Consider the following 56913-nt stretch of genomic DNA (forward strand, 5'->3'; position numbering starts at 1 on the left):
GCATACACCCAAACGCATAAATTTTCACACCGGGGTTTGCGATTCCATCAAAATGCGAGGGCTCAAATGCGGAAGACCGGGGATCAACTGCCTCCCCGGCCTTCTACCATAACCTCAATATCGAGCTGCTTACATCCCCTTCAACCCCACTCCGTAAAAGTAGTTATATTCGGGAGTTCTTGTCCCGCTTGCCGCCGCCCAGAAGGAAGAGAACAGCATCGAACGCTTCCCATGCACCGTCACAAAAGCCGCGAAAAAATCCTGCGCCATGCCGTTCATCGTCACCCGGAAAGTAAACATCCCGTTGCCTGAACCCGCAGTCAGCTCAGCCAATCCGCCATTCTCGCCAAAGAGGTAACTGGCCTCGGAGATCGGCTTCAACGTACCCGTAGCCAGCGTTCCCCCGCTCGATGCATCCGTCAGCGTCACTGCTCCGTCGGCGCTTACGCTCACTTCCACCGGGTCCACGATTGGCGTCGCAATCTCCGCGCCTCCGGCTGCCGCCTGCACGTCGGTCTTCTGGTAGTAAATGCCTCGGTATGTTCCCGCATAACCGCTGTCAAAGGTCGCGTTCGCCGCCTGCGGCAGCCCGATCACGGAACCATCCGGCGTTGTGGCGAGGAAAAATCCCTGCTCCACACCCGTGTAATAACTCGTTACCACCTCTCCGTCGAACCGCGAAGTAGCAGTCGTGAGGTACGTGCCATCCTGTGACAAAGCGAACTCCGCCGCCGCATGACCGCTGCTCTCAAATCCCACGCTCCGCCCCGCAAACGCGGCAAATGGCGAGTATCCCCGCTCCGTCATCTCGCTCGCGCCCACCTGTACCGAACCAACCGAGATTCCACCGCGCCGCGTCCGGAACCGCATCGTGTTGTAGCGCCCCTGGAGTCCATCCAGCGTCACCTGGCCGGTTTCTGCCGCTATGATCAGCGTGTCCTCCGCACCCTCTCGTCCAGCCTTCCGCGCGTGCAACACCAGTCCTGCACCCGGAATCTCATATCCGCTCACCAGGTTCCCGTCCGGATCGGAGATCGTGTACGCGCCGTCACTGCTGACGGCGTAGGGAATCGACGCGCCATTCCGATTGGTCGATAGATCTGTATAAGAAATCGTTCCCGCAGTCGCGCTCTCCGGCGTCACGGTTATCAGCAGAAAACCGCCTACGGATGAGGTGCCACGATAGCTCCGCGGAGCCAGCGAAACATTCGTCGAAGCAGCCGCAACCGGATTCTCCACTACGGTCTTGCGTACCTGCTGCACCCGCACATTCTTCACACCGCTCGACGTACATGCGCTCACGCCTGCCGCGATCAGTCCCACCAGCAGCAGCACCGCCGCAATCAGCCCGGCCACCACGCTGTGCGGCCGCATCCAGAATTTCCTGAACATCCCTGCCTCCAATGGCAGAGCCTCCGGATCCGTCTCCGCCACCGGCAGAATCGCAGGGAATCATTGGCAGCAGACCATGTGCCAAAAGAAATACGGCCCCGGAAGTTTCATTCCGGAGCCGTATTCGGCTGTTGTCTGTTTCGGGAAGTAGTTTCTTGCGCCGCTTCTACTGCTCTTCAGTTTCCGCCGGAACTTTTGGAGTCTTGGGTGTTTTCGGTGTAGCCGGCGTCTTCGGAGGGGTAGTCACGGTCCCCTGCGCCTCATCGCCACGCTTGATCCGCACATCGCCCACATCCGTGCTCAGCGTAATCTTCACCAGGCCCGCGCCAATCTTCCCCATCGCCGTCTTGCTCTCATCTCCGGAGACCGTCAGCGGAAAGTCCGAAACAATATCTCCATTCCGCGTCCGTCCATCCACCGTAGCCGAAGTATTTGGTGGCAGCGTCAGCTCGATATCTCCGTGTCCATGCGAGTTTCGCGCCTCCACGCCATACACTCCCGCCGGCTCAATCGAGATATTGCCGTCGCGGTCGTCCACGTACGTATCGCCGCTCACCTGCGCCAGGTCAATGTTCTTCGAGTGCGTCGTTACCCGCACTCCGCCATGGGCTTCCGTGATGTGCAGGTCCTCGTCATTCAGTGTCAGGTCACCCGGCAGATCGCCAAACTGCAGGTCCGTGATCGAGGTATGCAGATGCACTCCGCCTGTCAGATTTTCAAAGTGCGTTTCGCCGAAGATGTCTCCATTGATCGTCACCTTGCCCTTGATCTCGGAGAGCGTCAGGTCGTTGCACTTGCCATCCGCCGTAATATCGCCCGTTACCTCGTGTGCAGAAAAATCTCCCTTGTTCGAAGAGAAATGCACTTGCACAGAACCGGCAATATTGCTCAGATGCACGTCGCCATGCGATGCCGTAATCGTGGCGCCCGCACCCAGTCCGGCCGCGCTCACATCGCCGTGCGAAGCCTCCACGTTCACCGAGGCATTCTTCGGCACCGTGACCGTCAGGTTCACCTGGCCGTCATTGTGTCCCGGCGATTTCACAATCACCGTTCCGCCGCTCACCACTACATCGGCTTTCTCGCCGTCAAAGATCTTCTTCGCCTCGCTGTCGGAGTTCGCATACGCAATCTGGTGCGCCTGCACCTCCACGGTCTGAGAATCGCCCGCTGAAATGCTCACATCCCCGCGCGGATTCTGAATCTGGATCGTCGCGCCCGCCGGCACGGTCGTGTTCAGCACCTGCTGGTCCTGATCATGCTGCGGCCTGCCAAAGAAGCTGTTGAAGTCGTCGTGATCGTCCCCGTTCACATGCCAGTTGTTCCAGTGGCTGTTCGCAATCCCTGACCCCACGCCGATAAACGCCAGCAGGATCAGAATGCCTACAAATCCGCCGCCGCGCCGCACCGGAATTTCGCGCCGCTGGTCCAGCATCCACTCCGCCAGCAGGCCCAGGCCCGCGGCAATCAACAGCACAGGCCACCATCTCCCGTACCACTCCCAGAACTGCTGCGCATCCATGTGGCCCCACGTGATCAGCAGCGCAATCACGCCGATCGCCACCAGGATCAACGGTCCCACAATCGATGGCACACGCGGCCCATAAGGACCGGCATAGCCTTTGTACGCATAGCGCTGCGCTTTCCACGCGTCCCGCTGCGCCCGCCACGCCGCCTTCTGCTGCTCGCGATACACCCGCCACTGCGTCTTCGGATCATAAGGCGGCTGTTGCCCGCCCGGCGGTACGGAACCAGGAGGTACTGAACCTGGAGGTATCGTGCTCATAGCTCACCCCCGCCATTCGTTCCCCGATGCCTAATCTCATCCACATGCGCCGGAACAACGGATGTTTGTACCGTCTGCACCGGAGCCACACCGCCAACCGGTCCCGCAGTCGCCATCGGCCCTGCGTACGGTCCGCCCATCGGGTCCACATACGGCGGCAAACCGGCCTCGTTGACCGTCGCGCGCTCAGCCAGCAGCAGAGCGCCCCAAAAAATCAGGTACAGCGGCCACGTATGCGAGAACCTCACCACGTCCATCTGGTGCAGCAGAGCAAGCACTCCAGTCAGCACAAGCATCACAGGCCACCACAACCGGCGAATCATCAGATAACGGTTCATTGCTGACCTCCCTTCACACTTCCCGCGCGCCGCAAAATCAGCCACACGCCCAGCGCAATCAACACCAGAGGCCAGCTAAAGTGCACAATCCGCGCCGTCACATAGCCCATCTGGTTCAGCAGAAAAATCAATCCCAGCCCAATCAGAATCACCGCGCCGATCGGCTCACGCCTACGCCAGTACGGCGGAGGAATCGGAGGCACAGCCGGATCACCAAACCCCGGATGCGGCGCATATGGAACCTGCTGATACGGTGCCTGGTGTCCGGTACCCGGTGCAGGATTCGGCACCTCCGGATTCGGCGGTACAGCTCCGGCAACCGGAGTCCCGCCAACCGGCGTCCATCCAGCTCCTGGAGTCGGTCCCGGACCCGGAGGAGGCACTGGCCCTCCAGGCGTGCCTGTCCTTTGTTGCTGCTGCCGAGCCCACTCATCGGCCGGATTACGCGAGTTCCAGCTCAGATTCAGCCAGTTGCCAACCTCATTCAGTCCTAGCGGATCAGGCAGCGGCAGTCCATCCCGCCGCGCACGTGCCGTGTGATACGCCTCAAACGACTGGTAGAAAATCCAGGCCGCAATAAAGATCCCAAAAATCCCGTAGTGATCTGAAATGCTGACCAGAACCGCAAAGATCACCACATGGATCAGTCCTTTGAAGAACTGCCCGTTATACATCGCGCCCACGCCGGGAATCAGTCCCAGCACGGCCGCCAGCGCGGGGTTCGGAGCCAACGGCGCCGGGGGAACCGCAAACGGCTGCGCCACATTTTGATAGGCCGCAAAGTCCTGCTCGCACAGAATCTGTCCGTTCGCGCCCTGCCGCACGCACTGCTGGCACAGTGGCTTTCCGCAATTCTGACAGTAGGCTACTGCTGCCACTCCGCTATGGTTTACGCAATCCATTCCGTGCTCCTTCCCCTTGCCGTTCGTACCCCTGTCGTTCGTACAACATTCACTGCGGAGCCTTCGGAATTCCTAAGCATGCCGTTGAGTTGAAACGAAGTTTCCAATACATCCCCGGCCTCGAACGAATTAAGGTCCGCCGGGGCCACCGACTGTTCGGGAGGGTCCACGCCACGATCCAGTCTCGATCCACCATCTTTCTTCTGCTGCGACTCACCCGAACGATTGCCATTCGGAGCCGTCGGCTGCTGCCCGTCGCCCTGCGTCGAACGCCGCAGCTCCTTCATCCGCGTCTGCACCTCGTACACCAGCCGCAGATGGTCGTAGTACCGCACAATCGGCGTCGAAACAAAGGCAACCTGCCGCTCCATGTACGACCGCACCGCCTGCGGACGCAGGTCCGAAACCCGCAGATCCTTCAGCTTTACGCCTGTCAGGTTCAGCGTCAGCGCAATCGAAAAGAATGCCATCGCCGCCGTCATCATCAGCCGCGGTTCGGCAAAGCGTCGAATGGTGCCCATGAACCCGCGGCCCGTAAATCCCGGCCTCTGCCACGGCTGCAGCGTCGCCACGCCGGCCACCGTCGCCGGCTGCAACTGTCCCGGTAATATCCCAAAACCAGCCGCCTGATCCGGTCCCGTTGCGGCAAGAATCTTGTCCATCAGCCCCGCCGGAACCTCCGGCTCCAGGGATAAAAAGTCCAGCCACTCACGGCCGCGCCGCGCCTCCTCATAAAGCACTGCACAGGAGGGACACTCGTCCTTGTGGCTCGCGAAAAACGCCTCGTCCTCGGGCCGCAGAACGCCATCCAGCGCATCCGCCAGTAGCGTCTCCCACTGCCCACAGGCCGGAGAGGCGGGAATGTTTGTCGAAGTGCGAGTCAGCTTCGCCATTTAAATCACCTCCCGTTGATTACGTTCCAGCAACCGGGCAAGTTCCGCCCGCCCCCTGCTGATCCGGCTCTTCACGGTCCCCTCAGGAATTCCTAATACCTGCGCGATTTCTTTATAATCCATGTCCTGCAGGTCACGCAGAATCACCGCCTCGCGCAGCTCCGTTGAAACTTTGGCCAAAGCGGCCTGTACCATTTTTTCAAGTTCTTTCCGCGCCGCCATCTCATGCGGAGAGGCGTCGCGGCTCATCAGCCGGTCTACCGGCTTCAACCCCTGGTCTTCGCCAGATTCATTCCAACCTTCGTCCAATGACCCGGTCACGCGCAAATTCTTTGTCCGTCGGAAATTATCCACCAGCAGGTTGCGCGTCATCGTCGTAATCCACACCTGCAGGCTGCCGCGGTTGCAATCAAAGCTGCCCAGGTTCGAGTAAATCTTCAAAAACACATCCTGCGTCAGGTCCTCGGCGTCCACCGGCGAGCCTGTAAAGCGATAGCAGAGTCCGTACACACGCCGGTGATGCACGCGAACCAGGTCGGCCCACGCCCCCGAATCCCCGTCGAGACAACGGTGGACGACCAGCGTCCAATCGATCTCCAGTGGAGCCTGATTTGTCGAGCCCGGTTTCGTCGAGTCCGAATTCAGCCCTCTCACCTCCCCGCGCTTCGGGCGGGCTTCCAAACGTGCTCCCGGCAGTCCTGCACCGGCATCCGAACGATCTTGCACAGCCGGCTTTTTCTGCCAGCCGAGGCCGGTGCGACCCTTCAGCGCCGGAGGCGCGGTCGGCCGCACTGCCGGTGCGTTCGGTTTCCCGAATCCCAACCCGGCATCGCTCCAGCTTAATGTACCAACGCACTGCATGATCGGCTATACGCAGGGTTTATCGGATTTGTTCCCCTTGATATTTCAAACTGCAATGTCCTCTTGACTGGAGGGAGCTGGGGCCTTCAGGCCCCGGAAAACTCGGCCTGTAAAATCTGGCCTTTAGGCCCGGGAGTTGACCAAAGCACAATCGCTGCGCGCCCTATGCCCTTGCTCTCGAAAACCCGGAAAGGTAATCCCCACCCTCCTGCTACGCAATTTCCATGCAGGTCACGGTCCGACTTTACAGTTTGGCGAAAAAGTCACTTCGGAGGGAGGCGGGGGATTCATCCCCCGCACTAAGCCCCTTAGCGCCAGCGGGGCCCTCAGGCCAGGAGGTTTTGTGTCAGGGCACGACTTTAGTCGTGCCAAAAATGATCAAAGAAGAATTGGGCTTTAGCCCCCGAGGAATCCCCTATACACCCAGCTCCAACCCTCAAGCTGTCCATATCCGTTCAGCAGCGCAAACGCCCATTCTGGCATTCGTTTTGTGTCAGGGCACGACTCTATAGCTCGGCGAAAAAGTCACTTCGGAGGGAGGCGGGGGACTCATCCCCCGCAATAAGCCCCTTAGCATCAAGAGGGCCTTCAGGCCCGGAGGTTTTGTGTCAGGGCACGACTTTAGTCGTGCCGAAAATGATCAAAGAAGAATTGGGCTTTAGCCCCCGAGGGATCCTCCACACACCCGATGAGCTACAACGCACTGAGAAGCTGCGATACATGCACCGCAACCCGGTCAAACGTGGTTTGGCATTAAAACCAAAAGATTGGGAGTGATCAAGCTTTCGCCACTACGCGAAAGGAGAAACCGGCATCGTGGAGATCGAATCATTCCGGACCGCTGCACGGAGGAAAGCTCTGCGGAATCCCAGGCCTCAAAAGCGAGACCTGGGGCACCAATCCGTATGACAGAGGATTGAGATGTGTACCACCCGCCATCACTTCTTTTTTGATGGCGGTGCTGGCGGCGCCTTTGGAGGGACGTATCCATCCATTGCAATCCCGCCTTCGATGCTAGGCCATTTCAGATGCTTTGCTTTGGGTGTCGCCACGGAAGAAGTCTCCGATGGTTTATTCATTGTCATCACTTCTTCTTGGGAGGTAGGGGCGGAGGCGGGGATTTCGGAGGCGTATAGCCGTCTGCCGCTCGGCCTCTCTTTGGGTCTGGATTCGATGGGGCTTTGGACATGATTGTCACTCACTTTTTTACAGGCGGCGGTTGTGGGGTTGGTGTCGTCTGGTTAGGTGCAGGCGGTGGAGGCGGTGGCACATATCCTGCTTTTTTATCGCTCTCAAAACTCGTTGTGTCCGGTTTGATCATGATTACTTCAGTCCTTGGCTGGCGGCGGAGGTGGGGGTGCTGATTGGGCCGGTGGGGGCGGAGGGGCGATTTTCTGCGGAACGTGGCCCCTTTTCTCCCCCTCCGATGGTGGCACTTGCTGGTTGTTCATTTTTCCCTCCTGAAGTGGGTGCAGCGAGATTTTCCAGCGCGAAAACGGTCCAGGCAATAACCCCGAAAAAAAGCAACGCGACACAGAGATAGTTGCATAGTTCTGTCCAAGTGGCCCATCTATTTCCTAAGGGTTTTGCCTTTGGGTTACACATAAGATGTGCGCTTTCATCTATCCGAACCAAACAGGCTTTGTGGCTGAAGAGAAACGAGAGGATGACGGCGAGTAACCCCGCAGTGAAGCAAGCCCACGATATGCCAAGCCACTCGATGGTATATGCCTGCGGTTTTGGAGCAACATCCTTGAGGAACGCGACAGAAGCTCCGAAGACGGCTGCACCGAATGCAAGGATAGCCTGATCAAAAGTGCGAGAACTCTCGCGAGCAGCATCAACGAGGGCTTTTCGCTCCTCCATATGATGGGCGTGCTGCACTTTCGTGTAGGGAGTGATTTCTTCAGTCATAGACGCTCTCTTATGACTACGCTTTGCTTCCGACCTATACCGAGTCATTACGCGCTGCGCCATTTATCCCGACCACCTCTAGGGGTGTTGCGTACCCGCTCAACGTCGGGACGATCGTTCGGGTTCAATTTCTTGGCATGTTCGATGGCTTCCTTCTGCGTATCGAATATGCCGCTCGCACGCGCAGCACCTTTGGCCTTCGTTCTGTACTTTCGATCCTCATCCTGCTCGACAAAATAATGCTTGTCTGTGGCCACTATCGCCCTCCTGAGTTTCGGCCTTAACTATGCGCATTTCTGTTGGCTTCGAACGATTATCCAGCAATGCCCCAAGTCGAGTACGCGGCATTACTGTAGATAGTCAAACTTCCGCCTACAGGAAGGTTGTCGTGTGAAAATTGGCCTATCGCATCATTGATCGGCGCTTTCTTGAATGGGATATGAATTGCACTCGCAGTGCCTGCCGCGATACGAGTCGCGAGTGCGAGTGGCCAGTAACTAGCCAGCGCATTTGGTTTGCGAATTGGGCCACTGAAAACTGTGTATGCAACTATGATCGGGATCTTATATTGATCCACGGCTTGCTCAATTTCGAATGGCACCCAGTCTTTATCGTTCTTGGTTGTGTCTCCGATGATCAAGACCATATTCTTCGAGTTGCACAGCCTTTCCTTTAGAGATTTGCGAAGGGTCTCCCGAAGGCTAGAGTCCCGAACAGCGCTAGCCTTGTCATGACTGTTGATCATAGTGAATGAATCATCACCCTTTGCAGCCCATGCCTTCATCAAGTTGTAGTAGTCAATGTCCGTCTTACCTGGAATGTTGTTGCCATCAGCATGAAATGCAACATACGTACCATTGCGGTAGGCCATATTTCGCTACTCCTTCCAATGTTCCGCTATTTCGCGAAGATCAACATCCTCAAACCTGCTTCGGTGAAGTACTATCCGGATGACCTGAGTGATCTCACGCGATTTAGTTTCGGTGATTACTGACAGAATGATCAGATTGAGCAAGTCTCGTGTCGGCAGTCCCAATCCAGACAGGCCGCCACCCACTAACGGGAGATTCACAGAGTGACCTCCAGATTCATCACGCGCTCGCTGCCACATACGGTATAAGGAGGCCCACATCCACTCCACGTTTGAGTATGCTTTGCAGGTTTTCGGTTCGGACTTGGCAAAAGCAAATACCAAGTATCGATCATGATTCACTTGGATCATCGCAGTGGTTCCAATTGGGTAACACAATTTCTTACCCTCGATTTTCTCAATCGGAGTACCCTGAATTCCGTGAATTGCTAGCTCGGCTTCCACCTGCTTATCAAATGGTTCGGAATATCCTCCAAAACACTTTTGAAGGAAAATTCCGTGAAGACTTTTGTCCGACACGGGACGCCCAAGCTTACTGTCGAAGAATTCGTTCACGGAAATAATGCGAATGCCCTCTTGCTCGAACAGGTCTCCAAACAAGACTTCAATGACCGTGTTGCAATTTGCAACCTGAATTTTCGCCTTAGAAGGCTTCCACACTTTCCACAGTCCAAAAGCCAAACTGATTATGATTGCAAGCCAGAGTGCAAAAGGTCCCTCTATTTTGATCGAAGGGATGAACCGATCCACGCCCTTCACGATCGTGAAAAGCACGCTGAAGGCAGTGAAGCAATACCCAACCGTCTTAGCAGGATGGTGGGTTATGCCGTGCCACAAATCTTTCAGAGACTGCACTTGTGTTCGCTCCTGCATCCAATCAATCGACGCAGGGTAGGGCATTTGCCCTTTGGGCGTATGGATTGAACGCTTATTTAGTTGGCGATTGGATCAATTGTCGGTCCGCATTGCCTTGAATTGCAATGTGAAAAATAGAGATTATTGGTCATTGTGAATAAGACACGACATTACTAAAGTCCAATACCCTTTCGTACCGTCCCACCCCATCAGATAATTTGCATGCAATTAACCCCGAATATGCTTTACTCATAATCAGCAGAAGAAAAACCACGGCCCGAATCCCCAACGGATTCGGGCCGTTTCATTTTCCAGATCAGTTTCAGGCTCGCATCGAGGATAACTATGGCTTCTCTATCGACAGCTTTTCCGCCTTTTATCTATAACCCTTGTCCCTCGCAACCGGGCAGCAAAGCTGCACAGTTGCGAAATGAAGATCGCATAAAGATTCCGCCGGAAACTGTGCAACCGCCCGCAATCAACACAAATCAAACCACTTCGCCAGCACAGCCGCACAGGATAACTCCTGCAATTCGCCAAAAAACCTCAATGCTTCTTGAAGAAATCCGGTTCCACCGGATTCTCAAACATGGAGGCGTCGCGAGTCACAATCGTCAGCCCGGAAGGCGTCACAAAATACCGCTTCTTATCCTCGATCGGGTCGTACCCGATCACCGTTCCCTCGGGGATATTCACGTTCCGGTCGATGATCGCCCGCCGTATCCGGCAGTGCCGCCCGATATTCACATGCGAAAAGACGATGCTCGAATCCACCTGCGAATAGGAGTTGATCCTTACATCCTGCGAGACCACGCAGCCCGACACGGCAGCTCCCGAAATAATCACGCCCGCCGTAATCACCGAGTTGGTCGCCGAACCCGTCCTGCCCGGCTCACCGAAGACAAACTTGGCCGGCGGATACTGCCGCACCCGCGTCCGGATCGGCCAGCCGACGTCATACAGGTTAAATGTCGGCGATACGGAGCACAGGTCCATGTTGGCGTCGTAATAGGCATCCAGCGTGCCCACATCGCGCCAATAAAGCGCCTGCTGCTTGTTCTCGTCCACAAAGCTGTAGGCCATCACCTTCTTTTTGCCCAACAGCGCGGGGAGAATGTTGTGCCCGAAGTCATGCTTCGAATCCGGGTCCTCAGCGTCGACGATCAGGGCCTTGAGCAGCACGTCGGTGTTGAAGATATAAATGCCCATCGAGGCATCCACAGCGTTGGGGCTGAAGGGTGAGCGGAAGGTTGTCGAAGCCGGCTTCTCTTCGAAGCCCTGCACCTCGCCGCCCTGGCTCACCTCCACCACACCAAAGCGCGAAACCTCATCCGGCGCAATGGGCAGGGTGGCCAGCGTGACCTCGGCCCCGGTCTTCTGGTGGTACTCCATCATCCGGCTGTAGTCCATCTTGTAGATGTGGTCGCCGGAGAGGATGATCATGTACTTCGGCTGCTCGCTGCCGATCGAATAAATATTCTGGTACACCGCATCGGCCGTGCCCATGTACCAGTTCGCGCCGGTACGCTGCATGGGTGGCAGCAGCTCAAAGAATTCGCCCAGTTCCTGCGCAACCGCCCCGGACCAGCCCTCGCGGATGTGCCGGTTCAACGACAGAGCCTTGTATTGCGTAAGGATGAAGACTTTTCTAAGCCCGGAATTAATGCAGTTGGAGAGCGTAATGTCGATGATGCGGTAATGCCCGCCGAATGGCACAGCAGGTTTGGCGCGATCCCGCGTCAATGGAAACAGCCGTTCACCCGCCCCACCAGCCAGCAAAACTCCAAGCGTGTCTTTCATTCCTGTTATCCCCGCTTTTGATCTGTGCTTCCTCCAGCGCTCGAGGGCAATTCCGTCCCCAAAGAGCGCTGAACGGCTAACGATAGCACATGGAGATACAGGCTGGCGTGAACCGCGCTGTATTGAAACAGGAACGCCGCAAGCACGGTGCTCGCGGCGTTCGCAGACTCAGCTTGAATGCCGGCCTTAGCGCTTCTTCTTGAACTTGTATTGCATTCCCACGGATATGCCGAAGTTCCAGTTGTTGTGTCCGCCGGAAGAGGAGATGTTCGTCGAGTAGTCGGTCGAGTAGCGTGTATACAGCGCATCGGGGGTAATCCGGAAGACCCACTGCGGCGAGCGGTTCAGGTCAAGATGTCCGCCGAAGATGACCGCCGGGGCAACCTGGTTGTTGTAGAAGCCCACGTCTTTCGGCGGGTGGCCGTTCAGGTCCTTCTCGAAGTCGCCGTAAGCACCCCCCCCCAGCACGTGAAGAATAATATCGCCATGCTTGTTGTGGGGACCGAGCCACTCAGGACCTGCGGCAAACATGTATTCCGCGACAAACGGCCCATTGATGCTATCTGTATTGGGCGCGGCGCCGCTGGTGCCCAGGTAAGCGCGGCCCGTGCCTTCCAGGCCCAGGCGCCGGGTAAGCCAGTAGCTGCCGCTCACATCCAGTCCGCCTAAGTTTGCACCCTCGGTCAGGATGGGTCCGGCATGGATATGCCCATAGGCCGCGCCGACTGAAAGATCATAGCGGTTGTCGTAACGCACGCCCGCGAGCGGATCAACCGTAATGTAGGCCGGCTGAGGAGCGCTGACCGAAGGCTGCTGCACCGCGGGAGAAGAAGAGGAAGACGACTGGGCCGAGGCCGTAACCGTCAGCGCCGCGCAGAGCATAAGCCCGGCTACGGCATTCAGGGCAAAAGAACGTACTTGGAAATGCATCATTTTAAGATTACAGGACCGCGCCAAGGAGGGACAATGTGCGGCAAGGAGTTTGACCGTCATTTGTGCTTAAGGCGAGCAGGAATCCGCCCACCGGGCGTAAAGCAAATACCGCACCGTCTTGGTTACCTCGGAGCTGGTAACAGCCCAGCCCGGCGCTGGTTCGGGATCCGGACCTAACTCTGGAGCGCCATGCCCGCGCCAGTCAATTGCCAGCTCGTGCGGCAGATTGTTGAAGATGATTCCCGCCCGCGGCAGGTGGTAGTTGCTTGTAATCACCTCTGCCGAGCGCCAGCCGTTCTGCTTCATGATCCGCGCCGAGTAGCAGGCATTGTCAATTGTGCTCAGGGCTCGCGGCTCCAGCACAATGGCCGATTGCGGCACTCCCTGCGCGCGGGCCACGCGGGCCATCGATTCAGCCTCGATGATGTGGTTGTGCGCCGAACCTCCGGTCAGGATCAGCCGGGGAGCCACGCCCCGTTCATATTCATGGACGCCCTCGGTTACCCTTGCCAGTTGCTCCGGTGTCGGGTTGCCGTCGTTGTCCGCTGGATAGCCGAGTACGATAATGGCGTCAAAATGCGTGGCCGCCGTGTTGCTTTTGGGCGCAAATACACGCGCCAGGACTGCCCAGACCAGGAAAACTACCACCGCCAGCGCGCCGAGCGCAATCCAGCGGAGAAAGCGGGGCTGGAACCCGCGCCGTGCCGTGCCGCGCCGCGATGGACGCCGTTTGGGAGCCTGCCTTGCGAGTTGCCGTGGTTGGGGAGTCAAAACAAAAAGCCTCTCCCTCCACTTTATCTTGCGGAGAAAGAGGCTGTATCAATACGTCACTGCTTAGCTGAGTTTCAGTGCCTCGCCCCATCCGTCAAACACAAACTCGCTCAGTTCCTTGCGCTTGCGTGGGGTGATTTCCTGCTCCTGCTGACGCTCATTCAGAAGCGAGGGATCGCCCTGGTGGCCGAGGGCTATGGCTGCGCCGAGATGATATTCCGCAGGGATGCCGAAGAGCTGTCGCGCTTTGTCGCGATCATAGCCGCCCATCTGGTGAGCTGCGAGGCCGAGGTCTGCCGCCTGAAGGACGAGCATGGCGGCAGACTGACCGAGGTCATATACAGCGGCCCCGTTTGTCGAGCCTTTCGAGTTGATGGTATTGGCGAGACCGATCATGAGCACCGGAGCGCGGCCCGCCCAGGCCTGATTGCCTTCAAAGAGCGAGCTGAATATCTTGTCGTAGGTCTCGTTGCCTTTGCGGCCAACGATATACCGCCACGGCTGCTCATTTGCCGATGAGGCCGACCAGCGCACGGCTTCGAATATCTTTTTCAGGTCGGCATCACTCACTAGCTTGTCGGCATAGGCACGGGGACTCCAGCGGTGCAGCGCCGCCGGGATTACCCCTTCGACGGCAGGGGCCTGTTTCAGCTGATTTGCTTCACCTGCGGAAAGAGTCATATAAAAAATTACTCCTGATCTAAAAAGTGCTCTGAAAATTGAAAGCTCGCATTTGCTTGGATTGCTCGGGCGTCGCCAGGGATTCCGAAAACCACGCGGCCTTTCTTTCCTGCTGGCCGTCCATTCAATTGGCCTGAGATGAAGCCCTTTGTTCTATTTCTGACTGTATCTTTAATTGCGCCTGTGTGTCTCGCCGCAGCCGACGCCAGACTCCAGTCGCCTTGGGACAACCGTCCCATAACTCTGACAGATGCCCCTTACAACTGCCCCGAGCTGCCGCAGCTCACAAAGACCATCGATGCCGAGGGCTACTACATCGACGCGAACCACTCCGTCATCGATCCCGCCAAAAGGAAAGCCGAAGAAGACGCCACGGCAGGGCCGACGCACCTGGGCCAGTTCGTCACGCAAGCTGCGGACGCTTATCTGGGCAAAGGCAGCCGCGCCGCCGTCACCTGCGCTTACAGCCTGCTTACTGCCGCTGCGCAAGAAGACGCCATGACCGGCGTTCAGCCCACTGGCCAGTCCCATTACGTGCAGAAATGGCTGCTCGCTGGAACCGGAATGGCCTATCTTAAAATCCGCAACACCGGCGTGGGGACGCCCGATCAGGACAAGGCGATCCAGAAGTGGTTTGAGAAGATCGCCGGGCGTGTGCGCGATTACGTCGACGGCAAGCGCCACGATCCGCACAGCGATGCCTGGAACAATCATGGCTACTGGTCCGGTCTTGCCGTTGCCGCTGCCGGAATCGCCAACAACAACACGAACGATCTCCGCTGGGGCATCTCCGCAGGCAAGACCGGCATTGATGAGATTGGCCCCTCCGGCGTGCTGCCCCGTGAGCTGGAGCGGGCCGGCATGGCGCTCCATTACCACCTTTACGCGCTGGCGCCACTGGTCATGCTGGCTGAGCTGGGCCGCGTAAACGGCATCGATCTTTACAGCGAAAATCACAACGGCATTCAGCGGCTGGCGCAGCGATGCGAGGCCGGTCTGCAGCATCCGGAGATTTTTCAGAAATCCACTGGAGTGCCGCAAAACATGCCCAGCAAAATCTCCGGAGCTGATATTGGCTGGGCTGTGCCTTATGTAAAGCACTACCCCGATCCGCAGCTCTCTGCATGGATTGCCCAGGCCGAAACGACGCGCTTCTGGCAGTGGGGCGGCCTGCCGCCGGAATAGGACTGCCCAGTACGAGAATCGCTTTCAATCCGCATCAGGTTCTCAGGTCATTCGCAGCTTGGGCTTTTACGTCGAGAAGAACGTTGTGACCTTCCTGGAAGGGACTCGTCTACAATCATCTCGTTCCCAACGATTATTTGAGGAAGAAACATGATTGTTCTATCTCGAATCGCTTGCCTGCTTGCCGTGTTTGCGCCCATGACTGTGCTTGCACAGACCGCTTCGCTGCCGACCGTTCAGATTTTTGCCCCAGGCGTGATTTCCGGGCCGGCGAATGACGGGTCTCCTGCTTTCTCTCTAGACGGAAAGACGCTGTTTTTTACGCGCTACGCGGCGCACTGGAGCGTGATTCTGGAGTCGCATCTGATCAACGGTGAGTGGAGTGAGCCAGTAGTGGCCCCGTTCTCCGGTCAGTGGCCCGACTCCTCGCCAACGTGGTCTCCCGATGGCAAGTACATCGTCTTCGTAACCACGCGGCCCAAGGTTCCGCTGAAGGAGATGCCAAAGGCCGGCGAGCCCATTCCGGGAATCGCTTCAAATTTGTGGCGCGTGGACAGGATTACGACGGGGTGGTCAGAGCCGGTTCGGCTGCCCGATGAGGTGAATATCACAGACGCGATCTTCAAGCCCAGCGTTGCCGCGAACGGAGATGTGTTTATCACAGTCATTGGACCGGGAGAGGCAAAGGCGATTTATCTTTCGCTGATGCGGAATGGATCGTATCAGCGCGCGACGCTATTGCCTATCAGCGATGGGTCCAAACTCGATGTGGACCCGGAGGTCGCCCCGGACGAGTCGTTCCTGATTTTCAGCTCCGGCGGAAGAGTCGCGGGAGATCCGCATGAACGCCTGTTCCTGGTGAAGCGGGAGGGCGACCATTGGGGCGCTCCAACGATGATTCGCTACCAGAACGATGTCACCAAATACGGCCCGTCCACGGACAACGAACCGAAGCTTGGGCGTGACGGAGTGACGCTGTACTTTTCAAGCGATCGGACAGAAGCCACGCATTTCCCTCGAACAAAAGCGCAGGCCGACGAGGATCTCAAACGCCTGAACCGCTGGGACAACAGCAACTCCAACGTCTGGATGATCAATCTCAAAGGATTGATTTAAACGCGATCTATTGCACCGCCTATCCATTCGGCGGATTGCCGCTGGCGTAGGTTTTCAGCGTTCTTCTGAAGCCTTGTATACGAACACGCCGCCCATCACCGCCAGCGCGGCAATCGTCAGCAGCACCAGCCAGGGAGCCGGCGTATTCTGCCACGTTTCGGGTAGCATGGCTGAAATGTGAAGCGCCGAGGGCAACTCCGCCACAGGTTTGATCCAGCCTGAACCGGAGCGGCCGGCGAGAGCAAGACACGCCAATATGGCTATAACGCCGAGCACGACGGCGAAGACCTGCGCTGCCACCATGGGACGGTTAACCTGCTTCAGAGCCGCATTCCGCTTGCGCAACTGCGCTCTCCACCACAACACTCCAGGCGATTCCAGCCGCGCCATGGCCGAAGCCACAACGCGCTCCTTCTGAAAGGCCTGCGCAACGGCAGTCAGATCGCGGCAGGAGGCGCACTCAGTCACATGCACGCGCATCTCCGCCGGAGCCAGGCCGGGCCACTGCCCACGCTTGAGCAGCTCGGCCACATCCTTTTCGTGGCTGCAACTTCGTATGGTCATTGCGCCCTCCCCGCGGACTGATCCGTAGCTCGATCCGTGATGAGCCGCGCTACTTTGCGCCGCGCACGAAACAAGAGCAGCCGGATACTTGCCGAAGCCAGCCCCGTCACCTCGGCGATTTCACGATGCGAGTAGCCCTCCGCATACGCAAGCCACAGGAGTTGCCGCTCGCGCGGACGCATCTGCTTCAGTGCCGGACCCAGCATCATCTCCGTCTCAACCTGCCCTGAAGTTCCGTTGCCGGAGAAGTGCTCTTCCGGAATCTCATCCATGGAGGTAACGCGCGGCTTCCGCCAGTGGTCCTTCATCAGGTTGGTGGCAATCCGGAAGAGATACTTTCGCGCCGCCACTTCACCATCCAGGTTGGTATCGGCGCACAGAAAGCGCACATAGCTCTCCTGCAGCAGGTCGTCAGCCAGCGCCCCGTCGCCGGAGACTCGCGCCAGGTACGCCCAGAGCGGCCGCGCAGACCGCTCGTAGAACGCGGCGAAGGCGTCATTGTGCATGGCGGTTGCGGGCGTTGCTAACGCATCGCCCGCCAGCACATTCGAAATGGTCGCGTCTAGTCTCATAGAATCGGGGCTCATCGAATCCGGGCTTATCGGCCTCTGCTTCTTCCCAATCGGCGCCATGGTGATTGTCCATGACACCTACTGTTCGATACCTGTACGGCCATCCCGCCCCGGCATTAGCCCCAACCGCCCGGCCAGAGCCCATGTAAGTCCTGAGGAAAGGATAAATCCAATTCCCGGCATCAGCGTGACCACGCCCAGCACCAGCATTGGCGTGTGGTAGTCCGGCCGCACATTGCGCAGCAGCAGGAACCCGATTCCCAGCAGCACCATGACCACGCCAATCTGCAGCGGCGTGAGCACTCGCGCCACCGCATTCGGCATTGGATCCTGTGCAGCATTGAGCGGAATCGGCGCTGCCTCCAGAAACCGCTTGCCCGCCTCGGTTTCCATATATCCAGCCAGCTCCTGCGTCGCCGCAAACTTGTCGATGATGCGCCCATGGACCTCGCTCTGCAGCTTGAAGGTTCTGCCCCAGCGGCGATTCTCGATGAACAGGCGCATGATCCAGCCAAGCGCGATCAGAGACGCCACCAGCGCCAGCACAGGCGCCAGATTGCTCAGAAGCTCATCGAACCCCGACCTCGGCAACTGCGTGCGATAGACCTCAGGCCACACCGCGCGTTCCAATGCTTCATCCGGGCTGCCATCCTGCTCGTGCATGTGCGTAAAGAGGTAGAAATCCGGGTTCCGCGCCACCTCAGGATGCACCGCAAGAAACGCAGCCAGCTGAGGATTGTTGTGGCTCACATAATCCTGGTTCGCCAGCAGCGACGGATCGTGTGAAATGACGGTTGTCAGCGTCGGACTTAGTTTCAACAGGTCAATAAGCTGATGTTGCGTTGCGGCCACTTCCTTATCGCTGGGCGCGGGCGCAGCGGCGGCGGGCGGTGCAGCTTCCGCTTTGGCAGGATGCGCGGTCTGCACGGCGATTGCACACGGCGCAAACGCTGCGAAAGCAAGACAGCAGGTGAGAAGATTACGGCGAATCGGCATGGTCTGGTCCTCTTAGGTGAAAAAGCGTTGCGAAGATCTTCTACCTCCACAACGAACCAGCCGGGGAATGGTTAACAGAAAGCCTCTCGAATCGCGTGAGGGTTTATCATCAAAGATGGAATGTGCCCATCCGGTTTCTCCAGAGGGCGCATCTGAGATATTGGCCGGTGCGTGCAGATTTTCTTTCTGCGCGGGCCGGTATTTTCTGTGAAAGTGCGGATTTTTAAAGTGATGCGAGCGAAGACGGCAGTGGTGCTGGGCGCCCAGTGGGGCGACGAGGGCAAGGGCAAGATCGTAGACGTGCTGAGCGACGGCTTTAGCGCCGTGGCGCGCTACGCCGGCGGCCACAACGCCGGCCACACCGTCATCATCAGCGGGCAGAAATTCGTGCTCCAGCTCATTCCCTGCGGCGTGCTGCGCCCCAATTGCATGGGCATCATCGGCAATGGCGTCGTGCTCGACCCAATCGCCTTCCTCAAGGAAGTTGCCCGCATTCGCGAGCTCGGCGTGGATGTGGACGGCCAGCTCCGCGTCTCGAATCGCGCGCAGGTCATTCTGCCCTATCACCGCATGATTGAGCTGGCGGCAGAGTCCGCTCCGGGCCGCCAGAAGATCGGCACCACCAGCCGCGGCATCGGTCCCGCGTATGAAGACAAGATGGCTCGCTCCGGCCTGCGCGTGGTGGACCTGCTGAATCCTGCACTGCTCAAGACGCACATCGAGGCCGCCTGCGCCGAAAAGAACGCTATCGTGCACGCCCTGTATGGCACTGAGCCGCTGGACCCGCAAAAGATGTTCGATGAATATGCCGCGGCAGCCGAGCAGGTTCGCCCCTTTGTCGTGGACGGCGCGCGCATGCTCAACGGCATCATTAAAGATGGCGGCAGCGTGATGTTTGAGGGCGCTCAGGGTACCATGCTCGACATCGACCACGGCACCTATCCGTTTGTGACCTCATCCTCAGCCACGGCCGGCGGCGCAGCCACCGGAACCGGCGTTGGCCCCACAAACATCGGCACCGTCATCTCCGTCACCAAGGCATATGTCACTCGCGTGGGAGAAGGACCATTCCCGACGGAGATTCACGACCCCATCGGCGACCACCTCCGCGCGCGCGGCAACGAGTACGGCGCAGTTACTGGCCGTCCGCGCCGCTGCGGCTGGCTGGATATTCCGCTGCTGCGCTATTCGAACACCATCAACGGAGCGGAGTGGCTCGTGGTCACCAAGATGGACGTTCTCGACGAGCTCGACGAGATTCCCATCTGCATCGGCTATGAAATCGACGGCAAAGTGACCGACGAAATCCCCGCCGACGTCCATGGTCTCGAAGCCATCAAGCCTGTTTACACCAAACTGAAGGGCTGGCAAAGCTCCACCGAAGGCATCACGGACTTTGAACGCCTGCCGCGGGCAGCTCAAGACTACCTTCGTTTCCAGGAAAAAGAGAGCGGCGCAAAGATCGGCATGGTTTCCACCGGCCCGGACCGCGACCAGACGATGATTCTTCCGGAGTTTGCCGAAATTCTGAAGGAATTGCACCGCTGAGGGGGGTTTCGCCGGAATCACGCATGACTCAGCAAATGCAGCGAGAGATGATTGTCTTGGTAGTCGCAGCACTAGTGTTTGCGCGATCGATATACCCCAAGCCAATCATCAATAGAGCTACTAAGGAGCCATTTAAAAGCCAGGCTGTAGCTCGATTCTGTCTCGCGCTCTTAGGCATATTTTCTCTGCTGGCTTGGTATGGGATTTATCGAGAGGGTCGCTGAACAAACCATCTATCAAAGATTCCACATCGTCGGCAGGAGGCGTGTGGGCTACACTGCATCGAAGAGAGCAGAGACGCCTTCAGAGCATCGAGGCTGACCCATCCAGAAGGACTCCCATGATCAGCTTCACGGTTCGTATGACATTTTCCCCGGAAGACCGCGCTGAAATCGCGGAGATTCTTCGTGCCTTGGCCGCCGCCTCTCGCGAGGAGCCTGGCTGCGCCACCTACGTTCCACATGCGGTCTACGGCGATCCCGACACCATCGTGATCTATGAGCAGTACGCTGGGCAGGAGGCGCTCGAAGCGCATCAGCAATCGGCGCACTTCAAGCGCTATGCCGTCGGCGGCCTCTACCAGAAGATGCGTGAGCGCGTCCGCGAAGACCTCGTAGCACTGGCCTGATTTGCGCGCATCTGCTGCCATTTTCCTTCCGGAAACGTCTTAAATTTCGGTATCCGTGTGCGCCCGGAAAACAACTCATTGACCTCGAGAGCGATTCAAAGCTACCATCCGGTACGGCCTATGCCACAGAAGCGCGCCCACACTCTCTCGCACTGGAGCAGCATGGCGGTAATCGCTGCCCTTTTTACCGTCTCCCAGGCCCACGCTCAACCCCATCCCAAACCCGGCATGCCGCTCTCGGAGCGCCACGAGAGCAAGCATGAGATTGACCACCTGGAAGAAACCTGGCGCACGGCCGCTCTGAAGCACGACGCGACAGCCATGGCGGCACTCCTCTCAGACGACTACATTGGCATCACAGCCAACGGAACCTTGCAATCCAAGGACGAAACCCTGGCTGGCCTGCGCTCCGGCACCACGCAGTTTACCCAGATGGATCTCTCCGACCGCAAAGTGCGGTTTTACGCGCGGACGGCCGTAGTCACCAGCCGTGCAGAAGTATCAGGTAGCAGCCCGGGCGGGGACATCACCGGCAGTTTTCGTTACACACGCATTTACGTCCGCGACCCAAAGGGTGCGTGGAAGATCGTCAGCTTTGAGGCCAGCAGGATCCGCGAGTCAGACGACCACAAATAGCGCAAAGCTGCTTTTAGAACGGTTTTTCAGTTGCCATAAGACACCCGACTCAGCAAGAGACATCGCAGGGTGGACCATTCGGCGAACGATCTCGAAACAATCCTCTGGAAGTTTGATCTAACTCCGATTACACTCGCTCCACTCCTCCGATAGTCAGTGATCGCTGACGAAATCCAGAGATCTCGTAGATCTGATTCTGGCTGGAGACTGCTGCCCGATGCTTGATGAATTTCGGAATGCAGAATGAATCCGGTCGAGTTTCCTGGCGGAGGGGTCCATGCGCACAAGGTTCTTTGCGATAGCCAGCGGCTTCATCCTGGGCGGATTGCTGTATGCCGGGTATTGGGAAATCATGTTACTTGAGAGGCGGTGGCAGTACGGAGCGATATTCGTCCTGCTCACCGCACTCGGCCTGGGTTGGCTATTTCCCCGGCATTGGCGCTCCGCTGCGTCAACCACAGTCCTCAGTCCGTTTCTACTGGCAAGCCCTTTTCTGGGATTTGTTCTGTTTATGGGATGGGCCGATTCTGGGGCGCTTTCGGCCCTTGGCGGATTGGGGGAATGGTTGGGGCTATTTGCCCTCATCCTCGCCGGCGCTCTTCTTTCAGCGTGGATTGGCAGTAGGATCGCCCGCCGGTTGAGCGGATCACGAGCTGCCCGCTTCCTCGGTCTTGTCCCCATTGTTGCCGTTTTCGGAGCAGTCACTGCCATCGCGTACACCCGTTGGGTCCATCAGGCTGATCTCAAACGCCATGAGTCTGAACTCAAACGCGATGCAATCAAGGAAGTTCCCGATTTAATGCATCGCGTCTATCAGGCGGAGATCGCCTACAGCGCAGGGCAGCCCGATAAAGCCTTCACATGCGATGGGCGTCAACTCTCGAAGATCCCAGGATTGGATTGGACGTTCAATCCCAATTCCTACAGCTATTACCAGATCGAGCCTTACACGATCGGGCTGTATTGCGCGCAAGAGAGCAGGCCGCATGGATTCTGCCTTACTGCATTTCCCTGGGACCGAACCCATCCGGGTCCTGCTTTCTGGATGGATGAGAAGGGCAAGCTTGTGGAAGGGGATACGGCTAAGGCAAATCCAGAGACAGTGTGTCCGGTTTCCTAGGGTATATCGACACATGAGTGGCCTTGGCGGAGCAGCAACGATATCCGCTTTGTCTGCTCACGATGCCAAGACGCCGAGAAAATCATTCACTTTAAAGCCAGCAAGATCCGTGAAGGCGGCGATAAGAAGTATCCTGCCCGGTTTGGTTTTGCTCGGCTAAAATACTCCCGATTTTTTGGTGCCGCCGTGTATGGAATCGCATAAGATTCTGAGTGCAGGGGGTGGTGTCACTATCTCGGCTCCTGCGACACTAATACCTTGGATTCGGAAGTGTGCCGGAATCTGGGTCATATCTGGAAAACTTATGCGCCTTTTGATGCGTCATCCCGGAGCGCTGCCGGCTATCGCCGCACTGCTCGTTCTTCCGCTTGCTATGCCGGTGCTGCCGGTCAAGGCGCAAACACCCCAGACGCAATCCGCTCCGCCCATCACGCCCAATGAAGAAATCCTGAAGCTTGTGCAAGGCGGCATGGCGGAGAGCGTCGTGGTCAACAAGATTAAAACGCTCGCAGGGAAGTTTGACACGTCTGCCGAGGCGTTAATCGCACTGCAGAGGGCCGGTGCGACCGAAGCCGAGCTCGCGGCCATGACCGCGCCACCTCCTCCTCCCCCGCCGCCGCCTCCACCACCGCCGCCTCCCCCGCCACCGCCGCCTCCTCCCCCGCCGCCTCCCAAAAAGACCGGCCTAAAGAAGCTGTTCGGTGGGGCCGCTCCGAAGGCACCGGCAGCTCCAGCAGCGCCGGCACCGCCCGCTGCGCCAGCATTACCAGCAGCGCCTCCAGTACCCGCATTACCGCCAGCTCCTGCAGTACCGGCACCGTCGGCATTGCCGCCAGCTCCCGCAGTGCCGGCCGTGAAGGCTCCTCCGCCCGCTCCAGCTGCTCCAGGAGCCCCACAGCCTGCGCCGCCAGCTACGGCTGGCCCGTCCGCGGCTGCTGCTCCGGCAGCTGCTTCCGCGGTACAACCGGCCTCGGCGACTCCAGCGACCGTGGCTCCGGCGACAGCGGCAGCAGGTTCAGCTTCGGCTGCTCCGGCAGCCGCTTCTGTTTCATCGCAACCGGCAGCTTCTGCTCAACCAGCCGGGGCTGCGGCTCCCGCTGCGGCCGGAACCGGCTCAGCACCCGCTCCGGTTCAGTACGTTCCGTCCCTCTCCGCCACCTGCGTCAAAATGGACTTCAACGGGCCGTATCACGCAAACCAGTACTTTAACAATTGCGGCCAGAATGTCTATCTGCAGGTCGTGCATCCAGGCGGGCAGTCCTTTGCGCTGGACCCGCTGACAACAGACAAGCCTGCCGGCACGGGCCTCAGCAAGGAAGATTACACCCGGTTCGGCTCGCCCACGCTTTACGTCTGTCCCGATGGGTCTATTCCAGTGGATGCCAGCGGAAACGCCATTTCCAGGCCGGTGACAGATTTCAAATGCCGCAAGCGGTAGAGATGGCTTTTACAATCTCCTCATGCCAGAGCTGCCTGAAGTAGAAACCATCGCCAATGGCGTGCACGCGCGCGTTCAGGGCGACCGTATTGTTGAAGTCTGGCTCGGCAGCCACAAAGAGCCCTTCAAAACTAGCCCTGCCAGGCAGGCAAAAGGCCTCGAAGGCCTCTTGCTCCTGTCCGTGCGCCGCACCGGCAAGCACATCGTGTGCGAGCTGGGGGAAATGCCCGCAGGGCCGACGACCTCCCAATGGATCGTCCACCTCGGCATGACTGGCCGCCTGCTCGTCACCACGCCGGACGCTGAGCTCGCCGCACACACCCATGCGCGTCTGCGCCTCCAGAGCGGCAAAGAGATCCGCTTCGTCGACCCCCGCCGCTTTGGCCGTCTTGAGTTCCGCGACCTCCTGCGCAGCGCAGCCTTTACCGCCGCCGGTTCCGAGCCGCTCACCATCGCCCCGGAAGAATTTGCCGCTCTCTTCCGCCGCCGCAAGCTCGCCATCAAGGCCGCACTGCTCAATCAGTCGCTGCTCTCAGGCGTGGGCAATATCTACGCCGACGAAAGCCTCTTCCGCGCCGGGATTCGCCCTCGTCGCCAGGCTGGCCGGCTCACCCGCGCGGAGCTCGATCGCCTCCACGTGGCCCTCCAGCAGGTTCTCAGCCACGCCATCGAGCTCGGAGGCTCTTCTGTCTCTGATTACGTGGATGCTGAAGGCGTACGCGGCTTCTTCCAGCTTGAGCACTGCGTCTACGCGCGCGAAGACCAGCCCTGCCGCCACTGCGGAACACCCATTCGCAAGATCATCGTCGCAGGCCGGGGTACCCACTATTGCCCCACGTGCCAAAGCTGAACGTTCACCCTGCGCATAAGGAATCTATGATTTTCTGAAACATTTCATCCGGATTTCTCCAGAATTTAGGGCAATACCGCCCCGTAAATCCCGTAAACCGCTGAAATAATTGATCCGATAGAACGGCCCGGGAATTGCTCTATGTAGGGTGCCAGTGATGAATGGCCGCCAGGGGGCGAAGGTCCTCGAAGCGCCATAAAAACTGAGCCCGCAAGAGATGCCGCCAATGAGCAGGCACCAGCAGGAGCTCAGAAGAGACCGGGGCCAAAGGCCCTGTGCAGCGCATTCGGGAGGCCAGTGACTAGCGCCACTCCAGATTTGGAGTGGCGCTTCGCATTTCGGGGCAAAAATTCCCTTTCAGGCATTACCTTCGCCACTTGCCAGCCGTTGCAGTCGGGAGTAGTATCGAATTTGCCTATCAGAGCGGCTGATGCCAGCCTCCCCCTTATAGCGGGTAGTGCGAGTTCGCCGCAAAGCAAGGAAACTTCGCCAGAATCCGGTGGACCTGTTCAAGTCGCCGGGAAGCGAATTCTCCCCATTCAGATCAGGCATGATTAAGCAAAGGCAAGGGGCGCGTCCAGTCAGGCAGCCGCTCGCCAAGGCAGCTTCAGGGGAAACGCATGGCATAAAACGCCGCGCGGAATAACTCTGGTAGCAGCATGTTGGACTCGATATAGAGGAGCCCGCCGCACCCAGCGAGTGCGACGGTTCCGGCAACGAACAGGTGGACATCTACGTATAGCCCTGGGAAGGAAGCCGTCGTGGTAAAGTGCGGAGTTAAGCTCCGCGCCATGCCCCTATCGTGCCCGTCTCCTCTGTTGTGTGAGACGCCGGGCACGGCTGCTTCCGCATACCCGGCATTTCGAATGAGTCCCATCGCCCCAGTGAAGAAGAGCTTTCCCCAGGCATCCATGATTTCAATAACAAACTGTCAGGAAGTACACGCATGACAACAGAATCGACGCAGCCCCAGACCGACATGGGGCCAGTCCCGGCCCCCGCGCCGGGTCAGGTGCAAGGCCAGGCTCAAGGGCATCGCCGCCGCCGCCGCCGCCGCAAGAACAAGACCGGCCCCACCGCACCGCAGGGCCAACAGCCCCAGCAGCAGCCCCCAGCTCCCAAGCCACAAATGCAAAACTCGCCGCATAGTTCGCCCAATGGTTCCTCGCCCGGCGCGCCCATGGGCCAGTCTCAGGGCGACGGCGGTCGCCGCAAGAAGAAAAAGAAAAAGTTTTTTGAGGGCAGAACTGGCGGAGCACCGCGTCCGGAGCCGGGCAACAGTATTGCTCCTCAATACGGAGGACAGGGCAAGCGCAAGAGCAAGCAGCGCGGCCCGCGCGAGTTTGTGGGCCCAATGGACCACAGCTATCGGGTCGTCAATGGCAATGTGGCGGATGGACCGGCCTCCACCATTCAAATCACGAATGGCGGAGCGGCGTACCATCATAACGACCTCTATGACCACACGCCCCCGCCGGCCGTCCGTCACGACGCGCCTACGCGCATCTTCTGCTTCATTGACGATCTATTCTTCCTCGCCAAGATTCAGGAGACCGCGCGCAAGCTCGGCGTTAAGGTGGAGTTCGTCAAAGGCGAGAAGGAAGTCGTGACCCGCCTCTCCGAACTGGCCGAAGCCGACCGTCCGCGCCTGCTGGTCTTTGACCTGAACAACGCCAGCGCGAAGTCGATGACGCTGATTCCCAAGTTCAAGACCAAGTTCAAAAAGTCGACGTCTATCATCGGCTTCCTCTCGCACCTGCAGGGCGATCTGAAGATGAAAGCCTCAGAAGCCGGTTGCGATACCGTCATGCCACGCTCGGCTTTTTCGCAGAGTCTGCCCAATCTCCTCCGCCGCTATGGCCTGGAAGAGGACGAGGACCACGCTCCTCAGCCGATGTAGGACTGGCCGTCCAGGCAGCTGCGCCTTGCGGCGCGATTCGTGCCTGGCGGAGAATGAAACAATCTGGTTAAAGCGGTCACCTGGAAGGGTGGCCGCTTTTTATTGCCAGATCTCCACTGCGAAGTACGCCACCAAAAGCTGTGGCATGTTGTATGGAAATAGTGCAGGATAGGAAGCCAGAGCGCATTCATGCCCCAAAGCATATCGATCGCCGTATTGGTCTTAGGTGGAGTCCTGCTGCTGGTCGCCATTACCGGCGGCAAATTCAAGATATTTGAAGCGGAGATCGACTCAGCTGTTTCGAGCAAGCTCGTGAGGCTGATCTCCGGAGCTATTGGCTTGATTCTGATCACTGTGGCGCTTACGCTCGGCTCGCCGGTTTCAAAGCCGGATCAGAGCAAGGCAGATGCAGCCAATCCTCAGCCATCTCAGGCTCCGGCGGCGCAGACTCATGCCGATCAACCGGCTTCCCTCCAGGCAGATCCCATTCCGGTACCACCCGCACCTGCTTCGAACGCTACTTCGTCCATGGGAGCGGCGATTGTCTTCGATCCGCCTTCCAACATCCGCGAAGCCGCGAATGCTTCCAGCAATATCCTCTGCTCAGTGACGCAGAAGACGACGATCCATATCCTCAGGTCCGAAGGCAACTGGTACGTCACCGACGTATGCGGCAAGCCGGGCTATATTTACCGCAACCAGGTGAAGTTCTAGATCAGTTCCGTCTTCCCCTGCTGTCCCAGCTCCTTCACAATCTTGCCCACATCCTGCGAGTGATCCCGGTGCGCAATCAGCAGCGCGTCTTCGGTATCCACAATGACAAGATTCTCCACCCCTACCAGCGCCACAAACTTCCGCGGGCTGTAGATGTAGTTATTCGAGCCGTGAATCGCCAGATGGCCGTCTGTATCAGCCACGTTTCCATCGCCGTCGCCACGCAGCCGCGTCTCCAGTTGGTACTCGTACAGCGAGGCCCAGGAGCCGAGATCGTTCCACGCAAACTCCGCCGGCAGGCAGTACAGGTTCGACTTATGCTCGCCTTTTGCCGAACGCGGCTCCAGGATCGCGTAGTCCACCGAGATGTTCTCGCACTTGGGGTAAAGCTCCGCAAAAACCTTCTCGAACTTCGGCGTACCGTAGGCCGCGGCAATCTCTTCAAGCAGCGGCGCCGTCTCCGGCACGTGCTCGCGGACGGCATTGGCCAGCGTGCGTGCCGACCACAGAAACATTCCCGAGTTCCAGTAGTAATTTCCCGCCGCGATAAACTCTTCGGCCTTCATCAGGTTCGGCTTTTCAGTAAATCGCCGCACGCGCAGCGTGGAGTCATCCCCGGCCAGATCGCCTGTTTCAATGTAGCCGTAGCCGGTCTCTGGCCGCGTAGGTTCAATGCCCAGCACGACCATATTCGTTCCGGCAGCGGCCAGCGCAATGCCTCTCTGCAGAATCTTCAGAAAGCGCGGCTCGTCGCCAATCACATGATCCGACGGAAAAATGCCCAGCACAGCCTCAGGATTATCCTTCTCGATCAGCAACGCTGCCAACCCGCACGCTGGAGCGGTATTCCGAGCTGCGGGTTCCTGCACAATCTGCGACGCCGGAACACCTTTCAGCTGATCGGCAATCTCCCCTGCAAGTAGCTCATTGGTAATCACCCATGTGTGCTCCACTCCGCTCAGCGGCTTCAGGCGCTCCACCGTCTGCTGAATCATCGAGCGCTCGCCGTCAAGAGCCAGCACCTGCTTCGCGCGCGCGCGCCGCGAACGCGGCCAGAAGCGAGTACCACTGCCCCCAGCCAGAATTACAGGACGAAAATCGATAGTCTTTGACATGGAAGTCACATTCTCTATGCGCAATGCAGGATTGTCCAGTAAATGTAATCACTACATATACAACTTGTTTATTTTTTGAGCGTTGCAGAAGTCACAAGCAGCCTTACCGCTTTCTCTGAGGTAAAGATGATGAAACGCTGTCAGCGCCGGGCCGAACCGACGCTGAAGACGCATTTGGCTGGACTACTAACCCCTAGCCGAGCTTTGACAGGAATTCTCCCATGCGGCGCGTGCCTTCGTCGATGTTCTCTTTGGTCACCGGGTAGGAGAGCCGGATATGCTCACTGGTTCCAAACGCCTCGCCCGGAACCGTTACCACGTGCGCCTCATGCAGCAGCCGCGTGGCCAGCTCCGTGGCAGACTGGATGCCGCCCTTGCCGATAAACGCGCCGATGTTGGGATACACATAGAATGCGCCCTCCGGCTTGGTGCACGTCACGCCCGGAATCTCCGTCAGCTTCTTCAGCATGTAGTCGCGCAGCTGAATAAACTCCGCGCGAAACTCGCAGACGCAATCCTGAGGTCCGGCAAGCGCGGCAATCGAGGCCTTCTGCACAATGCTCGACGCATTCGATGTCGACTGCGACTGCAGCTTGCTCAGGTTCGCAACCACCTGCTTTGAAGCCAGCGCATAACCCGCACGCCAGCCCGTCATCGAATAGGTCTTCGAAAGCGAGCCGAGAATCACAAGATGCTCCTTGGCCCACGTGTAGGAACCGCCGGAGACACATTGGCCCGCATAGTTCAAATACACATAGCACTCATCCAGAAGTAGGAAAATCCCGCGCTCATGCGCAAGATGCACAATGCGCTCCAGATCCTGTGCGCTCATCACGGAGCCCGCCGGATTCGACGGCGAATTCAAGATAATCGCCTTCGTCCGCGGTGTAATTGCCTTCTCAATCGCGTCCGCCGTTATGCGGAAATTCTCCGACTCCTGCGTCTCGAGAAAGACCACCTTGCCGCCTGCATATTGAATGATGTCCTTGAAGCTCACCCAGTACGGCACCGGCAGAATCACCTCGTCGCCGTGATCCACAAGAATCTGGATCGTATTGAAGAGCGCCAGCTTGCCGCCGGTGGTAAAAATCGCCTCGTCAATGCTGTAGTCAGAACCGAAGTCCGTCGCGTGGCGCTCCACAATCGCCTTCCGCACATCGGGAATTCCCGGCACCACCGTGTATCGCGTGAAGTTCGCGTCAATGGCGGCAATCGCAGCATCCTTGATGTGCTGCGGCGTGGGAAAATGCGGCTCGCCCGCGCCAAAATCCACCAGCTTGGCGCCCTGAGCGCGCAGCTTCGCGGCCTCAGCGGCCACAGCCATAGTTGCAGAAACCTCAATCCGGCCAATTCGGTCGGCGAAAACCTTCGCGGGTGCGGCTACAGTCGTCATGTATCCATTTTTACAGATTTTCAGGAGGACGCAAAACCGCAGAAGGCCATCGTCCGTAACGTGCACTAAACTTGTGTTTTGGAGGCACCCTATGATCCGCAGTTATAAAGGCCGCTGGCCAAAGATTCCAGAAAGCTCTTACGTCGATATCTCTGCCCAGGTGATGGGCGATGTAGAACTCGGCGAGAACTCCTCCGTCTGGTGCAACGCCGTGCTGCGCGGCGACGTCAACTCTATTCGCCTCGGCTCCAACTCCAACGTGCAGGACTGCTGCGTCCTCCACGGCCAGCGGAATCTCTACGCCGTCACCGTCGGCGACTGGGTCACCATCGGCCATAATGCCACCGTCCACGGCTGCACCGTCGAAGACGCGGTGCTGATCGGCATGGGCGTAACAATTCTCAACGACTGCCGCATCGGCGAGGGCTCCATCATCGCCGCCGGAGCCGTGCTACCTGAGCACACCATCGTTCCGCCGCGCACCCTCTGGGCCGGCGTCCCCGGCAAGCAGCGCCGCGAGCTTAGCGACGGCGACCGCAAGCTCATCCTTGAATACGCGCAGAATTATCTGGATTACACAAAGGTGTTTCTGGAAGAGGTCAGAGATCAGGGATCAGAGATCGGCGCCCCGCAACGACACTAAAGCAAAATCTGGGCATGCCCGGCTTGCTTGTGCGGGTTAGTGCATTTCAAAACAGCGGCCCGCTCAAATTCTTTGAGCGGGCCGCTGTTTTGCTGATCTCTGATCTCTGAACCCTGATCTCTACTTCGGCAACTGCGAATCATCCCATCCGCCGCCCAGTGAGCGAACCAGCTGAACGCTAAAGGCAAATTGCCGCGTCTGCAAATCCGTCAGGATGCGCTGATCGGCCAGCAATGTAGTCTCCGCCGTAAGCACTTCCAGATAGCTGGTTACGCCGCCCTTGTAGCGCTGGTTCGAGAGATCGAGCGAGTGCTGTGCGGAATCCACGGCGCGCTTCTCCACCGCTTCTTCTTCGTTCAGGGTGCGCAGCGTCGAGAGATTGTCCTCCACATCCTGAAAGGCCGTAAAGACTGTGTTCCTGTAGCCGGCCGCCTGAGCCTCGTATTGGTGACGAGCCTGATCGGTAAGCGCACGGCGCTGGCCCGCGTCAAAAAGCAGCTCCGCGGCAGAAGCTCCCAGCGACCATAGCGCGCTCGGCCCCGAAATCCATGTACCGCCGTGGGTGCTCTCAAAGCCGCCGACTCCATTCAGATTAATCGTCGGATAATACGCGCTGATCTGAACGCCGATCTGTGCGTTTGCTGCCTGTGCCTGCCGTTCCGCTGCGGCAATATCCGGCCTGCGCTCCAGAAGCTGCGAAGGCACGCCCAGCGGCACATTCGGCAGTGAAAGATCCAGCGGCGAATAGGGAATGCTGAAGCTCGACAGCGTGTAATTGGCAATGGTACCTATCGCATGCTCAAACTGCGCGCGTCCCACGCTCACATCCACCAGCTGTGCTTTCACCGTCTCAAGCTGTGTCTGCGCCTGCGCCACATCCACATCCGTGGCCACGCCGCCCTTAAGCCGGCGCTGCGTCAGGTCAAGCTGCTTCTCCAGGTCTCCCACGGTCTTCTTCAGCAGCTGGATCTGCGAGTCCAGCCCGCGCATCTGAAAGTAATCCGCGGCCATCTCTGCTTCCAGTGACAGGCTCAGATTCGCCTGCTCCGCCGCGCTCGCCTGCATGTTGGCATGGGCAGCCTCAATACCGCGCCGAATCTTGCCCCAGAAGTCCGGCTCCCAGCTTCCAGCGCCTGTCAGCAGCAGATCGTTGTAGCTGGTTTTGGTAGCCGGCGTTGCATTCGGCTCATTATGGCTGACCCTGTTATACGAGTAGCCCGGTCCCGCTGAAATCCGGGGATACAACTGCGACCGCACCGACTGCACCTGGTCGCGCGCCGCCAGGTAATTCTCCATTGCCTGCCGCACCGCCTGGTTGTTGCCGGCAATGCGTTCCTCCAGCGCATTCAGCTGGGGATCGTTGTAAATCTCCCACCACTTGCCCTTCAGCATTCCATCCGAAGGCGTGGCCGGCTTCCATGAGCCGCCATCCGGATTCGGCGGAGGCACAGTAACACTCGGCGCGCCGCCCTCTTTGTACACCGGCGGCGCGGTAAATGGCGGACGAGTGTAATTCGGGCCCACGGGCTTGCATCCCGCCAGAAAACTCAGTGCGGCGAGAGTCGCAGCAAGACTCACAGCACGGCCCGGTACAGCAATGGAAAACCGCTTCCGCATCCCTACTTGCCTCCGCCTTTCTGATTAGGCGAGCTCTGATTGGACGAGTTCTGATTCGGCAAGCTCTGCACGCGCACTGATTCACCATCAATCAGCGAGTCCGGCGGATCCTGAATGATCTTGTCCTCAGCCTTGATGCCGGCAATCACCTGCACCGTCGCGCCATCATCCTCGCCTATGGTGACCGGCACCAGACGCGCCACATTGCCATTCACCACCGTGCCCACGCGCAGTCCCTCGTGGCGGAAGATCAGCGCCGAAGCCGGCAAAATAAAGGTCTGTCCCTGTGCGGGCGTCTTCAGATGCACCTGCGCCAGCGAGCCAGAAGTCAGCTCACCTTTGCGGTTGTCCACATCCACTTCCACCAGCAGCGTGCGATTTGTCGGATCGATCGCATCCGCCGTCCGCACCAACGTGCCCTGGAATGTCTTGCCCGGGTGCTCCGGGAAGGTCAGATCGATCTTCTCTCCCTTTTTGATTCCCTGTGTATATACCTGCGGCACGTTTGTATACACCCGCAGTGTATTGACCGCCTGAACGTGAAAGAGCTCTGCGGTCGATCCTTCCGTGATCAACTGCCCCACGTCCACGCTGCGCGCCGTCACCACGCCATCAAACGGCGCATACACCTTCTCAAAACTCTGTAGTTCCTTCAGCCTCTGCACTGTTGCCTGGGCGGACTTCACCGCCGAGGACGTTGCCGCCTCTTGCGTCACAAACGTATCCGTGTCGAACTGCGAGACCGCATCCGAGGTGACCAGTCCCTTGTATCGCTCCGCCTGCGTATGCGCATTGCCGGCGTTGGTCTGCGCGGTAACCAGGTCAGCTTCCGTCTGCGCCAGCTGCTGGTCCAGCTCTGGCGTGGAAATCTCCGCCAGCAGCGCGCCCTGCTTGACCGGCGCGCCGATGTCGTAATACCACTTCTTCAGGTAGCCGCTGGTACGCGCAAAAATCGGCGAATCGGAAAACGCCGTCACGTTGCCTGGCAGCACAAAGCTGTCTACCGGCGCGCCCGGCTTAGCCGGCAGCGCAATCACCGTCGGCGAAGCCAGCTCGTTCGTCGTATCCGCCAGAACCTCGCTTGTGCGATGCCGCTTCCAGATGCCATACACAGCCAGAACAGCCACCACAACCAACAGCACACCCACCGTCAGCAGCGTGCCGCGGCCTGAGACCGGTGCATGATCGGGCGCGCTCTCATGATCGTGCGCGGGCTGCGCCCCATTCTGTCCGGACCCATTCTTTGGGTCACCATTCCGCGGCTTGGAATTCTCTTCGTTCGTCATAATTCGATACTCCAGAAGCTGGTCATCCAACTCGTCTTCTTACGCTTCGCCGAACTCATCCTGCAAAGTATTCGTGTGTCCATGAGCGGCTTCCTTCTTTGCCCTGCGCTTGCCCAGCCAGCCATGCACCACTGAGAAAAACACCGGCACAAAGAACAACGTGGCCACCGTGGCAAGCAGCAGGCCGCCAATCACCGCGCGGCCCAGCGGCGCGTTCTGCTCGCCGCCGTCGCCCAGGCCAAGCGCCATCGGCACCATGCCGATAATCATCGCCAGCGCCGTCATCAGCACCGGGCGGAAGCGCACAAAACCTGCATTCAATGAGGCTTTGCGCGCGTCGCCCACCAGGACCTCAAGCTGCTCACGTGCAAAGGTCACCACCAGAATCGAGTTCGCCGTCGCCACGCCCATGCACATGATCGCGCCGGTCAGCGCCGGCACGCTCAGCCGCGTGTTGGTCAGGAACAGGAACCACACAATACCCGCCAGAGCCGCTGGCAACGCCGAGATAATCAGGAACGGATCAAGCCAGGATTGGAAGTTCACCACGATCAGCAGGTACACCAGCAGAATCGACATGGCCAGGCCGCCGATCAGGCCGATGTAGCTCTTGTACATCGTGTCGCTTTGTCCGCGCAGGGTAAAGTGCGAGCCGCGCGGCAGGTCTTTCTTGTGACCGTCGATGATCTTCTGCATGGCCCGCGTCACTGAGCCAAGATCCGTGCCATTTACGTTCGTGTTGATGTCCACCACCGGCTGCACGTCGTAGTGACTCACCATGCCAAGCTCGGTGCCAGGCACAAGCGCGGCCACGTTGCCCAGGATCTGTACTGCCTTCGGCGCGCCCGGCGCATTCGTCGCCATCGCCGTGGTCACGCTGCCTCCGGCTCCAATCGCCTGCGGAATTCCCGTACCCGTAACCGGCAGACTCTTGAGGCCGGCCAGTGTGTCCATCTTGTACTGCGGGCTCTGCGTGGCCACGTTGTAGCTCACGCCGTTGCGTGGATCCAGATAAAAGCTCGGCGTCGTTTGAAAGCTGCCACTCAGCGCCACCAGTACAGACTGCGCCACGTTCGCCTGCGAAAGCCCCACTGCCTGCGCCCGCGTGCGGTCCACATCGACGGTAAAGTTAGGCAGATCGAAAGGCTGCTGAATGCGCGAGTCCACCGCGCCCGGAACGTGACGCACATCATCCAGCACTTTTTCCGCCAGCGTGCGATTCGCGTAGAGATTCGGCCCGATGATCTGTACGTCAATGGGAGCCGAAAGGCCAAAGTTCAGAATCTGGGTCACAATATCGACCGGCAGTTCATAGAACGTCACGCCCGGATACTGCTTTGCCAGCACCTCGCGGAGTTTATCCACATACGGCTCCGTCGGATGGTGCTTTGCCGTCAGCGTCACCTGCACGTCCGCATCCGCCGTGCCCACCACACCTGTGGTCGAATACGAAAGGTTCAGGCCCGAATACGGCAGGCCGATGTTATCCACTATGCTTTCAACTTCGCTGCTGGGGATGTTCTGCCGGATCGTCGCATCCACGCGATCGCACAGCGCGGCCGTCTCTTCAATACGGGTGCCTGTATGCGCGCGCAGGTGAATCTTGAAGGCGCCCGAATCCACCTGGGGAAAGAAGTCCTGGCCCAGAAACGGCGCCAGCGCCACCACAGACCCCACGGAGAAGAGAATAAACAGAATCAGAAACACGGCCGCATGCTCGACGCATGTGGTCAGCAGCCGCAGATAGCCAACGCGGATATTTTCAAAGTGGTGCTCAAAGCCGAGTTGGAAGCGCACCAGTGGGTTGCGGCTCGTCTTCTTCTTTTCCGCCTCAGCCTCGTCGTGTTCCTTGAGCAGGTAACGCGCCATCGTGGGAACAATGGTTCGCGAGAGCAGGTAGCTGGCCAGCATGGCGAAGCACACGGCTTCGGCCATGGGCACAAACAAGTATCGCGCCACGCCGCTCAGGAAGAACATCGGCACAAACACAATGCAGATCGAAAGCGTGGATACCAGCGCAGGAGTGGCAATCTGCGCAGCGCCGTCCAGAATCGCTTGCTCGATCTCCTTGCCCGATTCCAGGTTGCGGTTGATGTTCTCGATCTCCACTGTCGCGTCGTCTACTAGGATGCCGACAGCCAGCGCCATTCCGCCCAGCGTCATGATGTTGACCGTTTCATGCAGCAGGGCCAGAACGATCAACGAGCAGAGGATCGAGAGCGGAATCGAAACCGCGATGATGAGCGTGGAGCGCCAGCTCCCCAGGAAGACCAGGATCATCACGGCCGTCAGGCAGGCGGCAATGATCGCCTCGCGAATCACGCCGTCAATTGCACCACGCACAAAGATCGACTGGTCGCTCAGCGGATCAATCTTCAGCTGCTGCGGAAGCTGTCCGCGCATTCCATCGATCTTCTCGTACACGCCCTTGATGATGTCCAGCGTGGAAGCCGATCCCGTCTTCATGATGCTCATCAGGATCGCGCGCCGCCCGTCGATGTGCACTATGTTCGTCTGCGGTGGATAGCCATCGCGCACGTGCGCCACGTCGCGGATGTAAACCACCGCGCCGTTCGCCGCCTTGACCGGCATATCATTCAGTTGCGCCACAACGCTTGGCGCGGAGTTTGTCTCAATCGCATATTCAAAGCGGTCGACCTTCAACGTGCCGGAGGGCGCAATCAGGTTCTGCGCGCTCACCGCGTTCACCACGTCGGCTGGCGAAAGCCCGCGCGCCTGCATCGCCGGCACATCGATGTCCACCTGGATCTGCCGCTGCTTGCCGCCATACGGATACGGCGTCTGCGCGCCTTCCACCTCCGCAAGCTGCGTGCGGATGGTGTTCTGGCCCAGATCGTTCAGCTTCTGTTCATCCAGCCCCTCGCCGGAAAGACCAAGCTGCAGTACAGGCACGCTCGAAGCATTGAACTGGATGATGAACGGCGGCGTGGTGCCCGGCGGAAGACTCCGGAGCTGCACCTGCGAGATCGATGTGACCTCCGCCACCGCCGAAGCGATATCCACACGCGGCTGAAAGTAGACTTTGATGACCGCGATGCCGTTCAACGAATTCGATTCAATGTGCTCGATATCGTTGACGGTCGTCGTCATACCGCGTTCGCTGTTGGAAACGATGCGGTTGGCCATTTGATCCGCAGACAGGCCTGTAAACTGCCACACAACCGTGACGACAGGAATGTCGATATTCGGAAAGATATCCGTCGGCATCGAGAGAATGCTGTAGATGCCAAGGATCAGAATCAAAAACGAAAAGACGACGAAAGTGTAGGGCCGCCTTAGCGCAAGCCGGACAATCCACATCATAGGGCTGGTTCTCGCTCCAGAGCCGGGCCGATCGACACCGGTTTGCCTGCGGGCAATACTCGCAGAAAAAACCTGCTTTACGGTCGAACCCGCGGGGGTCCATGTTTCCTTGAAGTTCTAGGTTAGACCATGCGGATGATGGAGCGCAGCGTTTGCTCCAATGCATGACAATAACATCTCACAGTGTATGAGACGTTAGGAACACCGGAAACGACGCATTATCTGCCTGCTGGCGAAGTTTGACCTTGCTCTAATACACCGAAGTGACTCAATCCTTTTACATGAGCAGGTCATGCAACAACGGGAGCTATTTTTGCTCCAGATCTAGGAGCGAGGAGCGCCGCATACCCCCTGTATGTAAGCGAGGAGCGACAACGAAATGGACAAAAAGAGCCCCGTTGATTAATCGGCAAAAGCCGCCTCGACTACTCGCGCTCCATCCAGAAGCTGCACCGGATAATAAGCGTTCCGCGTGTACTGCTGCACCATGCGATTCGTATTGAAGAACGTACCATTCAACGCCAGCGTGGTCCGCATAATCCGCGCCCACTTCACCGGATCCTCGCGATATAACGGCACTACCGCGTTTTCGAGTTTGTCATACAGAGAGGTAGCTTCCTCGGCGTCGTCCTTGCCATCGGGAATCGCCCAGCCCGTCACGCCCTCAAAGCAGCCCTCAATCCACCAGCCGTCCAGAATCGACAGGCTCGGCACGCCGTTCATGGCGGCCTTCATGCCGCTGGTGCCGCTGGCCTCGTACGGACGTCGTGGCGTATTCACCCACACATCCACGCCGGAAGTCAGCAGCGCGCCCAGGTCCCACGCATAGTTTTCGAGATACACAATCTTCAGCAGACTGCTTTCGAGCTCTGAAGCCCTTTCAACAACCTCGCGAATCAGCGCTTTACCCGGCTCATCCTGAGGATGCGCCTTGCCTGCATACAGAATCTGCAATCCGCCCGCCTCCGCAGCAATCTTCTTGAGCCGCTCCGGATCAGTAAACAACAGATTTGCGCGCTTATATGTCGCCACACGCCGTGCAAAGCCGAGCGTCAGCATCTGCGGATCGAGCTTGTGTCCGCTCCGCTGCTCCACGGCCGCAAACAGCTCCCGCTTGGCTCGCGCGTGCGCCTTCAGAATCGCATCCTCCGGAAGATCAATTGCATTCCGCAGGTACAGGTGGTCGCGCCGCCATGCGGGAATATGCTGGTCCAGCATGAGCTGCACCGGCGTTGAAATCCACGTCGGCCCGTGCACCCCATTTGTAATCGAATCAATCGCATACTCCGGGAACATCTCCCGCGAAACCTTCCCATGCTGCAACGCAACGCCGTTGGCATAGCGCGAAAACTTCAGCGCCAGCAGCGTCATATTCAACATTCCATCCTTGAAGCAGCCCAGCCGTTCCAGGTGCGAGGAACGGTCCGAACCCATGATTCGGTTCGTCTGCTCGCTACTGAAGCGATCGTGCCCTGCCGGAACAGGCGTATGCGTGGTAAAGACGCACTTCTGCCGCACCAGCTCAATGTCGGCATCCGTCGCAAATCCCTCCGGACCGCCGCCCATCGCGCTCTCCACAAGCGCCAGCGTCAACAGCGCTGCATGACCCTCATTCATGTGGAAGACATTGACTTCCAGGCCCAGCGCCGAAGCCATGCGCACGCCGCCCATGCCCAGCACAATCTCCTGCTGCAGCCGGTAATTCGTGTCTCCGCCGTACAGATGGTCCGTCAGCCCGCGGTCCCAGCCCGAGTTGCCGTCCACATCCGTGTCCAGCAGATAAATCGGAACCACGTGGCCCGATTGCCCGGTGAGGTCGTACCGCCAGGCGCGCACTGTAACCTTGCGCCCTTCAATCGACACTGTTACGCGAGCGGCTTCTTCCGCGCAAAACTCCTCTGGATTCCACGGCTGCACTTCCTCGGACTGCTGTCCGGTGCCGTCCAGATGCTGCTGGAAATACCCCTTGCGGTGCAGCAGCGTAAACGCTACCAACGGCAGGTCCATATCAGCCGCGGAACGCAGCGTATCGCCGGCCAGCATGCCCAGGCCGCCCGAATACGTCGGCATCCCGGGGTTGATCGCAATCTCCATCGAGAAATACGCCACCCTGCCCGTTGTCGGCAGAGTCAAATAGCTAAACGGCTTTGCGGATGAATTATGCATGAAATAAAAGCGCCCTCCGGTGTTCCGTACAAAAAAGGGGAACAGATATAAGTCAAAGACACGTCTTTTATCGGATTGTGTCAGGCTTTTGTTAAAAATCGCCTGAGTCTTATTTGCCTTGATTCTAACAACATTCCTAATACTCAACCCGTCCCACGAGCGGGTCAGTTTGGATACAGCTTTAGGCCGTCTATAGTGCACCCAAAAACAATGTGCGCAAAATCAACAACTTCAGTACTTAAAGTGGCTATGAAATTCCACAACCAGACTGAATCGCAACTTCCACTTTATGATTGTACGGAACTTTCTAATACAGCTTTGTCCGCTTAGATGAGCCATTCAGACTTTCCGTGCACCGTCTGAGGCGTGGCATATGTGAATTTGTGGTTGAATTCCCGTCCGCGTTACATACCTCATGGCCAGCTCCGCTGCAAATTCTTTCGCATGATCAGCCTCCACCAGGTTCACCGTGCAGCCGCCGAATCCTCCGCCTGTCAACCGCGCTCCAATCAAGCCCGGCAAATCCTGCGCCAGCTCTACCATCGCATCGGCTTCTACGCAGCTTGCTTCAAAATCGCGGCTGTAGCTCCAGTGCGCCTCTGCCATTAGCCTGCCCAGTTTTTTTCTCTCGTTTTGGATCAGCGCATCGGCAGCCTCGACGGTCCGCTCGTTTTCGCTGATCACATGCCGCGCGCGCTTCACCGCCTCGGGCGACATCTCGCTGCCCCACTTCTCCAGATCTTCCAGCGTGGCATCGCGCAGAAACTTCACCTCAGGCCGGTGCCGGCCAATCACCGCCGCGGCCTCCTCCACCTGCGCCCGCCGGCTCGTATATTCGCCGCCCGTCACGGCGTGCTTCACCATTGTGTTCGCAATCACCAGCGCCACATCCGGTGGAATCGGCGCCAGCTTGTAGCTCAAATCCCGGCAATCGAGCAACAGCGCATGATCCTTCTTTCCGTTCGCGCTGATGAACTGGTCCATAATCCCGCAGGCTGAACCCACAAACTCGTTCTCTGCCCGCTGACACAGCCGCGCCAGCTTTGGTCCAGGAATCTCCGCGCCAATCAACGAAAGCACCGCCAGCGCCGTCGCCACCTCAATCGCAGCCGAGCTCGAAAGCCCCGACCCCAGCGGTACATCGCTCCAGATGCTCAAGCTGAAGGCCGGAATCGTGTATCCCTCACCGGCAAGAATCGCCAGCACGCCCAGCGGATAATCGCTCCAGTAATGATTGGCCGCCGCGGGCAACGCTGCCGCATCAAAGCTGCGTTCTTCCTTGAAATTTTCCGAATAAATGACGATCTTGCCATCGCTTCGCGGCGAAATCCCCGCCAGCGTGGCAAAGTCAATCGCCGCCGGCATCACAAAACCCTCGGCGTAATCCGTATGCTCGCCGATAATGTTCACCCGTCCCGGCGCGGCAAAGATCTCCGGCGCGGCTCCAAACCGGGCCACATGAAGCGAACGCAAATCTGCGGAACTCTGCATAGTTCTCCGAACCTAAAACGCCCTAATACCCAAAACCAGCAATGACAACGTTTTCTTTAACACTTGTAGGTACTGTCATTTCTTTACCCAATATCAAGCTTGCAAAACCTCCGCCGTCGCCGCATCCAGCTCGCTCCAGATGCGCGGCAGCCACGGCTCGTGCTCCGGTTTCATCAGCACGGATCGCAGGCACGTCACCGTCTCCTGCACATCTTCCGCCGTATCCGGGTCGGAAAACCAGCGTTCCGGCAATTGTACAAGCGCCAGATGCAGGTTTCTCTTTGCGCAGGCGTCAAAGATTGCCTGAGCCCTCGCCGAGGCCTGCTCACCGGTCTTTGCTTTCACCTTCCAGACCACAATATCCAGCTCCGGCCCACGGCGCAGCGTCTCAAATCGTGCATCTTCCAGCAGCCTTCGGTCCAGCTCCACTGCCGCGCGCCGTCCCGCCGCCAGCCCCTGCGCAAACTCACCATCCCGCGTCAGCGGAAGCAGCTGCATCGTGGCCCACAGCGCCACCGCCGCCGCACCGGCCCGTGAACACTCCAGGCTGATCTCCCCAAGATGCAATTCCTTCGATGTGAAGTACGTGTACGGCGAGTCGTGCTTGTAGAACCGCCCCACCCCGGCATCCCGAAACAGCACGCACCCGCAACCGTACGGCTGCAGCCCATGCTTGTGCGGATCAACCACAATGGAATCGGCCTGAGAAATCGCCTCAAAGGCTCGCCGAGTCGACTCTTCTAGTTGATCCCGAATCAGCCGGAAATATCCCCCATACGCCGCATCCACATGCACCCGGAAGCCATACTTCTCACGCAGCCCCAGAATCTCTTCCAGCGGATCGATCGCGCCGATCGCTGTCGTACCCAGCGTCACCACTACCGTTCCCACTTCGCCTTTGTGCAGCTCATGTTCTAGCGCGTCAAGCCGCATCCGCCCACGCGCATCAGCCTCCACTGCGGAAAATTCCAGCTTCAGCACGCCGGAAATCCTTCCATGCGTATAATGCGCTTGTTCCGAACCAACAATCCGCTTCCCCGGCGCAAGCTGCCCCGCCACCCACAGCGCCTCCAGGTTCGCCATCGTCCCGCCGCTGGTCAGGTGCCCCAGAAACCCGCCGGAACCAGACCCGCCCGAACTAGATTCACAACTCCAGCCAAACATCTCCGCAATCCCGCGAACCACCTCAATCTCCATCTCGGAGCTGGCCCGCCCGCCATCCCGCGCATGATTGTTCGGATTGACCGCCATGGCCAGCGCGTACGCCGCCCGCGCCACCGGATGCGGCGGCTTCAGCATCTGCCCTGCATACAAAGGATGGAAATACGGATAGTTGTCGCCCAGCCGCGCGGCGGTTTTCTCAAGAACCGCCTCTATTTGAAGCAGATCAACTGATGCGTCTACCTTGGGCAAAGCGGAAAATTCGCCGGCCAGCCGCTTCTCGGCCCTCGCCAGCAATTCGGAAACAGGATGGGGAATCATGCGCCCTCCACCCTATCACGCCCGGCGGGCTCATAGCTCTCGAATCCGGCCGCATTTCGATTTCGCAACCAAACGAAAGTCTCAATTCCTCAAATGCTTACGAACGGACCCTTTGGAACAGGGCAATGCGGAACTGACGTCCTATCCCACCCATGGACCTTCAGAAGGGTGCTACAATTGGCACAGCGTTAGAGTCGAACCGGGCGTGAGCAGTACTCGCCCAACCAAGCAAGATTCTGCCAGTGGCCGCTCCGATTCATCCAGCGCAATTCAACACCAGGAAACACGATCAAAATGGAACAAGGTACTGTGAAGTGGTTCAACGACGCGAAGGGCTTCGGCTTCATCTCGCGTCAGAATGGCGAAGATGTTTTCGTGCATTACTCAGCAATCAACGCGAACGGCTTTAAGAGCTTGCAAGAAGGCCAGGCTGTTCAGTTCAACGTAGTTAAGGGGCCCAAGGGATGGCAAGCTGCCGACGTGCAGCCTCTCTAATCTCAAAGGCCGGATTCCGGCAGAATCTTAGCAACGCAACCTTTTGAAGGGCTGGGAGCAATCCCAGCCCTTCGCTTTCGCCCCCGCAAAAGCGTGCATCGTTCAACCGGCTGAAAACCCCACCCCAGGCGCGTTCTCACCCCGCGGGGAAGTCGTCGCCCGCGTAGTAAGCATTCTTGCTTGCGCCCAGGGTAAGCTTGAGTAACTTCTGCATACTGCCACCCGCCGCGCAGAGTTAGCCATTACACAAAGGTGGGACTAGTTGGCCCCACCTCATTTCTTCGCCACGCTCACCGTGAGAAACAGGTCTCCATCGCCCGCTGCCACCTTGAAGCTGCGTCCAGTCTGTCCGGTTGCGGCGCTCATCCGAGGCTCAGGAAAGCTCACCATCACTACATGGTTAGATGGCGGATTGAAAACCGCTTCGCCGCGCTCGTATTTTCTCGTAAATGCGCCTGAGAGATCCGGCCGGTCGGGATTTGCGAGTGGTCCCACAGCCTTCCCCAGTGACTTGTCCCAGAAACCGTACCAATCGTGCAGATGGTCCGGTGTCGGCAGGCTGTTCGGATCAGAAAACAGCACATATCCGTTGGAAAAAACCAGCGCGAGCGTCGTCGTCGCGCGCATTGCTGCATAGTCCGTCCGCCCGCTCTGCCACCATGCCTCCAGAGCCGTAAACGCAGGCTTGCGCAGGTGATTTTCGCCCCACACCATGTTCACAGCAGCGGTGTGCCAGTCCGGAAAGAACTTCGATCCCAGCCCCTCCATGTACATCCCATTCAAATAGCTCGCAGTTCGGGCCGGCAGGGTATTATTCACATTTCCCAGAAGGATGGCCTTTTCGCCTGCCGCCGCGCGAATCTTCCGGATCAGCGTCACCCGATCGGCTCCCATCTCATCGTTGTCATGCCACCAGTCCATCATGCAGCCGTCAAAAATTCCGGTGCGCACGAGTGCGCCGCATAACGCCGCCACCTTGTCCTGAAACGCCGAATTGGAGAAATCCAGCCTCGACGAGCGGTACTCCGTGTTCGTGCTCTCAAAGCGGTCGTTCAGCGCGTCATGCTTCCACCACGGCGAATCTGCCGGGAGATAACTCTTCGAAGCCGAAAAGTAGTGAATCTCCGCCAGAATCAGCATCTGCGGATTCGCAGCCAGCAGCCTGGCGCGATTGCTCCGCGCCGCCTCGATGCTCTCCGCAGTGAACTCCGGCGTAAGCACTACATACTGCAGTCCCGGCCTGAGCCTCAGGCCCAGACTTCTCCAGTCGGAAAAGTAAAGATCGTGGCGCGCAGTGGTGGCCGCCGCAGCCTCCACGCCCGGCAGCGGAACAACCCGTCCATCCGGCAGCGCCCGCAGATTTTCCGTACCATTCCACGCCTGAAAGGTCGAAGGAAAATTGCGCCCGGCAATCCGACCGGCAACCGAATCGAGCCCCCCATCCGGTACAGTTGCGGCCCCTTGTGCCGCTCCGATGCCAAGGGACAGAACCCACAGAGCCAGCGCCGCGCCAATCCTGATTCCGGAATTCATCGCGACTGCCATGCTACACGCTGCTCTTAAATCCCTGGCTTTCATTTATCCTGAATCGTTACCTCAAGATCACTTATGAGCCAGAATCAAATCTCTATCTCCCTCCCCGACGGAGCCGTTCGCCAGGTTCCTTACGGCACCACGCCCTTCGAGATCGCCCACTCCATCTCGCCCCGCCTTGCCGCAGCCTCCGTCGTCGCCCGCATCACTCCCGTCGGAGCCGCATCGCATGCCCTCACCGATAACGAAGATTCGCCCGAAGCCGCGATGTACTCGGCCGTTAGCGCATCCGCTCCGCGCCTCGTCGATCTCTCCACCCCGCTCTCGGAAGACGCCAAGCTTGAGCTCATCACCGAGAAGGACCCCGAAGCTCTCAAGGTCGTTCGCCACTCCGCCGCGCACGTTATGGCCACGGCAGTCCTCGAGCTCTATCCGGAGACCAAGCTAGGCCACGGCCCCGCCACGGACTCCGGGTTCTTCTATGACTTCTATCGCGAGAAGCCTTTCACGCCCGAAGACCTTACCGCCATCGAAGCAAAGATGGCCGAAGTCATTGCCCGCGACGAAAAGTTCGAGCGCATCCACGAGCCGCGCGAGCAGGCTCTGGCCGAATTTGAAAAAGACGGCGACTTCATGAAGACGCACTTCGTCACGAAGTTCACCGAGCCGGGATCCGAAGTCAGCTTCTATAAGAACGGCCACTTCACCGACTTCTGCCGCGGCCCGCACGTGCCCTCTACGGCCCGAGTCAAAGCCGTCAAGGTGACAAATCTCGCCGGCGCATACTGGCTCGGCGATGAGAAGAACCCGCAGCTCCAGCGCATCTACGGCACGGCATTTTTTTCGAAGAAGGATCTCGACGAGCACTTCGCGCGTCTCGAAGAAGCGGCGCGCCGCGACCATCGCCTCCTCGGCAAGCAGCTCGATCTCTTCAGCATTCAGGAGCTCGCCGGCCCGGGCCTCATCTTCTGGCATCCCAAGGGCGCCATCATCCGCAAAATCATGGAAGACTGGATGCGCGACGAGTGCCTCCGCCGCGGCTATCAGCTCGTCTACACGCCGCACGTCATGCGCGCGGGCCTCTGGGAAGTCTCCGGCCACACCGGCGTCTACGCAAAAAATATGTTCACGCCCATGGAGCTCGACGACTCGGAATACCGCCTCAAGCCCATGAACTGCCCCGGCCACATCCTCATCTATAAGGACTCGCCCAAGAGCTACCGCGACCTGCCCGCGCGCTACGCCGAATTCGGCAACGTCTACCGCTATGAGCGTTCCGGAACCATGCAGGGCCTCCTGCGCGTCCGCGGCTTCACGCAGGACGACGCACACATCTTCTGCACTCCCGGCCAGGTCGAATCCGAAGTCGCCGCCTGCATCGACTTCGCGGAAGCCGTGCTCAAGACCTTCGGCTTCAACGAATTCAAAATCGAGCTCTCAAGCTGGGACCCCAACGACCGCGCCCACTATCTCGGCGGCGACGACAACTGGAACCTCGCCATCGGCTCACTCGAAAAAGTCCTCAAAGAAAAAGGCATCGCCTACAAGACCATCCCCGGCGAAGCCGCCTTTTACGGCCCCAAGATCGACATCAAGCTCGTCGATGCGCTGGGCCGTCTCTGGCAGCTATCCACGGTTCAGTTCGACTTCAACCTCCCCGCACGCTTCGAGCTTGAATACGTCGGCGAAGACGGCGAGCGCCATCAACCCGTCATGGTCCACCGCGCACTCTTCGGATCAGTGGAACGTTTCTTCGGCGTGCTCATCGAGCACTACGCCGGAGCCTTTCCGCTCTGGCTCGCACCCGTGCAGATCGGCCTCGTTCCTATCGCTGAACGCCATGCAGCCTACGCCGAAAAGCTCGAAGCCGAGCTCAAAGCCGCCGGCTTCCGAGTTGAATCCGACGTACGCAACGAAAAGATGAACGCCAAGATCCGCGACTTCGCCAACCTCAAGACACCCTACATCCTCGTCTTCGGCGACAAGGAGCAGGAAGCAGGCGCAGTCAGCGTTCGCACCCGCGGCAAAGGCGACCAGGGCTCCATGCCACTGGCCGACTTCATCGCCAAGGCAAAGAATCTGGTAGCCACGCAATCAACAGAGTTGTAAGGGAACGAATAAGCAGGGACCAACCTCATCGGTTCGTTCCCCCAACGATGTCATCCTGAACGTAGCCGGTTTTCAGGCGGAGTGAAGGACCTGCGGTTGCTCTTGTTGTTGCTTTTAGACTGCGCATGAATCAATCAAGAAGGGTGCCCATCCATTCGGCGTTTTGTGCCGGATGGGTGGGATAGCAAGGGACCCACATCGGGCCTTTAGCCGGAAAACACATGCAGATCATTCATACCGTCTCCGAACTCCGCCACTGGTCGCGCCAGCAACGCGCCGCCGGCAAAATCATTGGCCTGGTACCAACCCTGGGCGCACTCCACGCCGGCCACGCATCGCTCATCCGCGCCGCGCACAAAGCATGCGACGCCGTAGCCGTCAGCATCTTCGTCAACCCCACCCAGTTCGGCCCCAACGAAGACTTCTCCCGCTACCCGCGCACCTTCGATGCCGACTGCAAGCTCGCTGAAGCTGAAGGCGCAGACGTAATTTTCGCGCCATCGGTCGAAGAAATCTATCCAAACAACGCAACCACCTTCGTCGAAGTCGCCGAGCTTAGCGACCGCCTAGACGGCGCATCCCGCCCCGGCCACTTCCGCGGCGTCGCCACCGTAGTATCCAAGCTCTTCATCGCCGCCGAGCCCGACCGCACCTACTTCGGCCAGAAGGACGCCGCACAGGTCGCAGTCCTTCGCCGCATGACCGCAGACTTGCGCCTCGGCGTCGAAATCGTAGTCTGCCCCATCATCCGCGACCCAGACGGCCTCGCCCTCAGCTCGCGCAACATCTACCTCAGCGCAGAGGAACGCAAGCAAGCCCTATCACTCAGTCGCGCCATCCGCCGCGTAGAAACTCTCTTTACCAACGGCGTCAGCGACACCACCGTGCTCATCGCCGCTGCAGAAAAACTTCTCCAGAATGAAGAAAAAATCCGCATCGACTACATCGCGTTAGTCGACTGGTCCACACTTCTCCCCGTCGAGATAGCCACACCCGGCACCCTCCTTGCCATCGCCGCCCACGTCGGCGCCACGCGCCTCATCGACAACACAATCCTGCACTAGTCATGCGGCAGGTATTCACCCAGCCACTCAATCCAACGCCGATACACATCGCGCATCCGCACCGGGTCCGCCGGGCTGTGTCCGCCAATCGGATACGCATAGAAGTACGTCTTCACACCGCGATCCTTCAGCGAGTGATACAGCTCATACCCCTGCGTAATCGTCACGCGATAATCGCCCACATCCTGCAGCACCAGCGTCGGCGTCACCATCTTGTCGTAATACGTAATCGGGCTCTGCGCCACCCAGTGCTTCATCCACTCGCCCGTATACGGTGAGCCGCCAATCCCTCCCGCTCGCGCCACATTCGCATCCGAAAGATTGTATTGGTCCAGCAGATTTGTCACCGGCGCGCCCGCAATCGCCGCCTTCCAGAACTGCGCATGCCCCATCAGCCACGTCGTCATGTAGCCGCCGTAGCTCCAGCCCGTCACGGCAATATTGTTCTCATCCACAATGCCGCGCTTCTTCAACATGTCGAGCCCCGCAAACACATCGCGCCCCGGCCCGTCGCCGGAGTCGTCAATAATCGCGCGAAAAAAGTCATTGCCGTAGTTATCGCTGCCCCGGTAATTCGGCTCAAACACCAGCCACCCCTGCGCCGCAATCAACTGCGCAAAGGTAGAAAACGTGTCTTTCGATGACGAGTTCGGACCGCCGTGAATGTACAGCACCAGCGGCAACTTCTTTCCCGGCGCATAATCCGGCGGATACGTCAGAATCCCATTCTCCGTCCAGTTCTTCGGAGCCTTATCAGGACTCAGCCACGTTACCACTTCACTCTTGCCCAGCTTCAGCTCATCAAAGGCCGCGTTCAATGTCGTCAGCCTGCGTGGCTTCGCCGTCGCAGAATCCATCAGGTAAATTTCAGTCGGCCGATGCGGCTCCGTTCCCGCAAAGGCAATCTGCCCCTGCGCACCCACCGTCGCATCCAGCCAGTAGCCGGTATTCGGCGTCACCCCGCCCAAATCCAGCCGAGTCGCCTTGCCGTCCAGCGGCTGCAGCCAAAGCCCCGCCGTCGCGCCATCGTTCGCCCCCGTCACAATCGCCTTGCTGTCCGGAGTCCACAGTGCGCGATAAAAATTGCGATCAATGGCCTGCGTAACGTTTGTCCCATCGCCCTTCAGCCCATTCACAACATAAATGTCTTCGTAGTTCCGCTCCACCCCATCGCGCAGATGCACGTACGCCACATGCGTTCCATCCGGCGAGACAACCGGAAACCCCGCCCACGTCGTATGCGTCGTAATCGCCTCTGACTTGCCCGTCGCAAGATCCAGCACCTGCGGAGACGAGTACTTCCTGTCGCCCGAGTACGTATTCTCCAGCCGCACGTAAATCAGCTTCTTCCCATCCGGCGTAAACGCAATCGGAGAAGCCGGAGGCCCCGGCGGAAACGCCACCGGCAGCGACCACGCGCCCTGCGTCAGCCGCTTCGCCTCGCCGCCATCGGCCCCAATCAGCCACAGATGCGTCGGCAGCGCCTTCTCGCGATCGAGAAAACTCCCGTTGCCCACCTCAAAGGCATCATCAAACTTGTCCGCGCCCTTCAGCTTCGGAGCCTCGTCAATCGCCGCATACGCAAAGGCCGTCCCATCCGGCTTCCACGCAAACTGCTGAATCGAAGTCGCGCTCTTCGTCACCTGCAGCGCATCTCCGCCCGCCATATCCAACACAAAAATCTGGTTGTGCTTCTCTCCATCCGCCGCCAGAAACGCCAGCTTGTCTCCCTGTGGCGACCAGCGCGGAAATGAAGCCGTCTTGCGCCCATGCGTCAGAGAGCGAGTCTTCCCCGTAGCCGTATCCACCAGCGCCAGTTCAGATACATTCAGGTCCTCGTCGTAGTCATTGCGCACCACGACCACTGCAAGCGACTTACCATCCGGCGCAATCTCCGGATCGGAAACCCGCACAATCTTCCCAATCCACGCCAGGTCAAACTTCTCGCCCGGCTTCGCAGCAATCGCCACACGCGAAGCCGCAGGCGCAGTCGGCGGACTCTGCCCAAACAATCCCGCGGAAAAGGCCATGGACATAGCTACGACAGAGACAAAACGCATCTTCATACGAGCAGCACCTGCATTGAAAAGGATTGATAAAACTTGGGGAAGACTTGTGTTGCCCACTATACAAGATCGCCGCCGTCTGGCGTGCCACTCACTGCGCAACGCGCGTCGAGTGAAAGAAGCGCAGCAGCCAGCGCCCATTACGCTTCTCCAGCACCGCCGACTCAAGCCAACTCGTATCCGCCTTCGTCCCATCCGGCCGCGTAATCGAACCCTTATTCACATACGTAATCCACGCCGTATTGCAATCCACTTCGACCACCGGCTCCTGCACAGACCACACAAACTTGAATCCCTTCTGCGTGTACCCCGGCATCACCTTGGTCATGATCTCGTCGCCCTCATAGCGATGGCCGTTGTCATACATATAAAATCCCGGCGCAATCAAAGCATCAAAACCGGCCAAATCATTCTTCATCGCCGCGCCATACATAGTACGCAGAGTCTCAGCAACCGCCGGCTTATCCGCGTCCGTCGCCGAGCAAACCTTCGTCTGCTGCGCGCCAGCAACACGGCCCGCCATCATCAACACCCAAGCACACAAAACCCCACAGGAAATCTTCTTCAAGTCCATCATTCCCATTCTCCAGTTTGAAATGAGCAAAGCCTATCATGTGGATTTGCGCGCTCCGCTTACAATCTGAGATCAATGCCCGAACTACCCGACATCTCCGCCTACATCACCGCCCTCGAAGCGCGCATCCTCGGGCAAAAGCTTCAGCACGTCCGCCTCGGCTCCATCTTCTTACTCCGCACCGTCGAACCCAAACTCGAATCCGCAGAAGGCCGCACCGTCACCGCCCTCCGCCGCATCGGCAAACGCATCGCCATTGGCCTCCAAAATGAAACAGGGGGCGACCTCTGGCTAGTCCTGCACCTCATGATCGCGGGCCGCCTGCACTGGAAACCGCCTCTCGCCAAACTCCCCGGCAAAGTCGGGCTTCTCGCCCTCGACTTCCCCAACGGAACCCTCATCCTCACAGAAGCCGGCTCCAAACGCCGCGCCTCGCTCTATGTCTTCGGCAGCGAAGAAGCGCTGGACGACATCGACCCCGGCGGCATTGAAGTCTTCTCCACCAATCTCGAAGGCTTCCGCAACGCTCTCACCCGCGAAAACCGCACCCTCAAGCGCGCCCTCACCGATCCGCGCATCGTCTCCGGTATCGGCAACGCCTACTCGGACGAAATCCTCCACGCCGCGCAGCTCTCACCCATCCTGCAGACGCACAAGCTCACAGAAGAACAATGGCAGCGCCTCTTCACCGCCACACAATCCACCCTGCAACTCTGGATCGATCGCTTCAACGCCGAAGCAAAACAGTCCTTCCCTGAAAAAGTCACGGCCTTCCGCCCGGAGATGGCCACACACGGCAAATTCAACCAGCCCTGCCCGCGCTGCGGCTCGCCCATCCAGCGCATCCAGTACGCGGATAACGAAACCAACTACTGCCCCACCTGCCAGACCGGCGGCAAACTCCTCGCCGACCGCGGCCTCTCGCGCCTGCTCGGCTCAGACTGGCCCCGCACCCTCGATGAACTCGAAACCCTCAAGCGCAAATAAGCATCCCCTCGCATTTCCCCCTTGACGCGGCCTCCCGCATGGAGCACCATTCTTCTCGCATCACCACTCGCGCCACCGGCGCAATCGCCTGGACGGCAAACCAATGGAACACGTCCACCACATGCTCAACTTCTGGGCCATCCTCGTCACAGGCATCGGCTTCTGGATCCTCGGCGCATTCTGGTTCTCGCCCCTGCTCTTCGCCAAACCCTGGGCCGCCATCGTCGGCCGTCCCATGGGCGAGAAACCCAAAGGTATGGTCCATGGCATGATCGCCTCCTTCATCGGAAACCTTCTTCTCTCTCTTGTCATGGAGCACATCGTCATCTGGGCAGGCGCATCCACCTTCGGTCACGGAGCCTTCATCGGCTTCCTCTGCTGGCTGGGCTTCATTGCGGGCATGCTTTACGCGCACCGCATCTATGAGGGCCGCCCCTTTGCCTACTTCGCCATCGTCGCCGGCTACTGGCTCATCGGCACCGCCCTCACCGGCGGCATCCTGGCAATATGGCAATAATATGGCCGAGGACCAAAAATGAAAATTTGGAATCAGATCGTAATCGTCAATGTGTGCATATTGGCAGGCTTGTTTACGAGTACTTCAAAGGCGCGCCGGTACTCCCTGTGTTTACAGCAGGAATAGTGCTTCTCATCCTCGCCAATGTGATTTTCTTCGTTCGTTTGCGGAAATCCAATTCACTGTCCAAATAGAGTTGAATAGCGAACTCCGTCATTCCCGCTAAAATCATTCCATGAGCAAACACATCATCTCCACCCCCAACGCCCCCGCCGCCATCGGCCCTTACTCGCAGGGCGTCGTCGTCACCGGCAAACTGCTCTTCACCGCGGGCCAGGGACCGCTCGACCCCGCCACCGGCAAAATCGTCCCCGGCGGCATCGAGGAGCAAACCACCCGCACCCTCGAAAACCTCAAAGCCATCCTCGAAGCCGCAGGCACCAGCTTTGATAAGGTCGTCAAGGCGAATGTCTACCTCTCTGACATCACCAACTTCGCCGCCATGAACGCCATCTACGCGAAATATCTCGCCCCCGAAGGCACGCCGCCACCGGCCCGCACCACCATCCAGGCCGCCCGCCTGCCCGGCGACATCCTCGTAGAAATCGAGCTCATCGCCGAAGTTTAATCCGATGTACCACCGGCAAGCGCATCCTAATACTTCAAGAGGATCAGCATGGAGTGGCAAGACGGCGGGGAAAGTCGCGATATTGAGGATCGCCGCAGCCAATCAGGGGGCGGAGGGGGCGGCGGCCTGAATCCACTCATGTTCCTCGGCCTGCTCCGCGGTGGCCCCATCGGCATCGGCATCTTTGTCCTCATCGTGCTCTTCGGCGTGTTCCGTGGGCACAACTTCCTGGGGAATAACAACACCAGCCCAGCCCCGCGCTCCGCCGTCGTCGGTCCTGCTTCGCAACAGCGTGACGTCCATCTCATCAGCTACGTCCTCGATGACGCGCAGAATACCTGGGCGCAGATCTTCGCCGCCAGCGACAAGCAGTACCGCCGCGCCAGGCTGGTCCTCTTCCGGGACCGCACCACCTCCGGCTGTGGCACGGCTCAGGCCTCCACCGGCCCCTTTTATTGCCCCGCCGACGAAAAGATCTACATCGACCTCGGCTTCTGGGATGAACTGACGCAGCTCGGCGGTTCCACCAGTGACTTCGCCAAGTCTTACGTCATCACCCATGAGCTCGGCCATCATATCCAGAACCTGCTCGGCATTGAAGCCCGTCAGCAGCGCCTTTCCCGAGGCTCCGGCAACGAGAGCGCACTCTCCGTCGATCTCGAGCTGCAGGCCGACTGCTTCGCAGGCGTCTGGGGCCACGCCACTGAGCAGCGCAGCAAGATCACACAAAGCGACATCGCCCAGGCATTGAAATCCGCAGCCGCCGTCGGCGACGATCACATCCAGAAAATGTCCGGCCGCGCCGTCAGCCCCGAAAACTGGACTCACGGTTCCAGCGCCCAGCGTGAGCACTGGTTCACGCAAGGCATCGAAAGCGGCAAGGCCTCCAGCTGCACCACCTTCAACGGCAAGCTTGCACCGTAATAAACTCCCCGGCATCCAATTCACCAGAGAACATCATGTCTAACTCAATCGAAAAAATCGAAAAATCCGAAGCCGAATGGCGCGTCGAACTCACCCCGCTCCAGTACCACGTCCTGCGCGAAAAAGGCACGGAGCGCGCCTACACCGGGCCGCTCGAATACAACTTCGAGTCCGGCGCATACCACTGCGCAGGCTGCGGCGCGCTGCTCTTCACCTCCGGCGCAAAATACGATTCCGGCTGCGGCTGGCCAGCCTTCATGATCCCCGCCGACTCCAAATCCATCGTCGAGCACGAGGACAACACCTATGGCATGCGCCGCGTTGAAGTGACGTGCGCCAAATGCGGCGGCCATCTCGGCCACGTCTTCCCCGACGGCCCAAAGCCCACCGGCCTGCGCTACTGCATCAACTCCGCCTCCATCACCTTCACCAAAGAGCAGGAAGAAGGAACAAAGGAATAAAAAGCAGAAGACCTCTTAATAAAGGAGGTGTCATCCTGAACGCAGCCGTTTTTCAGGCGGAGTGAAGGATCTGCGGTTGTTTTTGCTGGCATAACCACCGCCAGCCCTGAGCCGGGTGCGCCACACTCAAATCCTTGCTTCTTGGCGTACGCTCTCACAGCCCTCGAGCGACTCAACGGTTGCTGCACCTACGAAGCAGGGGCTAATATAAGCTCGCATTTACCATAGGTGGCCAGTCGCTGGACTTATTCGGCGGGCAAGCCCCAAAAACACATTAAGATGTTGCGACCCAGTTATCTATCGTCATTTCGACCGGCGCGGGTCCGTTCTTTCACTATCCCAATGCGTTGACTCTATTTTTCAGCTGAAGGAGGAAAGGCAATGGCGGATTTTTCTACAACACTGGGTTCGGCACCAGTTCTGCTCGGCGGCTTGAGTGCATGGTTCAGTTCTCTGAACAACCATCACGACCAGATTCAGAAGATAATCGCAGAGCTTGCAGCAAACAAGGGATTACCGCGGAACAAGACCGGCGGCAAGATCAAAATCGGGAATCTGATATTTCAGGAATGGAAGGTCAACACAAAGGCATCCGATCCGCTTCGGTTTTTTGGTTTCTTTTATGGCAACACTCTTCACGTCGCAGCCATCTCAACTGGCCACAGGCACGGTAAGTACTCCGGCATGACGTGGGACGGAAATGATGAATGGGACGCTAATTACCAGGGCCACGAGGCTGAGGTCGATTCCATGGTCCAGGCGGCATTCGATGAGGAGCTCGTGTACCGCCGAACCTAAGGGTAGGGGACAATTGGCCATCCGCGAACTGAATCATTTCCGGCTGGCGAGAGGGTAACGCAAGGTACGATTACCGCATGCTTTTCAAAGCTCTCCCTCTCGCCGCTGCTCTACTCATCTCGCTCCCAGTAATCGCCCAAAAAGAAGACCCCTCTCTAGACGCCACTCTCCAATCCATAGCCGCCGCCCACCACGGCAAAGTAGCCCTTTACGCCGAAAACCTCCGCACCCACCAGGTCGCATCCATCACACCCGACCTGCCCGTCCAAACAGCCTCCACCATCAAGCTAGCCATCCTCCTCGACGCCGCCGAGCAAATCCGCGCAGGCAAAGCCTCCTTCGACGAAAAGCTAGTCCTCAGCCATGAAAACCAGGTCCCCGGCTCCGGCATCATCGGCCAGCTTGACACCCCGCTCCCGCTCACCCTCCGCGACGTCCTGCACCTCATGGTCACGCTCAGCGACAACACCGCCACCAATATGGCCATTGACCGCCTCGGCCTCGACCACATCAACCAGACCATCCTGGCCGCCGGCCTCCACCAGACCTGGCTCTATAAAAAGGTCTACAAGCCCGCCAGCGGCCCCATGCCCGCCGACCAGCCAAAATTCGGCCTCGGCAAAACCACCCCGCGCGAGATGGCCGAAATCATGACCCGCCTTGTCACCTGCAACCTCGCACCGCTCGCCACGCAGGAAACATTTCACGTAGTGATGCCCGACAGTGCAAGCATCGACGGCCCCATCTGCGGAACCATCCTCAAAATGCTCCGCGTCCAGCAGGACCGCGACGGCCTCCCGCGCTACATCGAATCCCTGGACACATCCGAGCAAGGCACCGCCATCGGCAACAAAACCGGTGCACTCGACCGCGTCCGCGCCGACGTCGCCATCATCGCCTCAAAATCCGGCCCCATCGTCATCGCCGCCTACACCTTCGAGAACCAGGATCAGCGCTGGACCGGCGACAACGAAGGCAAAATCACCCTCGCCAAAATCGGCGAAGCCATCGTCAAAGCCTGGTCCCCCACCGGCCTCGACCCCACCGTCGTCCACTGGGACAATCCCCTCGCTCCTCCACAAAAGTAGGCGTGTCATCCTGAGCGATCGGGGTCCCAGGCGTTTTCTTCAGCTTAGGGGTGGTGAGCCGAAGGACCTGCTTCTGCCTTTATTAACCAGTTGGCTCCACTTCCTTTTGCTAAAATCAACCTTTCCGGCCGCACCAACCGGCCCCGCATCCTATCCGCAGAAAGCCTCCGCCAGTGCCTGAATCCCGCCCCAAATCCGTCACCTACGCCGACTCCGGCGTTGACATCTCCGCCGGAGACCGCGCCAAGGACCGCATCAAATTCCTCGCGCAAAAGACCTTCAACCGTAACGTCATCGGTGGCATCGGCGGCTTCGGCGCGCTCTTCCGGCTCGACCTGCAGAAGTTCAAGAACCCCATCCTGGTCAGCTCCGCAGACGGCGTCGGAACCAAGCTCAAAATCGCCTTCGAGCTCGGCAGCCATCACACCGTCGGCGCAGATCTCGTCAACCACTGCGTCAACGACATCGCCGTCCAGGGCGCAACCCCGCTCTTCTTCCTCGATTACCTCGCCACCGGCAAGCTCGACCCCTCCGTCATCGAATCCGTCGTCACCGGCCTCGCAGAAGCCTGCAAAGCCAACGCCTGCGCCCTCATCGGCGGCGAAACCGCGCAGATGCCCGGCTTCTACGCCGACGGCGAATACGACCTCGCCGGCTTCATCGTCGGCGCAGTCGATCGCGACAAGATGGTCACCGGCGAAACCATCAAGCCCGGCGACGTCCTCATCGGCCTGCCCTCCACCGGTCTCCATACCAACGGCTACTCGCTCGCCCGCAAGCTCCTCTTTGAGGTGGCCGGCTACAAGCCCACACAATACGTCACCGCCATCAAAGAGAAGGCCGGCACGGCTCTCATGAAGACGCACCGCTCCTACCTCCACGTCATCCAGAAGCTCGTAGCCGCGGGATTCACCACAGGCATGGCGCACATCACCGGCGGCGGAATCACCGAAAACCTACCGCGCATCCTGCCCAAGGGCACCGCAGCGCAGATCGAAATCGGCTCCTGGCCGGTGCTCCCCATCTTCGAACACCTCCGCCAGCTCGGCCAGGTCTCAGAAGACGAGATGATGCGGACTTTTAACATGGGCATCGGTCTCATCGCCGCCATCCCCGCCGCCAAATTCACCCGCGCCAAAAACCTCCTCGACCGCGCCGAAGAAAAGTTCCACATCATCGGCCGCATCGTCAAAGGCGACCGCCGCGTGCAATACATGTAGGAACGGTAGGCCGGGTTCTAACCCCGGCAACATAGGCCGCAAACAATCGGGGCTTTAGCCCCGGAGAAAAAGTTCATTGAGCGCAGCCGTTTGCCCATCTACAAATGACGTGTCATCCTGAGCGAAGTTTCGCGCGTGAGCCCGAAACGAGTCGAAGGATCTGCGGTTGTTCTTGCACTTGCTTTTCGCTCGTATCAGCACCGCCGATGGGTGGGATAGCAACCAACTATCCTTGAGCTTTGTAACCGGGCACGACTTCAGTCGTGCCGCAAATGGCCTGGAAGAATTTCCGGGCTTTAGCCCCTGAGGGAAGTTTTGCAGCCATCCACACCAAACAAGCCCCTCCGCCTCGGCATTCTCCTCTCCGGCCGCGGCTCCAACTTCCTCGCCATCGCCGAATCCATCCGCACCAAAAAACTCCCCAACGTCGAAATCGCCATAGTCATCTCCAACGTCCCCGAAGCCGGCGGCCTCACCTCCGCACAGGACCTAGGCCTACCCACAGCCCTCTTCGTATCCAAGGGTCGTAAACGCGCCGAACACGATGCCGACGTCCTCGCCTGCCTCCGCGATCACAACGTAGACCTCGTCATCCTCGCCGGCTACCTGCGCCTTCTCTCACCGGAATTCGTAGCCGCGCTCCCCAACCGCATCCTCAACATCCATCC

General features: G+C 58.8%; 53 protein-coding genes (1 of these 53 running past the window's edge). 24 read left to right on the forward strand and 29 right to left on the reverse strand.

Going from position 1 to position 56913, the window contains the following annotated elements; all coding sequences use genetic code 11:
• Positions 1–129 precede the first annotated feature (129 nt).
• The 6 genes from VO84_RS08195 to VO84_RS08220 all read right to left on the reverse strand — a co-directional run bounded on the left by VO84_RS08195 (position 130) and on the right by VO84_RS08220 (position 6133).
• A complete protein-coding gene (locus VO84_RS08195; RefSeq protein ID WP_058187178.1) occupies positions 130–1392 on the reverse strand; it encodes a hypothetical protein in 1263 nt (420 codons plus the stop codon).
• Positions 1393–1558: 166 nt separating this feature from the next.
• Positions 1559–3178 (reverse strand): DUF4097 family beta strand repeat-containing protein, encoded by a 1620-nt coding sequence (locus VO84_RS08200; RefSeq protein WP_058187179.1) that lies wholly within the window; start codon positions 3176–3178, stop codon positions 1559–1561.
• Entirely contained in the window at positions 3175–3516 is a 342-nt protein-coding gene (locus VO84_RS08205; RefSeq protein ID WP_058187180.1) for a LiaF transmembrane domain-containing protein, read from the reverse strand. Before VO84_RS08205 ends, VO84_RS08200 begins: the two co-directional genes overlap by 4 nt.
• Complete coding sequence (locus tag VO84_RS08210; RefSeq protein ID WP_058187181.1) at positions 3513–4418, reverse strand: B-box zinc finger protein; 906 nt, start codon at positions 4416–4418, stop codon at positions 3513–3515. The genes VO84_RS08205 and VO84_RS08210 overlap by 4 nt, the downstream gene beginning before the upstream one ends.
• A complete protein-coding gene (locus VO84_RS08215) occupies positions 4406–5311 on the reverse strand; it encodes an anti-sigma factor family protein (protein ID WP_058187182.1) in 906 nt (301 codons plus the stop codon). Before VO84_RS08215 ends, VO84_RS08210 begins: the two co-directional genes overlap by 13 nt.
• Positions 5312–6133, reverse strand: coding sequence for an RNA polymerase sigma factor (locus tag VO84_RS08220; RefSeq protein WP_231737838.1), 822 nt, complete (start codon positions 6131–6133; stop codon positions 5312–5314).
• Between the two features lie 960 nt (positions 6134–7093).
• Here VO84_RS08220 and VO84_RS08225 point away from each other — a divergent pair.
• Positions 7094–7363, forward strand: coding sequence for a hypothetical protein (locus VO84_RS08225; RefSeq protein ID WP_157439795.1), 270 nt, complete (start codon positions 7094–7096; stop codon positions 7361–7363).
• A gap of 132 nt (positions 7364–7495) precedes the next feature.
• Here VO84_RS08225 and VO84_RS08230 read toward each other — a convergent pair whose 3' ends face one another.
• The 8 genes from VO84_RS08230 to VO84_RS08265 form a co-directional block, all read right to left on the reverse strand.
• Positions 7496–8086 (reverse strand): hypothetical protein, encoded by a 591-nt coding sequence (locus VO84_RS08230; RefSeq protein WP_058187184.1) that lies wholly within the window; start codon positions 8084–8086, stop codon positions 7496–7498.
• Positions 8087–8133: 47 nt separating this feature from the next.
• Positions 8134–8343, reverse strand: coding sequence for a DUF2188 domain-containing protein (locus VO84_RS08235; protein ID WP_058187185.1), 210 nt, complete (start codon positions 8341–8343; stop codon positions 8134–8136).
• Between the two features lie 56 nt (positions 8344–8399).
• Positions 8400–8957, reverse strand: a complete 558-nt coding sequence (locus tag VO84_RS08240; protein ID WP_058187186.1) for a TIR domain-containing protein — start codon at positions 8955–8957, stop codon at positions 8400–8402.
• A 6-nt stretch (positions 8958–8963) separates the two neighbouring features.
• Positions 8964–9812: a macro domain-containing protein gene (locus VO84_RS08245; protein ID WP_157439797.1), complete on the reverse strand. Its 849-nt coding sequence runs from the start codon at positions 9810–9812 to the stop codon at positions 8964–8966.
• A 546-nt stretch (positions 9813–10358) separates the two neighbouring features.
• Positions 10359–11612 (reverse strand): glucose-1-phosphate adenylyltransferase, encoded by a 1254-nt coding sequence (gene glgC, locus VO84_RS08250; protein ID WP_058187187.1) that lies wholly within the window; start codon positions 11610–11612, stop codon positions 10359–10361.
• Positions 11613–11798: 186 nt separating this feature from the next.
• Positions 11799–12545: a hypothetical protein gene (locus VO84_RS08255; RefSeq protein WP_157439798.1), complete on the reverse strand. Its 747-nt coding sequence runs from the start codon at positions 12543–12545 to the stop codon at positions 11799–11801.
• Positions 12546–12611: 66 nt separating this feature from the next.
• Entirely contained in the window at positions 12612–13316 is a 705-nt protein-coding gene (locus VO84_RS08260; RefSeq protein ID WP_058187189.1) for a YdcF family protein, read from the reverse strand.
• Between the two features lie 63 nt (positions 13317–13379).
• Positions 13380–13997, reverse strand: coding sequence for a nitroreductase family protein (locus VO84_RS08265; RefSeq protein WP_058187190.1), 618 nt, complete (start codon positions 13995–13997; stop codon positions 13380–13382).
• Positions 13998–14135: 138 nt separating this feature from the next.
• Here VO84_RS08265 and VO84_RS08270 point away from each other — a divergent pair, with 138 nt between their 5' ends.
• A complete protein-coding gene (locus VO84_RS08270) occupies positions 14136–15182 on the forward strand; it encodes an alginate lyase family protein (protein ID WP_058187191.1) in 1047 nt (348 codons plus the stop codon).
• Between the two features lie 150 nt (positions 15183–15332).
• Positions 15333–16298, forward strand: a complete 966-nt coding sequence (locus tag VO84_RS08275) for a TolB family protein (RefSeq protein WP_058187192.1) — start codon at positions 15333–15335, stop codon at positions 16296–16298.
• Between the two features lie 54 nt (positions 16299–16352).
• Here the strand turns inward: VO84_RS08275 and VO84_RS08280 are convergent, their stop codons facing one another.
• The 3 genes from VO84_RS08280 to VO84_RS08290 all read right to left on the reverse strand — a co-directional run bounded on the left by VO84_RS08280 (position 16353) and on the right by VO84_RS08290 (position 18430).
• The gene (locus tag VO84_RS08280; protein WP_058187193.1) at positions 16353–16862 is read right to left on the reverse strand and encodes a hypothetical protein; all 510 of its coding nucleotides are present in this window, start codon (positions 16860–16862) and stop codon (positions 16353–16355) included.
• Complete coding sequence (locus VO84_RS08285; protein WP_197413957.1) at positions 16859–17434, reverse strand: RNA polymerase sigma factor; 576 nt, start codon at positions 17432–17434, stop codon at positions 16859–16861. The genes VO84_RS08280 and VO84_RS08285 overlap by 4 nt, the downstream gene beginning before the upstream one ends.
• A 78-nt stretch (positions 17435–17512) precedes the next feature.
• Positions 17513–18430: a hypothetical protein gene (locus VO84_RS08290; RefSeq protein WP_058187195.1), complete on the reverse strand. Its 918-nt coding sequence runs from the start codon at positions 18428–18430 to the stop codon at positions 17513–17515.
• A gap of 231 nt (positions 18431–18661) precedes the next feature.
• Here VO84_RS08290 and VO84_RS08295 point away from each other — a divergent pair, with 231 nt between their 5' ends.
• From VO84_RS08295 to mutM, 6 genes are all read left to right on the forward strand, one after another.
• Positions 18662–19978 (forward strand): adenylosuccinate synthase, encoded by a 1317-nt coding sequence (locus VO84_RS08295; RefSeq protein ID WP_058188662.1) that lies wholly within the window; start codon positions 18662–18664, stop codon positions 19976–19978.
• 340 nt (positions 19979–20318) lie between these two features.
• Entirely contained in the window at positions 20319–20606 is a 288-nt protein-coding gene (locus VO84_RS08305; RefSeq protein ID WP_058187197.1) for a putative quinol monooxygenase, read from the forward strand.
• A 120-nt stretch (positions 20607–20726) separates the two neighbouring features.
• A complete protein-coding gene (locus VO84_RS08310) occupies positions 20727–21242 on the forward strand; it encodes a nuclear transport factor 2 family protein (protein ID WP_082661842.1) in 516 nt (171 codons plus the stop codon).
• 277 nt (positions 21243–21519) lie between these two features.
• Complete coding sequence (locus VO84_RS08315) at positions 21520–22362, forward strand: hypothetical protein (protein ID WP_058187199.1); 843 nt, start codon at positions 21520–21522, stop codon at positions 22360–22362.
• 304 nt (positions 22363–22666) lie between these two features.
• On the forward strand, positions 22667–23800 hold the full coding sequence (locus tag VO84_RS22795; protein ID WP_058187200.1) for a hypothetical protein: 1134 nt from the start codon (positions 22667–22669) through the stop codon (positions 23798–23800).
• Between the two features lie 22 nt (positions 23801–23822).
• Complete coding sequence (gene mutM / locus VO84_RS08325; protein WP_058187201.1) at positions 23823–24650, forward strand: bifunctional DNA-formamidopyrimidine glycosylase/DNA-(apurinic or apyrimidinic site) lyase; 828 nt, start codon at positions 23823–23825, stop codon at positions 24648–24650.
• A 607-nt stretch (positions 24651–25257) separates the two neighbouring features.
• Here mutM and VO84_RS22800 read toward each other — a convergent pair.
• Positions 25258–25527: a hypothetical protein gene (locus VO84_RS22800; protein WP_197413958.1), complete on the reverse strand. Its 270-nt coding sequence runs from the start codon at positions 25525–25527 to the stop codon at positions 25258–25260.
• Positions 25528–25596: 69 nt separating this feature from the next.
• Here VO84_RS22800 and VO84_RS08335 point away from each other — a divergent pair, with 69 nt between their 5' ends.
• Positions 25597–26550 (forward strand): hypothetical protein, encoded by a 954-nt coding sequence (locus VO84_RS08335; RefSeq protein WP_058187203.1) that lies wholly within the window; start codon positions 25597–25599, stop codon positions 26548–26550.
• Positions 26551–26739: 189 nt separating this feature from the next.
• Positions 26740–27264: an SH3 domain-containing protein gene (locus VO84_RS08340; protein ID WP_058187204.1), complete on the forward strand. Its 525-nt coding sequence runs from the start codon at positions 26740–26742 to the stop codon at positions 27262–27264.
• Here VO84_RS08340 and VO84_RS08345 read toward each other — a convergent pair.
• The gene (locus tag VO84_RS08345; protein WP_058187205.1) at positions 27261–28379 is read right to left on the reverse strand and encodes a mannose-1-phosphate guanylyltransferase; all 1119 of its coding nucleotides are present in this window, start codon (positions 28377–28379) and stop codon (positions 27261–27263) included. The two genes, VO84_RS08340 and VO84_RS08345, sit on opposite strands and share 4 nt — an antisense overlap.
• A gap of 193 nt (positions 28380–28572) precedes the next feature.
• Positions 28573–29772 carry a pyridoxal phosphate-dependent aminotransferase gene (locus VO84_RS08350; RefSeq protein ID WP_058187206.1) on the reverse strand — a complete coding sequence of 400 codons (1200 nt, stop codon included), beginning with the start codon at positions 29770–29772 and terminating at the stop codon, positions 28573–28575.
• A 91-nt stretch (positions 29773–29863) separates the two neighbouring features.
• Between VO84_RS08350 and VO84_RS08355 the strand changes: the two genes are divergently transcribed.
• Positions 29864–30415 (forward strand): gamma carbonic anhydrase family protein, encoded by a 552-nt coding sequence (locus VO84_RS08355; RefSeq protein ID WP_058187207.1) that lies wholly within the window; start codon positions 29864–29866, stop codon positions 30413–30415.
• A 120-nt stretch (positions 30416–30535) separates the two neighbouring features.
• Here VO84_RS08355 and VO84_RS08360 read toward each other — a convergent pair whose 3' ends face one another.
• The 6 genes from VO84_RS08360 to VO84_RS08385 all read right to left on the reverse strand — a co-directional run bounded on the left by VO84_RS08360 (position 30536) and on the right by VO84_RS08385 (position 41781).
• On the reverse strand, positions 30536–32032 hold the full coding sequence (locus VO84_RS08360) for an efflux transporter outer membrane subunit (protein WP_058187208.1): 1497 nt from the start codon (positions 32030–32032) through the stop codon (positions 30536–30538).
• A 2-nt stretch (positions 32033–32034) separates the two neighbouring features.
• Entirely contained in the window at positions 32035–33318 is a 1284-nt protein-coding gene (locus VO84_RS08365) for an efflux RND transporter periplasmic adaptor subunit (RefSeq protein ID WP_082661843.1), read from the reverse strand.
• A 39-nt stretch (positions 33319–33357) separates the two neighbouring features.
• Positions 33358–36639: an efflux RND transporter permease subunit gene (locus tag VO84_RS08370; RefSeq protein ID WP_058188663.1), complete on the reverse strand. Its 3282-nt coding sequence runs from the start codon at positions 36637–36639 to the stop codon at positions 33358–33360.
• A gap of 405 nt (positions 36640–37044) precedes the next feature.
• On the reverse strand, positions 37045–38808 hold the full coding sequence (glgP, locus tag VO84_RS08375) for an alpha-glucan family phosphorylase (RefSeq protein ID WP_058187209.1): 1764 nt from the start codon (positions 38806–38808) through the stop codon (positions 37045–37047).
• A gap of 339 nt (positions 38809–39147) precedes the next feature.
• Entirely contained in the window at positions 39148–40299 is a 1152-nt protein-coding gene (gene galK, locus VO84_RS08380; protein WP_058187210.1) for a galactokinase, read from the reverse strand.
• 93 nt (positions 40300–40392) lie between these two features.
• Complete coding sequence (locus VO84_RS08385; RefSeq protein ID WP_058187211.1) at positions 40393–41781, reverse strand: pyridoxal phosphate-dependent decarboxylase family protein; 1389 nt, start codon at positions 41779–41781, stop codon at positions 40393–40395.
• A 294-nt stretch (positions 41782–42075) separates the two neighbouring features.
• Between VO84_RS08385 and VO84_RS08390 the strand changes: the two genes are divergently transcribed.
• The gene (locus VO84_RS08390) at positions 42076–42276 is read left to right on the forward strand and encodes a cold-shock protein (protein ID WP_058187212.1); all 201 of its coding nucleotides are present in this window, start codon (positions 42076–42078) and stop codon (positions 42274–42276) included.
• Between the two features lie 273 nt (positions 42277–42549).
• Here VO84_RS08390 and VO84_RS08395 read toward each other — a convergent pair whose 3' ends face one another.
• Positions 42550–43809: a putative glycoside hydrolase gene (locus tag VO84_RS08395; protein ID WP_197413959.1), complete on the reverse strand. Its 1260-nt coding sequence runs from the start codon at positions 43807–43809 to the stop codon at positions 42550–42552.
• Between the two features lie 75 nt (positions 43810–43884).
• Between VO84_RS08395 and thrS the strand changes: the two genes are divergently transcribed.
• Entirely contained in the window at positions 43885–45918 is a 2034-nt protein-coding gene (gene thrS, locus VO84_RS08400; protein WP_058187214.1) for a threonine--tRNA ligase, read from the forward strand.
• Between the two features lie 221 nt (positions 45919–46139).
• Positions 46140–46982: a pantoate--beta-alanine ligase gene (gene panC / locus VO84_RS08405; RefSeq protein ID WP_058187215.1), complete on the forward strand. Its 843-nt coding sequence runs from the start codon at positions 46140–46142 to the stop codon at positions 46980–46982.
• Here panC and VO84_RS08410 read toward each other — a convergent pair.
• On the reverse strand, positions 46979–49048 hold the full coding sequence (locus tag VO84_RS08410; protein WP_197413960.1) for a S9 family peptidase: 2070 nt from the start codon (positions 49046–49048) through the stop codon (positions 46979–46981). The two genes, panC and VO84_RS08410, sit on opposite strands and share 4 nt — an antisense overlap.
• A 91-nt stretch (positions 49049–49139) precedes the next feature.
• The gene (locus VO84_RS08415) at positions 49140–49625 is read right to left on the reverse strand and encodes a YybH family protein (protein WP_058187217.1); all 486 of its coding nucleotides are present in this window, start codon (positions 49623–49625) and stop codon (positions 49140–49142) included.
• 72 nt (positions 49626–49697) lie between these two features.
• Here VO84_RS08415 and VO84_RS08420 point away from each other — a divergent pair, with 72 nt between their 5' ends.
• The 9 genes from VO84_RS08420 to purN form a co-directional block, all read left to right on the forward strand.
• Entirely contained in the window at positions 49698–50609 is a 912-nt protein-coding gene (locus tag VO84_RS08420) for a DNA-formamidopyrimidine glycosylase family protein (protein ID WP_058187218.1), read from the forward strand.
• A 103-nt stretch (positions 50610–50712) separates the two neighbouring features.
• Complete coding sequence (locus VO84_RS08425) at positions 50713–51126, forward strand: DUF1761 domain-containing protein (RefSeq protein WP_082661847.1); 414 nt, start codon at positions 50713–50715, stop codon at positions 51124–51126.
• Positions 51127–51361: 235 nt separating this feature from the next.
• On the forward strand, positions 51362–51754 hold the full coding sequence (locus VO84_RS08430; RefSeq protein WP_058187220.1) for a RidA family protein: 393 nt from the start codon (positions 51362–51364) through the stop codon (positions 51752–51754).
• A gap of 48 nt (positions 51755–51802) precedes the next feature.
• Positions 51803–52678, forward strand: a complete 876-nt coding sequence (ypfJ, locus tag VO84_RS08435; protein WP_058187221.1) for a KPN_02809 family neutral zinc metallopeptidase — start codon at positions 51803–51805, stop codon at positions 52676–52678.
• Positions 52679–52713: 35 nt separating this feature from the next.
• Positions 52714–53139: a peptide-methionine (R)-S-oxide reductase MsrB gene (msrB, locus tag VO84_RS08440; protein WP_058187222.1), complete on the forward strand. Its 426-nt coding sequence runs from the start codon at positions 52714–52716 to the stop codon at positions 53137–53139.
• Positions 53140–53520: 381 nt separating this feature from the next.
• Positions 53521–53937: a hypothetical protein gene (locus tag VO84_RS08445; RefSeq protein WP_058187223.1), complete on the forward strand. Its 417-nt coding sequence runs from the start codon at positions 53521–53523 to the stop codon at positions 53935–53937.
• Between the two features lie 77 nt (positions 53938–54014).
• On the forward strand, positions 54015–55025 hold the full coding sequence (locus tag VO84_RS08450) for a serine hydrolase (protein ID WP_058187224.1): 1011 nt from the start codon (positions 54015–54017) through the stop codon (positions 55023–55025).
• Positions 55026–55198: 173 nt separating this feature from the next.
• Positions 55199–56245, forward strand: coding sequence for a phosphoribosylformylglycinamidine cyclo-ligase (purM, locus tag VO84_RS08455; RefSeq protein ID WP_331458402.1), 1047 nt, complete (start codon positions 55199–55201; stop codon positions 56243–56245).
• A gap of 315 nt (positions 56246–56560) precedes the next feature.
• Positions 56561–56913, forward strand: the 5' portion of a protein-coding gene (gene purN, locus VO84_RS08460) for a phosphoribosylglycinamide formyltransferase (protein ID WP_058187226.1). Its footprint extends 277 nt past the window's final position; 353 of the gene's 630 nt are visible here — the first part of the coding sequence; the start codon lies at positions 56561–56563; the stop codon falls past the right edge of the window.

Source organism: Occallatibacter gabretensis (genome assembly GCF_001449115.1).
Taxonomy (GTDB): Bacteria; Acidobacteriota; Terriglobia; order Terriglobales; family Acidobacteriaceae; genus Telmatobacter; species Telmatobacter gabretensis.

Excerpts from the sequence above, each read along its gene's own strand:
- VO84_RS08410 (WP_197413960.1), bottom strand. The coding sequence starts at position 49,048 with ATGAAGATGCGTTTTGTCTCTGTCGTAGCTATGTCCATGGCCTTTTCC.
- VO84_RS08365 (WP_082661843.1), bottom strand. The coding sequence starts at position 33,318 with ATGACGAACGAAGAGAATTCCAAGCCGCGGAATGGTGACCCAAAGAAT.
- panC (WP_058187215.1), top strand. The coding sequence starts at position 46,140 with ATGCAGATCATTCATACCGTCTCCGAACTCCGCCACTGGTCGCGCCAG.
- thrS (WP_058187214.1), top strand. The coding sequence starts at position 43,885 with ATGAGCCAGAATCAAATCTCTATCTCCCTCCCCGACGGAGCCGTTCGC.
- VO84_RS08430 (WP_058187220.1), top strand. The coding sequence starts at position 51,362 with ATGAGCAAACACATCATCTCCACCCCCAACGCCCCCGCCGCCATCGGC.
- VO84_RS08255 (WP_157439798.1), bottom strand. The coding sequence starts at position 12,545 with ATGATGCATTTCCAAGTACGTTCTTTTGCCCTGAATGCCGTAGCCGGG.
- VO84_RS08385 (WP_058187211.1), bottom strand. The coding sequence starts at position 41,781 with ATGATTCCCCATCCTGTTTCCGAATTGCTGGCGAGGGCCGAGAAGCGG.
- galK (WP_058187210.1), bottom strand. The coding sequence starts at position 40,299 with ATGCAGAGTTCCGCAGATTTGCGTTCGCTTCATGTGGCCCGGTTTGGA.
- VO84_RS08420 (WP_058187218.1), top strand. The coding sequence starts at position 49,698 with ATGCCCGAACTACCCGACATCTCCGCCTACATCACCGCCCTCGAAGCG.
- VO84_RS08295 (WP_058188662.1), top strand. The coding sequence starts at position 18,662 with ATGCGAGCGAAGACGGCAGTGGTGCTGGGCGCCCAGTGGGGCGACGAG.
- VO84_RS08305 (WP_058187197.1), top strand. The coding sequence starts at position 20,319 with ATGATCAGCTTCACGGTTCGTATGACATTTTCCCCGGAAGACCGCGCT.
- VO84_RS08445 (WP_058187223.1), top strand. The coding sequence starts at position 53,521 with ATGGCGGATTTTTCTACAACACTGGGTTCGGCACCAGTTCTGCTCGGC.
- VO84_RS08390 (WP_058187212.1), top strand. The coding sequence starts at position 42,076 with ATGGAACAAGGTACTGTGAAGTGGTTCAACGACGCGAAGGGCTTCGGC.
- VO84_RS08395 (WP_197413959.1), bottom strand. The coding sequence starts at position 43,809 with ATGAATTCCGGAATCAGGATTGGCGCGGCGCTGGCTCTGTGGGTTCTG.
- VO84_RS08225 (WP_157439795.1), top strand. The coding sequence starts at position 7,094 with ATGTGTACCACCCGCCATCACTTCTTTTTTGATGGCGGTGCTGGCGGC.
- VO84_RS08205 (WP_058187180.1), bottom strand. The coding sequence starts at position 3,516 with ATGAACCGTTATCTGATGATTCGCCGGTTGTGGTGGCCTGTGATGCTT.
- VO84_RS08450 (WP_058187224.1), top strand. The coding sequence starts at position 54,015 with ATGCTTTTCAAAGCTCTCCCTCTCGCCGCTGCTCTACTCATCTCGCTC.
- VO84_RS08340 (WP_058187204.1), top strand. The coding sequence starts at position 26,740 with ATGCCCCAAAGCATATCGATCGCCGTATTGGTCTTAGGTGGAGTCCTG.
- VO84_RS08270 (WP_058187191.1), top strand. The coding sequence starts at position 14,136 with ATGAAGCCCTTTGTTCTATTTCTGACTGTATCTTTAATTGCGCCTGTG.
- VO84_RS08200 (WP_058187179.1), bottom strand. The coding sequence starts at position 3,178 with ATGAGCACGATACCTCCAGGTTCAGTACCTCCTGGTTCCGTACCGCCG.
- VO84_RS08335 (WP_058187203.1), top strand. The coding sequence starts at position 25,597 with ATGACAACAGAATCGACGCAGCCCCAGACCGACATGGGGCCAGTCCCG.
- glgP (WP_058187209.1), bottom strand. The coding sequence starts at position 38,808 with ATGCATAATTCATCCGCAAAGCCGTTTAGCTATTTGACTCTGCCGACA.
- VO84_RS08275 (WP_058187192.1), top strand. The coding sequence starts at position 15,333 with ATGATTGTTCTATCTCGAATCGCTTGCCTGCTTGCCGTGTTTGCGCCC.
- VO84_RS08210 (WP_058187181.1), bottom strand. The coding sequence starts at position 4,418 with ATGGATTGCGTAAACCATAGCGGAGTGGCAGCAGTAGCCTACTGTCAG.
- VO84_RS08360 (WP_058187208.1), bottom strand. The coding sequence starts at position 32,032 with ATGCGGAAGCGGTTTTCCATTGCTGTACCGGGCCGTGCTGTGAGTCTT.
- VO84_RS08240 (WP_058187186.1), bottom strand. The coding sequence starts at position 8,957 with ATGGCCTACCGCAATGGTACGTATGTTGCATTTCATGCTGATGGCAAC.
- VO84_RS08345 (WP_058187205.1), bottom strand. The coding sequence starts at position 28,379 with ATGTCAAAGACTATCGATTTTCGTCCTGTAATTCTGGCTGGGGGCAGT.
- VO84_RS08280 (WP_058187193.1), bottom strand. The coding sequence starts at position 16,862 with ATGACCATACGAAGTTGCAGCCACGAAAAGGATGTGGCCGAGCTGCTC.
- VO84_RS08195 (WP_058187178.1), bottom strand. The coding sequence starts at position 1,392 with ATGTTCAGGAAATTCTGGATGCGGCCGCACAGCGTGGTGGCCGGGCTG.
- msrB (WP_058187222.1), top strand. The coding sequence starts at position 52,714 with ATGTCTAACTCAATCGAAAAAATCGAAAAATCCGAAGCCGAATGGCGC.
- VO84_RS08230 (WP_058187184.1), bottom strand. The coding sequence starts at position 8,086 with ATGACTGAAGAAATCACTCCCTACACGAAAGTGCAGCACGCCCATCAT.
- VO84_RS08310 (WP_082661842.1), top strand. The coding sequence starts at position 20,727 with ATGCCACAGAAGCGCGCCCACACTCTCTCGCACTGGAGCAGCATGGCG.
- VO84_RS08290 (WP_058187195.1), bottom strand. The coding sequence starts at position 18,430 with ATGCCGATTCGCCGTAATCTTCTCACCTGCTGTCTTGCTTTCGCAGCG.
- glgC (WP_058187187.1), bottom strand. The coding sequence starts at position 11,612 with ATGAAAGACACGCTTGGAGTTTTGCTGGCTGGTGGGGCGGGTGAACGG.
- VO84_RS22795 (WP_058187200.1), top strand. The coding sequence starts at position 22,667 with ATGCGCCTTTTGATGCGTCATCCCGGAGCGCTGCCGGCTATCGCCGCA.
- VO84_RS08425 (WP_082661847.1), top strand. The coding sequence starts at position 50,713 with ATGGAACACGTCCACCACATGCTCAACTTCTGGGCCATCCTCGTCACA.
- VO84_RS08285 (WP_197413957.1), bottom strand. The coding sequence starts at position 17,434 with ATGAGACTAGACGCGACCATTTCGAATGTGCTGGCGGGCGATGCGTTA.
- VO84_RS08265 (WP_058187190.1), bottom strand. The coding sequence starts at position 13,997 with ATGACTCTTTCCGCAGGTGAAGCAAATCAGCTGAAACAGGCCCCTGCC.
- VO84_RS08350 (WP_058187206.1), bottom strand. The coding sequence starts at position 29,772 with ATGACGACTGTAGCCGCACCCGCGAAGGTTTTCGCCGACCGAATTGGC.
- VO84_RS22800 (WP_197413958.1), bottom strand. The coding sequence starts at position 25,527 with ATGGGACTCATTCGAAATGCCGGGTATGCGGAAGCAGCCGTGCCCGGC.
- VO84_RS08215 (WP_058187182.1), bottom strand. The coding sequence starts at position 5,311 with ATGGCGAAGCTGACTCGCACTTCGACAAACATTCCCGCCTCTCCGGCC.
- VO84_RS08355 (WP_058187207.1), top strand. The coding sequence starts at position 29,864 with ATGATCCGCAGTTATAAAGGCCGCTGGCCAAAGATTCCAGAAAGCTCT.
- VO84_RS08370 (WP_058188663.1), bottom strand. The coding sequence starts at position 36,639 with ATGTGGATTGTCCGGCTTGCGCTAAGGCGGCCCTACACTTTCGTCGTC.
- mutM (WP_058187201.1), top strand. The coding sequence starts at position 23,823 with ATGCCAGAGCTGCCTGAAGTAGAAACCATCGCCAATGGCGTGCACGCG.
- VO84_RS08315 (WP_058187199.1), top strand. The coding sequence starts at position 21,520 with ATGCGCACAAGGTTCTTTGCGATAGCCAGCGGCTTCATCCTGGGCGGA.
- VO84_RS08415 (WP_058187217.1), bottom strand. The coding sequence starts at position 49,625 with ATGATGGACTTGAAGAAGATTTCCTGTGGGGTTTTGTGTGCTTGGGTG.
- ypfJ (WP_058187221.1), top strand. The coding sequence starts at position 51,803 with ATGGAGTGGCAAGACGGCGGGGAAAGTCGCGATATTGAGGATCGCCGC.